Source organism: Cohnella endophytica (assembly GCF_003628305.1).
Taxonomy (GTDB): Bacteria; Bacillota; Bacilli; order Paenibacillales; family Paenibacillaceae; genus Cohnella; species Cohnella endophytica.
Map to the genome: position 1 here is coordinate 230,685 of NZ_RBZM01000009.1, position 57,671 is coordinate 288,355.

General features: G+C 51.6%; 38 protein-coding genes (1 of these 38 only partly in view). 10 read left to right on the plus strand and 28 right to left on the minus strand.

The window, feature by feature from the left end; translation table 11 throughout:
* Positions 1–75 precede the first annotated feature (75 nt).
* Positions 76–543, minus strand: coding sequence for a hypothetical protein (locus tag D7Z26_RS21255; RefSeq protein ID WP_120979030.1), 468 nt, complete (start codon positions 541–543; stop codon positions 76–78).
* 436 nt (positions 544–979) lie between these two features.
* On the opposite strand from D7Z26_RS21255, the gene nrdI reads away from it, so the two are divergent.
* From nrdI to D7Z26_RS21300, 9 genes are all read left to right on the plus strand, one after another.
* Positions 980–1,339: a class Ib ribonucleoside-diphosphate reductase assembly flavoprotein NrdI gene (gene nrdI / locus D7Z26_RS21260; RefSeq protein WP_120979129.1), complete on the plus strand. Its 360-nt coding sequence runs from the start codon at positions 980–982 to the stop codon at positions 1,337–1,339.
* Positions 1,326–3,410: a class 1b ribonucleoside-diphosphate reductase subunit alpha gene (gene nrdE, locus D7Z26_RS21265; protein WP_120979031.1), complete on the plus strand. Its 2,085-nt coding sequence runs from the start codon at positions 1,326–1,328 to the stop codon at positions 3,408–3,410. Before nrdI ends, nrdE begins: the two co-directional genes overlap by 14 nt.
* 19 nt (positions 3,411–3,429) lie before the next feature.
* Positions 3,430–4,389 carry a class 1b ribonucleoside-diphosphate reductase subunit beta gene (gene nrdF / locus D7Z26_RS21270; RefSeq protein WP_120979032.1) on the plus strand — a complete coding sequence of 320 codons (960 nt, stop codon included), beginning with the start codon at positions 3,430–3,432 and terminating at the stop codon, positions 4,387–4,389.
* Between the two features lie 254 nt (positions 4,390–4,643).
* Positions 4,644–6,329, plus strand: a complete 1,686-nt coding sequence (locus tag D7Z26_RS21275; RefSeq protein WP_120979033.1) for an extracellular solute-binding protein — start codon at positions 4,644–4,646, stop codon at positions 6,327–6,329.
* Between the two features lie 76 nt (positions 6,330–6,405).
* Complete coding sequence (locus D7Z26_RS21280) at positions 6,406–7,311, plus strand: ABC transporter permease (protein WP_199731754.1); 906 nt, start codon at positions 6,406–6,408, stop codon at positions 7,309–7,311.
* Between the two features lie 91 nt (positions 7,312–7,402).
* Positions 7,403–8,227, plus strand: coding sequence for a carbohydrate ABC transporter permease (locus tag D7Z26_RS21285; protein WP_120979131.1), 825 nt, complete (start codon positions 7,403–7,405; stop codon positions 8,225–8,227).
* Positions 8,228–8,265: 38 nt separating this feature from the next.
* Positions 8,266–9,999, plus strand: coding sequence for a sensor histidine kinase (locus tag D7Z26_RS21290; RefSeq protein WP_120979034.1), 1,734 nt, complete (start codon positions 8,266–8,268; stop codon positions 9,997–9,999).
* A 12-nt stretch (positions 10,000–10,011) separates the two neighbouring features.
* Positions 10,012–11,691: a response regulator gene (locus tag D7Z26_RS21295; protein ID WP_120979035.1), complete on the plus strand. Its 1,680-nt coding sequence runs from the start codon at positions 10,012–10,014 to the stop codon at positions 11,689–11,691.
* 92 nt (positions 11,692–11,783) lie between these two features.
* Positions 11,784–13,061, plus strand: a complete 1,278-nt coding sequence (locus tag D7Z26_RS21300) for a Gfo/Idh/MocA family protein (protein ID WP_120979036.1) — start codon at positions 11,784–11,786, stop codon at positions 13,059–13,061.
* Positions 13,062–13,182: 121 nt separating this feature from the next.
* On the opposite strand, the gene D7Z26_RS21305 is transcribed toward D7Z26_RS21300, so the two are convergent.
* Positions 13,183–17,871 (minus strand): X2-like carbohydrate binding domain-containing protein, encoded by a 4,689-nt coding sequence (locus D7Z26_RS21305; protein WP_120979037.1) that lies wholly within the window; start codon positions 17,869–17,871, stop codon positions 13,183–13,185.
* Between the two features lie 446 nt (positions 17,872–18,317).
* Between D7Z26_RS21305 and D7Z26_RS21310 the strand changes: the two genes are divergently transcribed.
* Positions 18,318–20,402: a methyl-accepting chemotaxis protein gene (locus tag D7Z26_RS21310; protein ID WP_158602391.1), complete on the plus strand. Its 2,085-nt coding sequence runs from the start codon at positions 18,318–18,320 to the stop codon at positions 20,400–20,402.
* Positions 20,403–20,503: 101 nt separating this feature from the next.
* Here the strand turns inward: D7Z26_RS21310 and D7Z26_RS27850 are convergent, their stop codons facing one another.
* The 26 genes from D7Z26_RS27850 to D7Z26_RS21440 form a co-directional block, all read right to left on the minus strand.
* Positions 20,504–22,486: an endo-1,4-beta-xylanase gene (locus D7Z26_RS27850; protein ID WP_233567100.1), complete on the minus strand. Its 1,983-nt coding sequence runs from the start codon at positions 22,484–22,486 to the stop codon at positions 20,504–20,506.
* 276 nt (positions 22,487–22,762) lie between these two features.
* Complete coding sequence (gene gucD, locus D7Z26_RS21320; RefSeq protein WP_120979039.1) at positions 22,763–24,220, minus strand: alpha-ketoglutaric semialdehyde dehydrogenase GucD; 1,458 nt, start codon at positions 24,218–24,220, stop codon at positions 22,763–22,765.
* A gap of 33 nt (positions 24,221–24,253) precedes the next feature.
* Entirely contained in the window at positions 24,254–25,186 is a 933-nt protein-coding gene (locus tag D7Z26_RS21325; protein WP_120979040.1) for a hypothetical protein, read from the minus strand.
* A gap of 51 nt (positions 25,187–25,237) precedes the next feature.
* On the minus strand, positions 25,238–26,959 hold the full coding sequence (locus D7Z26_RS21330) for a dihydroxy-acid dehydratase (protein ID WP_120979041.1): 1,722 nt from the start codon (positions 26,957–26,959) through the stop codon (positions 25,238–25,240).
* Between the two features lie 2 nt (positions 26,960–26,961).
* Positions 26,962–27,939: an aldose 1-epimerase gene (locus D7Z26_RS21335; protein ID WP_120979042.1), complete on the minus strand. Its 978-nt coding sequence runs from the start codon at positions 27,937–27,939 to the stop codon at positions 26,962–26,964.
* Between the two features lie 14 nt (positions 27,940–27,953).
* A complete protein-coding gene (locus tag D7Z26_RS21340; protein WP_120979043.1) occupies positions 27,954–29,300 on the minus strand; it encodes a family 4 glycosyl hydrolase in 1,347 nt (448 codons plus the stop codon).
* 37 nt (positions 29,301–29,337) lie between these two features.
* Entirely contained in the window at positions 29,338–30,117 is a 780-nt protein-coding gene (locus D7Z26_RS21345; protein ID WP_158602392.1) for an SDR family NAD(P)-dependent oxidoreductase, read from the minus strand.
* A 32-nt stretch (positions 30,118–30,149) separates the two neighbouring features.
* Positions 30,150–30,980 (minus strand): carbohydrate ABC transporter permease, encoded by an 831-nt coding sequence (locus D7Z26_RS21350; protein ID WP_120979045.1) that lies wholly within the window; start codon positions 30,978–30,980, stop codon positions 30,150–30,152.
* A gap of 9 nt (positions 30,981–30,989) precedes the next feature.
* On the minus strand, positions 30,990–31,856 hold the full coding sequence (locus D7Z26_RS21355) for a carbohydrate ABC transporter permease (RefSeq protein ID WP_120979046.1): 867 nt from the start codon (positions 31,854–31,856) through the stop codon (positions 30,990–30,992).
* Between the two features lie 68 nt (positions 31,857–31,924).
* Positions 31,925–33,256 carry an ABC transporter substrate-binding protein gene (locus D7Z26_RS21360; protein ID WP_120979047.1) on the minus strand — a complete coding sequence of 444 codons (1,332 nt, stop codon included), beginning with the start codon at positions 33,254–33,256 and terminating at the stop codon, positions 31,925–31,927.
* A gap of 182 nt (positions 33,257–33,438) precedes the next feature.
* The gene (locus D7Z26_RS21365) at positions 33,439–34,344 is read right to left on the minus strand and encodes a carbohydrate ABC transporter permease (protein ID WP_120979048.1); all 906 of its coding nucleotides are present in this window, start codon (positions 34,342–34,344) and stop codon (positions 33,439–33,441) included.
* A 9-nt stretch (positions 34,345–34,353) separates the two neighbouring features.
* Complete coding sequence (locus tag D7Z26_RS21370; protein WP_325050466.1) at positions 34,354–35,286, minus strand: ABC transporter permease; 933 nt, start codon at positions 35,284–35,286, stop codon at positions 34,354–34,356.
* 9 nt (positions 35,287–35,295) lie between these two features.
* The gene (locus D7Z26_RS21375) at positions 35,296–36,936 is read right to left on the minus strand and encodes a type 2 periplasmic-binding domain-containing protein (protein ID WP_120979049.1); all 1,641 of its coding nucleotides are present in this window, start codon (positions 36,934–36,936) and stop codon (positions 35,296–35,298) included.
* A 134-nt stretch (positions 36,937–37,070) separates the two neighbouring features.
* Complete coding sequence (locus D7Z26_RS21380) at positions 37,071–38,360, minus strand: response regulator transcription factor (protein WP_158602393.1); 1,290 nt, start codon at positions 38,358–38,360, stop codon at positions 37,071–37,073.
* Positions 38,348–40,069 (minus strand): sensor histidine kinase, encoded by a 1,722-nt coding sequence (locus D7Z26_RS21385; RefSeq protein WP_120979051.1) that lies wholly within the window; start codon positions 40,067–40,069, stop codon positions 38,348–38,350. The genes D7Z26_RS21380 and D7Z26_RS21385 overlap by 13 nt, the downstream gene beginning before the upstream one ends.
* 86 nt (positions 40,070–40,155) lie before the next feature.
* Entirely contained in the window at positions 40,156–41,481 is a 1,326-nt protein-coding gene (locus D7Z26_RS21390) for an ABC transporter substrate-binding protein (RefSeq protein WP_120979052.1), read from the minus strand.
* 152 nt (positions 41,482–41,633) lie between these two features.
* Complete coding sequence (locus tag D7Z26_RS21395) at positions 41,634–43,208, minus strand: response regulator transcription factor (protein WP_120979053.1); 1,575 nt, start codon at positions 43,206–43,208, stop codon at positions 41,634–41,636.
* A complete protein-coding gene (locus D7Z26_RS21400; protein ID WP_120979054.1) occupies positions 43,205–45,025 on the minus strand; it encodes a sensor histidine kinase in 1,821 nt (606 codons plus the stop codon). Before D7Z26_RS21400 ends, D7Z26_RS21395 begins: the two co-directional genes overlap by 4 nt.
* A gap of 42 nt (positions 45,026–45,067) precedes the next feature.
* Positions 45,068–46,090, minus strand: coding sequence for a LacI family DNA-binding transcriptional regulator (locus D7Z26_RS21405; protein WP_120979134.1), 1,023 nt, complete (start codon positions 46,088–46,090; stop codon positions 45,068–45,070).
* A 426-nt stretch (positions 46,091–46,516) separates the two neighbouring features.
* Positions 46,517–48,130 (minus strand): DUF3502 domain-containing protein, encoded by a 1,614-nt coding sequence (locus D7Z26_RS21410; RefSeq protein WP_120979055.1) that lies wholly within the window; start codon positions 48,128–48,130, stop codon positions 46,517–46,519.
* A gap of 56 nt (positions 48,131–48,186) precedes the next feature.
* Entirely contained in the window at positions 48,187–49,065 is an 879-nt protein-coding gene (locus D7Z26_RS21415) for a carbohydrate ABC transporter permease (protein ID WP_120979056.1), read from the minus strand.
* Positions 49,066–49,087: 22 nt separating this feature from the next.
* Positions 49,088–50,026, minus strand: coding sequence for an ABC transporter permease (locus D7Z26_RS21420; protein WP_120979057.1), 939 nt, complete (start codon positions 50,024–50,026; stop codon positions 49,088–49,090).
* Positions 50,027–50,225: 199 nt separating this feature from the next.
* Positions 50,226–52,595 (minus strand): helix-turn-helix domain-containing protein, encoded by a 2,370-nt coding sequence (locus tag D7Z26_RS21425; protein WP_120979058.1) that lies wholly within the window; start codon positions 52,593–52,595, stop codon positions 50,226–50,228.
* 177 nt (positions 52,596–52,772) lie between these two features.
* Positions 52,773–54,710 carry a DUF5010 domain-containing protein gene (locus D7Z26_RS21430; protein ID WP_158602394.1) on the minus strand — a complete coding sequence of 646 codons (1,938 nt, stop codon included), beginning with the start codon at positions 54,708–54,710 and terminating at the stop codon, positions 52,773–52,775.
* A 62-nt stretch (positions 54,711–54,772) separates the two neighbouring features.
* Positions 54,773–56,815: a beta-galactosidase gene (locus tag D7Z26_RS21435; protein WP_120979060.1), complete on the minus strand. Its 2,043-nt coding sequence runs from the start codon at positions 56,813–56,815 to the stop codon at positions 54,773–54,775.
* Positions 56,816–56,851: 36 nt separating this feature from the next.
* A protein-coding gene (locus tag D7Z26_RS21440) for a carbohydrate ABC transporter permease (protein ID WP_120979061.1) crosses the window boundary here: on the minus strand, positions 56,852–57,671 show its 3' portion. 5 nt of this gene lie beyond the right edge of the window; only the last 820 of its 825 coding nucleotides appear in the window; its start codon lies beyond the right edge, outside the window; its stop codon occupies positions 56,852–56,854.

The following is a 57,671-nucleotide window of genomic DNA, read 5'->3' on the forward strand; positions in this document are numbered from 1 at the left end:
TAGCTCCTAGAAGCAAAAAAACCTGCAGTATATGCAGGTTGGGCAAATTAGGGACTTTCACCGAAGCTTGTAAAGCTACTGACCGACGAATACGGCCGATCCATTGGCGCCCGTATACGGAGGCTCGCCCGGTTGAGTTACGTAACAAATAATCATTTTATAGGACATTCCCTTAGGGATGTCTTGTTTGAACGTTAGCATGAAGCTTTGCGCGTTATTGGCGACCGGTTGGATCATTACTTTATCCGCGGTAAGCGCGTTGCCGTTGTTCACGCTATCGTTCTTCCCCAGCGTTGCGATCCCCGTAGGCGTAACCTCGGTCGTGCTTTGGATCCAATAGTTGCCCGGAGTCGTCCCTTTCGTCTGATCTACGGGCTGATCGTAAGTGACCTGCAGTTGGTTAGGCGAAATCTGGCTTAACTGCGATAACATCGGAATCTGCGCCTGGCGTTTTTTCGATTGCTGGGCGCTTGCTTGATCCGGAGCGGCGAATGACAGCGCTAGCAGCGAGCACAGCAAAAGCTTAATAAAGATATTTCTCAACTTGACGTTCCTCCCGTGTTTCTCATTTTCATACCTGTCACAGATTCCCCCGATCCTTGCCGGATTATTCCCTCCCCCTATCTATCCGAAGTCTAACGTCCCTCCCACTACATCTTGTGTGCGCTATTTTTTTCCTATCTAGAAAAAGCCGCGAAATTTGTCAAATCGGCTTGACATTTTGGGCTTAGCCACGAAGCCCGACGGGATAAGCTTTCATTCGTTTTCAAAGTTGCCCTCGGGCAAAAAGTAGGACATAATGCCTACTCGCAACAGCATCTGTACCGATTGACTTTCACAATATCTTGATGTAAATTTAGATCTACAGACTACATATAGTGCGATTTGGACGATCTTAAGCAATTATCTTCAACATAGATTTTGACTCCGTTCGCTCGGGATGTTAACCTGAAATGCCTTCGAGAGAGGAATGAATTCCGTGCTTATCGCTTTCGACTCGAGAACGGGAAACGTACGCCGATTTGTCGATAAATTAAAAGTCCCGTCGATTCAGATCGAGGAAACGATGACGATCGACGAGCCCTTCGTGCTCGTCACTTATACGACCGGCTTCGGGCAGGTGCCGGATAAAGTCATGTCGTTCCTTAAACAAAACCACAAACGGATGCGCGGCGTCATCGCCAGCGGCAACCGCAACTGGGGAGAAGGCTTTGCCCGCAGCGCCGATACGATTTCCGAATTATACGGCGTTCCCGTTCTCGGTAAATTCGAGCTCGCGGGAACGAACAGGGATGTAGAGAGATTCACACAGGAGGTGCGCGCAGTTGCGTCATATTGAATTAAACAACTTACTTATGCAAAGAGATCCTCAAGGATTTTTCCAACTGGATAAAGACCGCGAAGCGGTCGAAGCGTTCATGGCGGACGTCGAGCGCAAGACGGTCCGTTTCGGCAGCACGGCCGAAAAAGTACGTTACATGGTGAACGAGAACTACTACGAGAACGTCTACGAGAATTTTACCGAAGCCCAGATCGAAGACATCTACGCACTTACTCACGGCTACGGCTTCCAATTCCAATCCTATATGGCCGCTTCGAAATTCTATACGGATTACGCGGTCAAAACCGATGACAAAACGCTATACCTGGAGCATTACGCGGATCGCGTAGCGATCGTCGCGTTGCACTTGGCGCGCGGCAATTACGACACGGCCCGCTCCCTTGCTTCCGCCATGATGGAGCAACGCGTTCAACCGGCTACGCCGACGTTCCTCAACGCGGGCAAGAGCCGCCGCGGCGAGATGGTTTCCTGTTTCTTGCTTGAAGTAGACGATTCCCTGAACTCGATCAACTACGGAATCGGAACTTGCATGCAGCTTTCCAAGATCGGCGGCGGCGTTGCCGTCAACCTGTCCAAGCTTCGCGGACGCGGCGAACCGATCAAAGGCGTAGAAGGCGCGGCCAAAGGCATCATGCCCGTTCTGAAGCTGATGGAGGATGCGTTCTCCTATGCGGATCAGATGGGGCAGCGCAAAGGTTCCGGAGCAGGCTATTACAATATTTTCGGCTGGGACGTCATGGAATTCCTCGATAGCAAGAAAATCAACGCCGACGAGAAAACAAGGCTCAAAACGTTGTCCATCGGCTTGATCGTACCGAATCAGTTCTACAAGCTTGCGGAAGAAAACCGCCCGCTTCACGTGTTCGCGCCTTATACGGTGCTCAAAGCCTACGGCAAACATCTGGACGACCTGGACTTGGACGAGATGTACGACACGTTGCTTGCCGACGACCGCGTGCAGAAAAAAGTGATCATGAGCGCGCGCGACATGCTGAGCAAGATCGCTACGACCCAGCTCGAATCGGGCTACCCTTATATCATGAACAAATCGAATGCCAACGAAGCGCATGCCTTGAAAGATATCGGTCAGATCAAAATGTCCAACCTGTGCACGGAAATTTTCCAGCTACAGGAGACTTCCAATATCGGCGATTACAACGAGCCAGACACGATTCGCCGCGACATTAGCTGTAACTTGGCATCCCTGAACATCGTGAACGTCATGGAATCCGGCAAAGTCCGCGAATCCGTTCACGAAGGCATTACCGCGCTGACGGCAGTCAGCGATATGACGACCATCATGAACGCTCCCGGCGTGGCTAAGGCGAATGCCGAGCTGCACTCCGTCGGACTGGGCGCAATGAACCTGCATGGCTACCTGTCCAAGAACAAGATCGCTTACGAGAGCGCGGAAGCCCGCGACTTCGCCCGTACTTTCTTCATGATGATGAATTACCACTCCCTGGAGAGAAGCATGCACATCGCGCGCGACACCGGAACGACTTTCCAAGGTTTCGAATTGTCCGAATACGCGAAGGGCACGTATTTCGACCGTTACGAGGAGACAGATTATCGCCCGACTACGGCCCGCGTTCGCGAGCTATTCGCCGGCATCGATATCCCGTCGCCGCAGGACTGGAGCCTGCTTAAGGCCGAGGTCGCGAAACATGGCTTGTACCATGCCTACCGTCTGGCGATCGCGCCGACGCAGAGCATCTCCTATATCCAGAACGCGACTTCGAGTGTCATGCCGATCGTAGAGCCGATCGAGACGCGCACTTACGCGAATTCGACGACTTATTATCCGATGCCTTACCTGAGCCGGGAAAACTTCTTCTTCTACAAGTCCGCCTACCAGATGGACCAGATGAAGGTCATCGATCTGATCGCGGAAATTCAGCCGCATATCGACCAAGGGATCTCGACGATCCTTCACGTCAACAGCGACGTATCGACGAGACAGTTGTCCCGTTATTACGTGTACGCCGCCAAAAAAGGGCTGAAATCGCTCTACTACACCCGGACGAACCGTTTGTCCGTAGAAGAATGCATCACTTGCTCGGTTTAAGGAAAGAGGAGGCACGGAAATGGCCGTTATGAAAGCAGTCAATTGGAACCGCCCGGACGATGATTTCACGATCACGTTCTGGAATCAAAATATTATGCAATTCTGGACCGACGAAGAAATCCCGTTATCCGACGACAAAATGTCGTGGATGCAGTTAAGCGACGAAGAACGTTCGCTATATATCAAAGTACTAGGCGGTCTCACTCTGCTGGATACGGTACAGGGCGGCATCGGAATGCCGAAAATTCTGGAGCACGTAGACGGCTTGCAACGCAAAGCCGTACTCGCGTTCATGGGCATGATGGAGCAAATCCACGCCAAATCGTACAGCAGCATTTTTACCACGCTCGCGACGACCGAGGAAATCGACGACGTATTCCGTTGGGTAGAGAACAACGAGCGCTTGCAGACTAAAGCCGATACGATCACCGGATACTATTCCAACATCGAGAACGACAAGGACCTCTATCTGGCGATGGCCGCATCCGTTCTGCTCGAAAGCTACTTGTTCTATAGCGGATTCTTCTATCCGCTCTACTTGGCCGGCCAAGGCAAAATGACGAGCAGCGGCGAGATCATCGACCTCATCCTTCGGGACGAGAGTATTCACGGCTTGTATGTCGGCGTATTGGCGCAAGAGGTATTCGCCAAGCTCGAACCCGACGTACAACAGGATGCTAACGAGATCCTGCATGGCTTGCTGATGTTCCTTCATCAGAACGAAGAAAAGTATACGGATGAACTGTATACGAACATCGGCCTTGCCGAAGAAGTCAAAACGTTCATTCGTTACAATGCGAACAAAGCGTTCATGAACCTCGGCTTGGAGCCCGTATTCCCCGAGGAAGAAGTGAATCCGATCGTGTTCAACGGAATTAGCACCCGGACCAAACAGCACGATTTCTTCTCCAAAAAAGGAAACGGCTACGTTCGCACGATCCATGTCGAACCGATGACCGATGACGACTTCGTGTTCTAAACAATGCTAAGCTCACGCTAAGCGAAACAAAAGAAGCCTCAAGCCCAATTCACCTTGGGTTTGAGGCTTTTGCTATATAAAAATGAGGCTACCCGAAGCTTTCATCTCGCGCTGCGGTAGTCAAGAGGTGTATACGAAAGGTAAAGACTAGTATATGGAAGCAGTCCTCTCTTCTTCCTATACTTGAACTATGAAGCGAAGCTGACCGACGGCAGCGGGGCTGACTATTATGAGACATTATGCGGAGGGGTAGTATGAGGCTGAACAGGAAGTTCCTCTTGATCGCGGCTTTGAGCGTTTGCGTAACGATGACCGCGTGCGGCAACAACGATAAACAATCGGAGAAATCGTCGCCGAGCGCGTCGGCATCCGAGCAAGGAAGCACGGCAAGCGCATCTAACGACCCGAAAGACTCGAACGAAGTCGTCGAGGTTTCGACGGTATCGCAAAGCGATCCTTACTTGAAGTTCGACGATGGCGAAAGCTTCGACAAGAACTCCGTGTACGACGCGTACGAGAAAGACATCGGCGTTAAGATTACGAACAAATGGATCGCGGATGTTACCCAATATAAGGAAAAAGTTAAAATCACGATCGCATCCGACGATCTTCCGGATTTCATGCAGGTGAACGCGACGCAGTTGAAAGAACTGACCGAAGCGGGCATGATCATGGACATTACGGAAGTGTACGACAAGTACGCCACGGAAGAAACGAAGAAGTTTCTGACGATGGACGGCGGCATGCAGCTGAAGACGGCCACGTTCGACAACAAGCTGATGGGCATTCCGAGCTCTTACAATCCTTACTACTACCAGTTCCTGTACATCCGTACCGACTGGCTCAAGCAATTGAATTTGCCGGAGCCGAAGACGATGGCGGATCTCGAGACGATCGCGGAAGCGTTCAAGACGAAAAATCCGGGCAAATCGAAAACTCCTTACGGCCTCGCGGTCAGCAAAAATCCGTTCAGCATCGATACCGGCGTCACCGGGCTGCGCGGATTCCTCAACGGGTTCCACGCTTACGAGAATATGTGGATCGACGACGGTAACGGCGGTCTCGTTAACAGCGATATCCAACCGCAAGTGAAAGATGCGCTGTCTATGCTGCAGGACATGTTCAAGAAAGGCTTGATCGATCCCGAATTCGCCGTTAAAGATACGGAGAAAGAAGCCGAGCTCATCTACAACGACGGCGTAGGCATGGTTTTCGGCGCTTCGTGGGCGCCTGCCCAGCTCGCCAAAGGCGCGGTGAAAGACGGCAAAGTCGTGCAGGAATGGGGCGTGTTCCCGATTCCGACGGTAGATAACAACCCGACTTTGGAGCAAATCGGACTTGGCGTAGACGACTATTACGTCATCTCGAAAAAAGCGATGCATCCGGAAGGCGTCATCAAATTGCTGAACCATTGGATCGTCGTGGACAACCACCCGACGCCGGAGCAAAAAGTATATGAATTCGGCAAAGACCTTAAGGAAAAGGGTAACAATTACTGGCTGCTCAGCCCGCTTCGCGTCGGCAAACAGCTCGACAACAACGGCGAAATTTTGCCGAAAGCCATCGCGAACAAAGACACGAGCATTCTCGAGACAAAAGACCAAAAAACGCGTTACGAGCGTGCGATGAAATACATCGAAGGCGGCGACACGAGCATGTGGTGGGAAAATTTGATCTCCGGCCCTAATGGCGCGTTCTCGCTCATCCCGACCATCCAGCAAAACAAGCAATACTTGCAAAACAAATTCTACGGCGCTCCAACAGCGGCAATGGCGGACAGACAGGAAATTCTGCTCAAGAAGCGCGACGAAGTGTACTTCAAAATCATCATGAACCAGGTTTCCGTCGACGAATTCGATAAGTTCGTCGGGGAATGGAAAAAACTCGGCGGCGACGAAATCACGAAAGAAGTCAACGAGTGGTACGCGACCCATAAATAATCGCGCGGGAAAGAGGGATAACATCCCTCTTTCCCCTTTTGAATCAACGCTTACGTTAAACATCGAGGTGATAGGCATGAACGTACTAACTCGGATGTGGAAAAGAGAATGGCCTCTTCATCTGATGCTTGTTCCGGGAATTATGCTGGTATTGATTTTCAGCTATGTCCCGATGGCGGGCATCGTCATGGCTTTTCAGAAATACGTTCCGAACAAAGGCTTATTCGGCTCCCCTTTAATTGGCTTGAGAAACTTTCGGCTATTGATCGACTATCCCGATATCGGCCGCGTTTTCTTTAATACCGTTTATATCGCCGTGATGAAAATTTTCGCCGGCCTGCTCGTGCCGATCACGATTGCGATCCTGCTTAACGAGCTGCGCAGGGAATGGATCAAACGGACGTTCCAGACGCTCGTGTACTTGCCGCACTTCATGTCTTGGGTGCTGCTCGGCGGAATTCTGGTCGACGTTCTGTCTCCCACCTCCGGCGTATTCAATCAATTGCTCGGTTTTCTCGGGATCAAGCCGATTTTTTTCTTGGGCGACAACCATTGGTTTCCTTACGTGATGGTCGCGTCGGATATCTGGAAAGAGTTCGGATTCGGCACGATCGTCTATCTGGCCGCGCTGACCGGCATCAATCCTTCTCTTTACGAAGCGGCGGCCATGGATGGAGCAAGCCGGCTCAAGCAAACTTTTCACATCACGCTGCCCGGCATGATGCCGATCATTATCCTGATGTTTACGCTGAATATCGGCAACGTGCTCAACGCCGGATTCGAACAAATCTTTAACCTGTACAGCCCGCCGGTCTATGAAAGCGCGGATATTATCGATACGTTCGTCTACCGCATGGGCGTGCAACAGGCGCAATTCGGTTTTGCTACGGCCGTAGGACTATTGAAGTCCATCGTTTCTTTCATCTTCATTTCGATATCTTATGTCCTGGCCTATCGCGTAGCGAATTACCGCATTTTCTAAGTTTAGTTCGCAATTCGGAAGGAGACTTACCGTGACGACAGACCGATCATTAGGCAGAAAAATATTCGTGGCGGGCAACTTAGCTTTTCTGATGCTCATCTCTTTCATGTGCCTCATGCCTATCCTTCATATTTTGGCTATCTCTTTCAGTTCGGGACAGGCGGCGGCAGCGGGCAAAGTCGTCCTGTGGCCGGTGGAGTTCACGACCGCCGCATACGACAACGTATTCGGCAAGCCCGAATATTTGCGCGCGTTCTCGGTCTCGATCCAGCGGGTCGTCCTCGGAACGTCCGTCAGCATGTTCCTGATGATTTTAACGGCATACCCGTTGTCGAAAGATCCGCGGAATTTCCGGCTCAGAACGTTCTATTCCTGGTTCTTCGTCTTTACGATCTTGTTCAGCGGGGGCCTTATCCCCTCTTATCTGACCGTGAAAAATCTAGGCATGATCGACACGATGTGGGCGCTCGTATTGCCGTCGGCGGTCCCGGTGTTCAACGTCATCCTGCTACTCAACTTCTATCGGAATTTGCCGAAAGAACTGGAGGAATCCTCGCGCATCGACGGGGCGGGACATTTTAAAACGCTATGGAAAATTTATGTTCCCCTCTCCCTGCCGGCGCTCGCCACGACGGGACTGTTCACGATGGTCTGGCATTGGAACAGTTGGTTCGATGGCATGTTGTATATGAACCACACCGAGAACTATCCGCTGCAAACATTTCTGCAGACCGTCATTATCAAGATGGATTTCCGCTTCATCAAATCGGAGAACGTCGAGTTGATGCTCAAGCTATCCGATCGCACGAGCCGGGCGGCGCAAATATTCGTGGCGGCGTTTCCGATTCTGATCGTGTATCCGTTCCTTCAAAGATTTTTCATTAAGGGAATTGTCATGGGAAGCGTAAAAGAATAAGATCGGAGTATTCACGACACAGCGCGGGAGAACGAACGATGAAAAGCTTATTCTTTTTGCACGACTCCTCCATATTCAGGAAAATAATGGCTGCCTTCTTGGCGGCCTTATTGCCGATGTTAGCGATCACTTGGATGATCAATGAGAAAGGCTCGAATAATATTCGCAACGAAATTTCCGATTCGGTTCTGAATACGACACGGTTTTATATGCATTCGTTGGACGAGGAAGCGGATCGGATCAGCCGTTATCTGCCGAATTACGTGATGGACAAAGATATAATGGAAATCGCGACGACGGGCAACGAGATGACCTCCTACGAGCGCGCGCGCAAAATATTGGATATCCAGGGCAGGCTGGAACTGATGAAAAATTCAAGTCCTTACATTAAAGAAACCATAGCTTATATCCCTTTGCTCCAGCGCACGATATTGAGTAACAGTTTTGAAACCTACTTGGACGAACGGGAATATTCCGCGATGCAGACCAACAAGAAAATGATCGAAGAACCGTTTATCTATTGGAAAAATCGCATTTTTATTACGATGCAATATCCCATTAATACGGTTAAAAATCCTTTGTATATCGTAGGGGTCGAATTATCCGCCGCCAAGATCAAGGAAACGTTGGCGCAAATCGGAAACGCGCGAGGAGGACAGAGCGTGTTGCTGAATTTGGCACGCGGCTGGGACATCGATAGCGGCATGGACCCGGCGTTGTTGGAACAAGTCAAAGCTTTCGCGGCGAAAAAGCGGGAAGCGCTTTCCGATGAAGGTTATGAAACGATCGTCAATAACGGCAATAGCTTTCTCGCCGTCTATAAATATTCGAAAATATGGAACTCCTACTCGATTACTTGCATCCCCGAAGAGACAGCGCTGGGTTCGTTGCATATGTATCGAACCTTATTCTGGTGGGCTTGCGTTCTCGCGGTTGGCATCGTGCTGTTCTTTACTTATTTTCTGCTGCGACTGATTTACCGCCCTTTGATGAAGCTTGTCCACTCCTTCCGCCGCGTTCAGCAGAACCGGCTGGAACCGATCGCGATCGACCGCGGCGCGGATGAATTCGGATATTTGTATCAGGCATTCAACGATACCGTGCGCTCCTTGAAAACGCTGATCGAGGAAAATTACGAACAGCAAATCCGGAATCAACGGTCGGAGCTGAAACGATTGCAATCTCAGATTAATCCTCACTTTTTGTATAATTGCTTTTTCGTTCTGTGCCGTCTGATCAAATCCGAGAAACAGAAAGATAAAGCCTATCGATTCTGTTTGTACATCGGACAATACTTTCAGTTCATTACCCGCAACGACGAGGACGACGTTCCGCTTGCCCTTGAGATGGAGCACTCCCGCACCTATGTCGAGATGCAAACGATCTGCTACGGGGAACGAATACAAGTCTGGTTCGACGGCGAAGTTCCCGCGATTCACGTTCCTCGATTGATTTTGCAGCCGATTATCGAGAATGCTTACAAACACGCGCTAGGCAACATGCTTCAACCCGGAGAGCTATGGATTCATAGCGACGAAAAGGAGAATGCATTCTTTCTCTACGTCGAAGATAACGGGCGGAAAATAAAAGACGAAGAAATCGAGCTGCTCCGGAAGAAGCTGCAGTATGCCACGAGCCGAATCGAGGAAACGACGGGCATCCTGAACGTTCATCGCCGGATTCAATTGCGTTTCGGAGAGGAATATGGTCTCGCGGTGTCGCGATCCGAATTAGGCGGTCTGCGGGTCACGATCAAACTAAGCTTTAGCTAAGGGGGAATGCGGATGTATAGACTGCTTATTGTCGATGACCTCCCTATTATCGTCGAAGGACTTCTGGAGTTGTTCGAGCTGACCGAGCATTTGGAGCTCGAAGTCATGACGGCCTATTCGGGCGAGGAAGCGCTGGAGGTCTTGTCCCATCATCGCGTCGATATCGTGCTTTCCGACATTAAGATGCCCGGAATCGAAGGCATCGAGCTGCTCAGGGAAATCGGATCGCGTTGGCCCGCGTGCAAAGTCATTTTTCTGACCGGTTATACGGATTTCGAATACGCCAAGAGCGCCATTACTTACGGCAGTTTCGATTATATTCTGAAAATCGAAAGCGACGAGAAAATCATCCGATCCGTGGAACGGGCCATCGCTAAAATCGAAGAAGAACAAGATCAAGCCCAGATGATCGCGAGAGCGCAAGCCAAAATGAGACTGGCCTTGCCCTCGATGCAAAAAGAGTATATGTGGGGACTGCTCCAAGGCAAGCAGGTCATGGAGAGCCAGTTGGATCATGCCTTCAGGGAACTTGATCTTCCGCTCGACGCTACGATGCCCGTTTATTTGCTCATCGGAAGATTGGACGCTTGGAAAGAGATGTTCACGACGCCGGATAAAGCGCTGTTGGCCTATGCGATGCAAAATATTTGCGACGAGTATTTGTCGGCGCAGGTACGAAGCTACTCCGTCGTATTCGAGCTGTCCAAAATCGTCTGGATCATTCAACCGAAAGCCTCGGGCGAGTCGTCCGTCGACCCCGACGGCTCGGAATGGATTAAAGCACATCTATATACGAGCGGTATTCTGGAAACCGTTCAAGCCACTTGCAAGAAACTGCTGGGACTTTCCGCTTCTTTCATTCTCGGGGGCGAGACGACTGCGTGGCATCGCCTGTCGGATCGGTTTCACTCGATGAAATACGGCTTGATCTCGGGGCATGGCTTATTCCATGAAGTCCTGATGACCGACAAGGATATTCAGGCGAAAGAGAGCAACGATCTCTCGGGCAGTCATCGCGACAGCTTCTATCATACCCGGGTGCAATTGCTCATGAGCTGTCTCGAGAATGATCATCCGGAGCAATTCGACAAGCTGTATACGGAACTCACTGCGATATGGAAGGACCCGGGAACCCCGAACGAGCGGAAAATCGAATTGTACCATTCCCTTTCGGCGGTGTTTTTGTTCTATATTCATAGAAACCGGGAAATTTGCGACTACGCGAATACGCAATTGGACCTCGATAAGTTATTTCGTCACGACGAGTCTACCCCATGGCCGGAGCTGATTCAATATTACAGGCAAATGGCCGACTGCTTCTTCGAATGGAATACACAGCGAGGCACGCAATTGCCGGCGGAAGTCATCAACAAAGTCCACGGTTATATCGAAGAGCATATTTCTACCGACATTTCCTTGACGGCTCTGGCGGATTACGTGGGCTTGAATCCCTCTTATTTGTCCAGGCTCTACAAGCAAATTACGGGCATCGGATTATCGAAATACGTCAACGACTACAGGAACTTGATCGCCAAAGAAAGACTTCTGAACACTTCTATGAAAGTAGGCGAAATCGCGGCCGAACTCGGGTATAACTCCGCGCTTGCCTTTATTCGCTTTTTCAAAAAACAAAACGAGATGACGCCCCAGGATTTCCGCATCTTGCGACACCCCCCGGCGCAAGGTCAATAATTGTATATGAAATGTAAGCAACGATCTCTTTTTCCTCTCGGTCTGTCCCTTTACAATTGGGGTACGTAAGGCGCACAAGAGGAGGAAATGTCTTGAAAAAAGTAACGGCCGTTTTACTAGGCGCCGGTAGCCGGGGAAGATATATTTACGGACCCTATGCGGAGAAATTTCCGAACGAACTGAAAATCGTCGCCGTAGCCGAGCCTGACGAGGAGCGCAGAAACCGGTTTGCGGACATTCATCGCATCGTCCCCGAGCGCAGGTACGATTCCTGGGAAAAAGCGTTCGATCACGGCCGCATGGCGGATGTCATGATTATCTGCACGCTGGATCGGATGCATTATCTTCCCGCAATGAAAGCGATGGAGCTCGGATATCACGTCATGCTCGAGAAGCCGATGTCCCCTTCCTTGGAGGAATGCATCGCGTTGGAACAGGCATCGCATCGGTTCAGACGGCTTCTCGTCGTCACGCATGTTCTCCGTTATTCCCCCTTCTGGTCGGGAATCAAGAAATGCATCGAGGACGGCGAGCTCGGAACCGTGGGTACGATTCAATTGGTCGAGAACGTCGGCTATCCCCATATGACGCATAGCTACGTGCGAGGGAACTGGCGGAATTCGGAAGAAACAAGTCCGATGATTCTAGCTAAATCCTGCCATGATCTGGACATCATCTCCTGGCTGATGGATCAGCCGTGCGCGAGCGTAAGCTCTTACGGCTCTTTGCTTCATTTCAGGGCGGAGAACGCTCCGGAAGGCTCGACGGACCGCTGCATCGACGGCTGCGCGGTCGAGAAGGATTGCGCCTTCTCGGCTATGAAAATGTACATGCAGCCGCCGCATCATCCTTGGGCGCGCTACATGACGAACGACTTGTCGCAGGAAGGAATCCTGACCGCGCTGAGGGAAGGCCCTTTCGGGCGTTGCGTCTATCGCTGCGATAACAACGTCGTCGACCATCAGGTCGTGAACCTGGCGTTCAAGAACGGAGCGAACGCATCGTTCGTCATGTCGGGACTGACGCAAAGCGGTACGCGTCGGGTTCAGATCATGGGCACGCACGGCGAAATCATAGGCGACATGGATAAGGGAGCTTTTACCTTATATCGCTATGCGCGAGGAGAACAGGTCGAGATTCGTTGCAATGTCGAAGGCGATGGTCACGGAGGCGGCGATGAACGCATGGTCGGCTCGTTCCTACGCGATGTCTGCCGGTTCGATAGCAATCCGTCGCATGGCCTGACGTCCGCAACGGCGTCCCTGCAAAGCCATCTAATGGCCTTTGCGTCCGAACATTCGAGATTGCAAGAGGGAATGGCTGTCAAGCTTGCGGACATGTATCGCGAGGCAGTCTCAAAAAAATATTGATACTATTAAAGTAGAAAGCATGAAGAAAACCAAAAATAAAGGCGAATTCTCATTCCGAACGGAATGGAAAATCGCCTTTATTTATTGGCATGCATTTTACGAAATCAAATACTAACGTTTTTTAGTGGCCGTGGTCGATCGAAGCCTCTTCGATGTCTCGGACCGCCCAGTAACCGTTCGGGACATCCTTCCATGGCGATTGTTCGATCCCGTAGAGCGGACCTCTTCCTAACAGTCGGTTAAGGATAACGACGGCTTCCGCGCGGGTCAACGAAGCGCTCGGACGGAAGGTGCCATCGGAATATCCTTTCATGTAGCCTGCGCTTTGCGCGGCTTTAATCGCTTGCTCCGCCCAATTGCCGGCGATGTCTTTGAACCCGTCGCCCGTTCCTGTCGCGTTCGAGCCGCCGGCCGCGAATCGGATCGCGAGCGCCGCCATCTCCGCGCGGGTAATCGGCTGTTCCGGCTTGAAGCTGCCATCCGCGAAGCCGCTCATCAAGCCCATGCTTGTCGCCTTGGCGATGGCGTCCGAAGCCCAGTAACCGTTCTTCACGTCGCTATAAGCGCGAACGTTTCCGGTGCCTTCGCGCGTCGCGACGCGCGACAGAATCGCCGCCATTTCCGCGCGGGTAATGACCTTCTCCGGCTTGAATAAGCCATCGGCGAAGCCTTTCATATAGGCCTGATGCGAGGAGGCCGCAGCCTCGTCGCCCGTCTTCACGATCGTGAACGTGCTGAACTTCGAGATCGTGAATTGAAGGCCTTTGCCGCCGTCGAACGTGGTTATTACGCCCTTGAGGAACTGTTTCGTTCCGTCGCTATGTTCGATATAGACTCCTAGTTGACTCAGCTCGGAATCGCTCAGGTTCAGGCCTTGAAGCGGAAGCACAAGCGTTACCTCGCGGTTCTGAACATTCGTCTCGATCTCCACCGGTCTTCCGACGACCGTCACCTTCTTGCCGGATGTCGCCGCAAGGACGACCGTCGCCCCGTTGGCGCGTTGTTCGATCTCCTTGGTCTTCTCGTTCGACTTGACCGGAACGAGATTGAAATACGCGTCGCCGGCGAATCCCAGGAGAGAGAGGTTCGGAATCCGTATTTTCGCATTGGCCGTATCGATATCCAAGCCGAGTCCGCTTTGCGCGATGAGTCCGATCGATGCTTTGTCTAACTTCACGCTCGTAAGGGAAGTTTCATCCTTCGCGTCGGGGATGGAGACGACCGCCGCCTTCGATCCGGACGCTTTTCCTTTGTCTATCAAGGCTTGAGTATTGTCGCCGGTGAGCTTGACTTCATCCTTGCCCGTACCGTCCGGTTGCGTCGTCCGCACGATGTTTACCGTGCCGGAATCGCCGCTTCCCGAGCCTCCCCCTCCGCTTGACGGCGGAACCGGCGTTGAAGCGACATTGTACCGCAAGGCGTCGACGAGCATCTCGCTTCCCGATTTCTTGACGACCTTGATCGTATGGGTGCCGCTCGGCAGCGAGGTTGCGCTGAACAAGCTGACTTGGGCGTTACGGGTCGCCGACAAGGCACTGACCGTTTGCTTCAATGCACCGTCGAGATATACGTCCATGTTTCCTTGGGTCGGCCCCGTCGGAGAAAGAAGCTCGATGCCGGTTCCTTTGAACGTATATTGATAATAATCTCCGTCCGCCGAAGTCGCGTGCACGTCATCGCCATAGTCGCCTTTAAAGCTGAACGTTAACTTCGTAGTACCGAGAGGGCGCGTTGCAAGATATTCCTTTTTGATCGTCACTCGGCTTCCCGATATCGCATAATCGATGCCGTTCACGAGCACGTTCGACGCGTTCGAAATGCCGTTTAGGCTATCAATGCTGGAAAGTACGTTAACGACGACGTCGCTCTGCGCGGATGTCTTCTTGTCGAAGTCGACCGACGAAACGTCGATCCGGTCGGTCATCTGCACCCGCAGCGCATCGAGCAGCATGAATTGCCCCGAGCGTTTGACGGCCTTCAGCGTGTGTAGCCCCGGCGTGAGACCGGACACGGTGTAAACGTTCTGCTGCGCGACGTTGTGAGCGTTGGCGCCGTAAGTATTGGCTGTGCCGTGAAGCTGACCATCGATATAGATGTCTACGTTGCCTTGGCCTTGGTCGATCTCGGTGATGTAAGAGATGCCCGTACCGTTAAACGTATACGTGAAAAAGTCCCCGTTGGTCTCTACGTAATGCACGTCTTTCATGTAATCGTCGAATGCTCTTCCCGTACTCCGGCCCCATGCCCCCGTATACCGGATGCCGGGATCGTCGTCGTTGATCATCGCGTAACGTCCGGGCGACGAGGAGTTGCTTATCGTCACGGCCAACGTCCGGGATCCGCTAGCGCTGAACTCGAACGTCAGGTTGGCGACGCCGACCGGTTGTTGAGCCAGGTACGACTTGGACAAAGTAACGAAGTTACCGCTAACGATATAATCGTCGCCGGAAGTCAGGACCGACGTTCCGTTCTTGATGCCGGTCAGGCTGTTGCCGTCGCCGAGCGTCAACGTAACCGCCAAGTTAGCTTGCGCGGTAGGCCGCTTGTCGAAGCTCGCGACCGTCGGGCTGATCGACGTTCCCGTAATCGCGACGGACAGGCTCTGCGAGGCCCCGCCCGCGAATCCGAAGGTCAATACCGTCGATTGGCCGGACGGCTGCTGTTGCAGGTATTCCTTCTTGATGGTGACGACGTTGCCGGACATCGTGTAGTCGACGTTCGACCGAAGCGTCGCCAGGCCGTTCTTGATACCGTTCAACGAGCCCGAACCGAGCGTCAACGCCGTCGTGACGTCGACCGGCTGATCCTTATTGAAGGCGTTGGCGGAAGGAGCCCCGATCAACGAATCCGTCGATACCTTCAACGCATCGAGGAGGAAGTAGTATTGGCCGCCTCCGTTACGGACGATTCTCAGCGTATGTTGCCCCGGAGCAAGATCTGCGACGCTGTAAACGGAATATTGACCAGATTGAGGGGAACCGTATCCATCAACCGTTTCTTTGAATTCGCCGTCGATATAAATATCCATCTTGCCGGTGCTTTCGCTTTTCTCGGCCAGCACTTCAATGCCGGTACCCGAGAAAACGTAGGACAATTCCGGTTCGGTACCGTTATCCGGTTCCCCGTAATGAACGTCACCGTTATAATCTCCGAACTGCCTTCCGCTGCTGTATCCCCACTTATTCGAATATTGAATGCCCGGATCGTTATCGTTAATGATCACGACTTGGGATCCGGACGACGTAATCGCTTCCGGGTCCGGATCGGATGAAGGCGCGTTATTAGTACCGTTCTGGTTATCGTTTGCTCCGTTTGTACCCGAAGCCGACGAATCCGAGATGACGACAGACAAATCCTGCGAATCGCGCACCAATTCTTTGCCGCCGTTGCGCGTCCATTCGCCCGCGTATCTCATTCCCGTATCGTCGTCGTTCACGAGCGAGGTTCCGTTCGCAGCCGTAACTTTGAACAAGCGGGAAGCGTGCGGCTCCAAGTACGCCGAGCCGTAGCCGGTCGCATACGAGCCGAGCTCCCTATGACTCCATAGATCGCGCACCGATGCGGATCCGTTCAAGCCGATATCGCTCCAATTCACGTTAACCGTCGCGCCTTTGTTGCCCAGATTGAACAGTGCCACCGTATAGGTTCCGTCTCCGTTATTGGCGTACCAGACTTGCTGGTTCGTCGCCGTCGACACCGGATGCACCGGTCGGCCGGCTTGGTTGACGGCGATCACTTCGTCGTTCGTCAACAGCTCCAACCCGTAGTCGTCCAGGTTGGACAAATCGTCGCCCGTGTACAATTGCGCGGCCGAAGCCGCCCATAGCGTCGCCGCCGTCTGCCTCTCGTCTCTCGTGAGCCCGGAGGTCGCGCCGTTGCCGACGTTCAAGGAGTCGAAGTCGTTCCACCCGCCCGGCCCGGCGTCTCGCCACCACAACGCGGCGTCGGGGAACAATCGGGCGATATTGGCCCATTGCGTCATTCCGACCTCGCGGTCGTAGGACTCGACGTCCCAGTCAACGCGCCAGCCGTTGGCGTATTTCTTCCAATAGTCCACGTAATTATGGTCGAGCGCCCAGCTTAATTCGAACCAGATTCCGTGTCGGCTCAGCGCCTCGGACCATGCCTTGACGTCTCCGCGGGCATCGATGGTCTCGTCGTTGTGGCCGGAACCCGGCGTGACGCTGTCGAACTTGACGAAGTCCACGCCCCATGAAGCGATCACGTCGGCGATGGAGTCGACGTATTTCTGCGCACAGGGATTATCGAAATCGATCTTGTAGCCCAGGTTCCAGTAATCCGCGTATTTGAACGGACGAACGACAATGTCTCCGATCGAGCATCCGGGAGCGCCGTAGATCGGAAGATCGCGGGTTACCGCATCCGGAGACACGCCCGGAATGAGATAAATGCCGACCTTCTGGCCGTTGGCGTGAATGTAGTCGACCAAGTTCTCGAACCCGTTCGGATAATTCGTCGTGCTTGGAATCGGCCGACCGTAATCGTCCATGCTGCCGTTCCAGCCCGCGTCGATATTGATATATTCATAGCCGTGGGCTTGGAGCTTCTCGTGCATGGCGTCGGACATCTGTTTGATCTTGGCTTCGGAGATCCAGTTGCCTCCCGGTCCGTCGTAGACCTGCATGCTATAGCTGCTCCAGCCCATATAAGGCTTCAATGCCAATCCGTTATTGGCCGCTTCCGCTACGCCGGCCTTCGGGCCGACGATTCCGACCTGCGCGATGACCACGATGGCCAAAAGCAATCCAAGCCAGATTTTCCTCCGGCTTCGCGAGTGTACTTGTTTCATTTTCGCATCCCCTTTACCGAAATAGTGATCGTGCTATGTACTTGTGAAAACGCTTACCGCACCCCGATTATAGGCATCCCAACATTGTCGGCGGTAGGTACATCTGCGTCTTCGGCCGTACGAATCTCCCGATTTCGGGGGTACAAATCGTCCGATATCCGTCCATTTGCGTAACGCAAAGCCCGAAAACGCAAAAAAGCCCGATCGCTCCTGATGGAACGACCAAGGGCCGCGCGCACGATATATAGAATTAATTCTTCGCTTCGAACAGCGGGCTTTTCCCGCCCATCTCAACAAACACTTTCATCCCTCTTTTGGAAAAATCATGAATGACAGCGTCGGAATTTGTTGGTTTAACTCGAATTTAACATATTTGTGTCGAAAAAATCGAATTTCTGTGGTTAAATAAGTTATCTTCCAATTCTATCCGGGTAAGGAGAATGACCATGCAAATCCTATTAAAGCCCGCACTACTCGCGCTGAATTCACTTAAGTATGCTTACAAATTTATTCTCATCGGCGTTCTGATTTTAGGATCGTTATCCTTTCCGCTTTATTATCTCGTGACCGATTTAAATAAAGGGCAAGACTTGGCGAAACGAGAGAATACAGGGGTAGAATATAACCGCGGTTTGTTCTCCTTTATGTCTGCCATAGACGAGCATCGCAAGCTCACTCTATCCAAGGGCCAGATGCAAGCTACCGAAGACAGAATCGATCAAACAATCGCTCAGATGGACGAGCTAGACCGCAAACTCGGAACGAGCCTTAAATCTTCCGAAGGCTGGAAGAAGCTGAAGCAGCATTGGACGGAAATCAAAACGACAAGCGCGGACTTCCTGCCTGCGCAGATCGTGAACGAGGAGAATTTCCTCATGGACGAAGCTACGGATCTCGCCGCTCATGTCGGGGACACGTCCAAGCTGATTATCGATCAAAATCTCGATTCCCATTATTTAATCGAAGCGACGATCGACTCTCTCCCCCAGCTTCTCAAAAGTATCGGCAATATGCGGGATCAAGGAATACGCATGGGAGACAAGAAAGATTTGAGCCGCGATGAGTTGACGGATATTACCGGGAAAGCGGCGGCCATTAAATCCTCTACGGCCGACATCTCTTCGGGTTATGCGACGATTTCGGAGCAGAATCCGGATCTGAAACAAGAACTGGACCCCGCCTACCAGCAATTTTTCGAGTCGATGGACCGGTTTCAATTCGAATTGAACGAAAGATACATAACGTACGGGACGGTTACAGGCACTTACGACCAATTGGCCGATTCCGCGCAAAAGGCTATTCAAGCCATTCTTGATCTTCATAAGGTCGACACCGATCAATTGTCTAGCCTTTTACAGCAGAGCCAGTCTCATTATCTTCGCGTCAAGTTGGAAGTCGGCTCGGCCGTATCCATACTTACGCTGCTCGTCTGTTACATGTTCATCGGCTTCTATTCCTCGATCATGAGAGCGATCCGTTCGCTTGTTCATTCTACGACCGAAGTGTCCAAAGGACGACTTCAAACGCAAATGCAAGCGACGACGAAAGACGAGATGAGAGCAGCTGCCGAATCTTTTAACCATATGGTGAACGAGATGCGGACGCTGCTCGGAGCCAGCGCCCGGAACGCCGTGCATGCCACCGACGCTTCCGTTCGGCTTGCCGATATTGCCAAGCAATCCTCCGAATCCAATGCCTCGTTAACGGCGTCGATCCAAGAGACGGCGCAAGGTACCGAGATGCAGCTTCAAGGCACGATAGATTCGGCAACGGCGATCGGCGAGATGGCGGTCGGCATTGGGCGTATCGCCGAAACGACCGGCAACGTGCTTCAGGTCTCGCTGGATTCCGCCGACCAAGCCGAGGAAGGCAAGCTCGCATTGGATCGCGTCGTGAACCAAATGGGAGCGATTCAGGAGTCCGTTGACGGGACGGCCTCGTCCATCGACCAATTGAGCGGGGTTTCCCAACAGGTCGGCCAAATGGCCGGTTTCATTAAGAGCATCGCCTATAAAAGCAATATTCTTGCGCTTAACGCGTCCATAGAAGCGGTTCGGGCAGGCGCGAACGGCAAAGGTTTCGTAGTCGTCGCCGACGAAATGCGCAAGCTGGCGGAAATGTCGGGCTCTTCCGCCGACGGAATCGCCGAGGCGCTGAATCAAATCCAGAAAACAAGCGAGCAATCGTTACTGGCCATGACCCATGCGCGCCAAGAGGTGCAACTCGGTAGTCAAAGCGTTCAGGACGCCGGGAGGACATTCCAGCTCATTCTCTCCTCCACTCGCAGCATTGCCGGCCAGATGCAGGAAATTTCCGCGGCGGCGCAACAGTTGTCCGCATCGTCGGAGCAGGTGTCGGCAACGATTCAGCAAATCGCCGGCATTGCCAAAGGCTCTTCCGAGCAAATGGACCGGATGATCGGCATGTCCTCCGGCAATTTGACCGCGATGCTGGAACTGTCCGAACAAGCGGACCGATTAAAGGAGTTATCTCTCTCGCTGCAGCAGCAAATCGACCGGTTTACGAATTGATTAGCTTTTGCTAGTCGGAACTAATGTCGTTTTTAATAGTAAAAGGGTTCTACCTATTAGCATGACTAATAGGTAGAACCCTTTATTTTATTGATGATTCATTAAGGAGCCGTGCCCCAGACGATCGTACCGCCCTGAAGCAACGTGATTTTATTCCAGTCGGCGAAAGCCGTCTTCGTTCCGTCGAACGAATAGTCGTTCGCTTCGTTAAAGTTCGACCAATCGGACTTGGCGATCCGGATCTGGATTTCCCCGGTCTGTCCGCCCGCCGCTATCGAGCCAGCACCTGCGCTGAACGATAGTTCTAGGTACGTATCGGTATTCGTGCCCGTTGCGCTCGCGAACGCGCCGCTGACGTTAGCCGCTCCTACTTGCGCGTAGTCCACATAAGCGTTCAAGCTCGCGGTTCCGTCCTTCGTGAAGTAATAACGAAGTTTCACTCCGCTTAAGCTAACGGCGCTCGTGCCCGTATTCTTGATGTTGAACGTCGCGCCGATCGTGTTGTCTGTCACGTTCGTATTGCTCGCCTTGTACTGTGCGACGAGAGTTCCCGTGCCGCCGCCCGCGCTTGGCGTCGCGCTGACTTGCGACGAGTCGCCGCTTGTTCCCGCGCTATTCGTTGCGCTGACGACATAATAATACGCCGTGCCGTTCGTTAAGCCCGTATTCGTGTAGCTCGTCGCAGTTACGCCCGTCGCCACGTTCGTGTACGGTCCGCCGCTTGTCGTCGCGCGCTTCACCGTGTAGCTGGTCGCGCCGCTCGATGCCGTCCAACCGAGCGCGACTTGCGCGTTGCCTGCCGTAGCGGTCAATCCTGTCGGCGCTGCCGGAATTTGCGTGCCGGCTGAAGGTGTCGCGCTCGCTTGCGCGGAATTGCCGCTTGTTCCCGCGCTATTCGTTGCGCTGACGACATAATAATACGTCGTGCCGTTCGTTAACCCCGTATTCGCGTAGCTCGTCGCAGTTACGCCCGTCGCCACGTTCGTGTACGGTCCGCCGCTTGTCGTCGCGCGCTTCACCGTGTAGCTGGTCGCGCCGCTCGATGCCGTCCAACCGAGCGCGACTTGCGCGTTGCCCGCAGTCGCCGTAAGACCCGTAGGCGCTGCCGGAATCTGCGTTCCGCCGCTGCCGAGATACTGCTTCAGCCATGTCATCGCAGGGCGTTCAGCGCCCGAGCTAGTAACCAGGTGCGTATTGTCTTTCCACGTTTGGCCTTGGATATACCCCCACAGCGTGATGCCTTTTACGTTCGTGTTCTCCCACAAAACCGGGAATTTTTCTTTGTATCTTGCCAATTGAGTAGCGTCGTCGCCCGTCATATCCAGCTCCGATACATAGATCGGAAGCCCTGTCGCGGAGAGCGTGTTCAATACGCTGTTCATCGTGCTTACGGATACCGTGTCCATGTTGAACTGATGACACTGAATGCCGATGCCGTCGACCAAGCCTCTGCTTTTCAGCAAATTAATGATCGCGACATACTGGGCTGCCGCATTCGGATCGCTGATAATGCCGTATTCGTTAATCAGCAATTTGGAATTCGGGAACGCCAGTCGAGCTTGCTCGAACGACCAGATGACCCAATCCCAGCCCGTAGAGCCGTCGCCGCCGATCGCGTTTCGGAAGGAAGGCTTGGCGTGCAGCGGTTCGTTCACGACATCTACGAAATCCGAGCCGCCGTACCTTTGAGCTGCCGCTTGAATCCACTGGGTGACTTCCGCTTTCTGGTCCGCCGCCGAGAGACCTGCGACCCAGCTTGGCTCTTGGCTTCCCCATACCAAGGTGTGGAATTTGAACGGGAACCCGTTGCTTTTCGCATAGTTGTAAGCGATATCCGCTTGGGACCAGCTCATGGAATTGCGGGTTCCCTCGACGGAGCCCCATTTGGTCGAATTCTCGGGAGTGACTTGGTTCCAGTAGGTTCCGAAGTTGGATGGAACGCTGCTAGCGATAACGTTACCCAAAAACTTGGAACCGGATGCGAGTCCCGCGCTAGCTTTTTGCGATGACCCGAACAGGAATACGGATACGACCATAGTAAACGCGATTAACAAATTCAATGATTTTGACTTTAACGTGAACATAATTTCGCCTCCAACTTATTTTGAGTTTTCACAAAACACGGTGTCTGAATTGTGAGCGCAAATTCCTTTCAACTAGTCGCTCAACCTCCCAACTCTTATTTTTAATTTTTGGATAGCGCTTACATTTTATATCATAAGAGTAAGAACGTATAAAAAATACATATAAAAGTATACTATTTCCTCAAAAAAGTATAGTTTTTGAAAAAGGAACAGGATGGCAAGGTCATGTGCGGCCTCGTCTTCCTGTTCCCCTGTTGTTGCTGAGATTTCCGAATTTTATGCTTTTAAGAAAACCGTTTTAATCGAGGTAAAGAATTCCTTGGCCGCCTGCCCCTGCTCTCTCGAATGCGAGCTCGATTGCTTCATTCCGCCAAACGGAGCTTGGAGCTCAACGCCTGCCGTTTCCGCGTTGATGCGAACCAATCCTGCATCCATATCCGAGATAAAGGCAAGGATGTTGCCGATATTTTGCGTGAAAATTGAGGCGCTAAGGCCGTATTCCACGTCGTTGGCTAGCGATAGAGCATCCTCTAAACGATCGAAAGGCATGAGCGCGAGCACCGGACCAAAAATTTCTTCTTGGGCGATCGCCATGTCCGAAGTCACTTTGTCGAATACGGTAGGCAACACGTAATATCCGTTCTTCAGATCCTCATCGGCGGGGATGGCTCCTCCGTAGAGCAAGCTCGCTCCTTCCGCGACTCCCTTGTTAATATAGGAAAGCACGGTATCGCGCTGTCTTTCGTTGGCGCAAGGTCCCATCCACGTCGAGGAGTCTTTCCCGTTCCCGAGCTTCAACTGCCGTACCCGATCCAACAGCTTCTCGCGGAAAATATCATAGATCGAAGCTTGCACGAGAACCCTGCTCGTTGCCGTGCATTTCTGCCCGGTGGACTTCAATCCGCCAATAACGGCCGCATCCAGCGCCAGCTCGAGGTTGGCATCCTCCGCTACGATCAGCGGGTTTTTCCCGCCCATCTCCAATTGATACTTCGCTCCGCGGGAAAGCGCGGCCTGCCCGATCTGTTTCCCCACCTTATTGGAACCCGTAAAGGTGACAGCCTGTATACCAGGATGCTGCGCGATGCCGCCCCCGATCACGGCCCCATCGCCCGTGACCATATTCACGACGCCCGGCGGCAAACCCGCTTCGTCGAAACAAGCCATCAGCTTGGCGGCGGTAATCGACGTTTCAAGCGCCGGCTTGATCACGACGGTATTGCCATAAATAAGGGCCGGCGCCATTTTCCACATCGGAATCGCGACCGGGAAATTCCACGGAGTGATGACGCCCACGACTCCGAGCGGAACCCGCATCGTGAACATCATCGCTTCGCTGTCCGTCGACGGAATCACGTCCCCTGTCGCACGCATCCCTTCCCCGGCATAATAACGAAGAATCGCGACTCCGCGGGCCGTCTCGCCTTTGCTTTCGGCCAACGTTTTCCCCATCTCGCGCATCATCGTTTCCGCGATCTCTTCCAGCCGAGCCTCCAGAATATTGGCCGCCTTGAATAGATAATCCCCCCGGGCCGCGCCAGAGAGCTTGCGCCATGCGACTTTGGCGCGATTGGCCGCGCTCACCGCGAGTTCGAGATCGGCCGCATCGGAATCCTGCACGTATCCGACGATCTCGTTCGTATCGGCCGGATTGATGCTGGCGGTTACTCTTCCCGTTACGGACGGGCTCCATTTGCCATCGCTATAGTTAAGATACGTTTGTTCTATCGTCATTTCTCTATCCGCTCCATCCCATGTGTCTTTACGTTAGCTCCGAGTAGGGACTCCCAAGCCTGCGGCAAATTTGCCGGATTGAATGAAAGAGGCATTGTTCCGTTCCAATAATCGAAGACCCAGATGGGCTCTGTTCACTTTTTCCACGCACTGGATTCTGGCTACCTCTTTGTTGTGGGCGCCTACGGGATAGACGCTGGCCGCGTTGCGCAGGCCGAATTTCAAGTAAACCGGCGAGGCGACTCTGACGATTTCCGGAATTTCGTAATTGCGGACAAACCCGCCCATATCGTCCGGCGACTCGATATAGAGATCGACGGGCGTATCTACGACCGCGCGAATCGACGACAATTGGGGAAGCGTGATGTCCCCGGTTAAATTCAAGGTATTGCCGCCGAGCTCGGTGATGATTTTGGCGCTGACCGGGTTTGTCGGGCTCATCATCGCGGAGATCTTGACGACCAGGTCGGCCGGCAATTGTCCTTTGCTTTTGGCCTGATCGATCAGCCATACCAAGCCTTCGTCGGCAACGAGAACGCTGCGAATGCCTAGATCCGCCGCGCGGAAAATATCCTCCAACCCGTATAACAGCTGGTCCATTCCCGCGTGTCTTCCGCCTAGCGCCTTGCCGTTGCTGCTTAACGCCATCGCGCTAATGTCGAAGCTCATGCGAGGTCCGACGAAGAGGCACACTTCCAAACCTTCCGCGTTCCCCATCTGAGCCATGTCCAGAATGTCGGAATCGCTTAACAGCATAATGCCGCTGCCTTGGGATACCCGGTTTACCGTTAACCCGAACCGCTTGGATTCGGCGATGACGCTTTCCAAGATCGCCGGTCCTTCCACGGATGGAATTTCCACCCGGTAATGCGCTCCGTCCTCGAATCTCTTGGCGCTCGTCGCGAGCTGATATTGATCGCGCTCCGGCAGTCCGAGACTGGCCGCGAATGCTTGAGCTTTGCTCATCGTTGTTTCCCCCTCGGATCCTCCAAATGAATGCGGAGGATTTGTTGTCGATTAACCTCTTCCTACGGTCGGTTCTATAAAAACGGCTTCTTCCTTCGAGCCCGGACGCAGGAAATCGAGATCGCAGCCTTCGTCGGCCTGAAGGACATGATCCGCATGCAGCCGCATAAATCCGCGCTTATGAACGCGAACGGGAGCCCAGTCTTTCATTCGCTCGTTCATTTCCGTCTCGTCCAACTCGACGCTGAGATGGCCTCGATCCAGATCCACTTCGATCCAATCCCCCGTGCGGATCGCCGCGAGCGGTCCGCCGAGCTGAGCTTCCGGCGACACGTGCAAAATCGTCGTCCCGAAGCTCGTTCCGCTCATGCGGGCATCGCTGATCCTAACCATATCCCGCACTCCCTGCTTCAACAGCTTCTTGGGAATCGGCAACGCCCCCCATTCCGGCATTCCCGCGCCGATAGGGCCGCAGTTTCTGAGCACGAGCACCGACGTCTCGTCGACTTCCAGATTCTCGTCGTCTATTCGTTCATGCATCTCTTCGTAGCTATCGAATACGATCGCTTGGCCTCTATGCTTATGGTTGATGAACGAACTCGCCGCCCGTTTCAGAATCGCGCCGGAAGGCGCTAAATTTCCGGAGAACACGGCAATGCCGGCATTCGCCTTATAAGGTTCGTCGATCGTGTAAATGATATCGTCGCGGAAAGAAGCATAGTCGCGATAAGTTTCCTCGAGCGTAGTTCCCAAAGCGCTAAGACAGCTCGTATCCAGCTTCGGCAGCAATCTGCCGATGACTGCCTCCAGCCCGCCCGCTTCGAAGAAATCGTCCATGCTGTGCTCGCCGCTCGGCTGAAGGTTAACCAGCAGCGGGATGCCCGCGGACAGTTCTTCATAACGCTTCAAGGGGATGCTTATGCCGAGTCGGCCCGCAATCGCGGTCAAGTGAATAACCGCGTTGGTAGAACCCCCGACCGCCGCTAGCAGCTTGATCGCGTTATCGAACGCGCCTTCCGTCATTAAGCGGGATGGCGTCAAACCCTCCCTGACCATGTCGACGATTCTTCTGCCCGTATCTTCCGCCGCCCATTTCCGTTTGGCATGCGTGGCGGGAATACTGGACGTACCCGGAAGCATCATGCCCAATATTTCCGAAAGGCTCTTCATCGTAGACGAGGTTCCCATAACGGGACATCCTCCCTGCGAACAAGAGATGCATTTCTCGAGCTCCGTCAATTCCTCGTCGGTCATCAGTCCGGCATTGTATTCATCCATAAACTTCCAAAGGTCGGTACCGGCATTTACTTTTTTCCCGCGGAAAGATCCGGATGCCCGATGCCCGGCCGCCAACTGAAGCGAGGGAATATTGCTGCTTGCCGCGCCCATAAGCTGAGCGGGAGTCGTCTTGTCGCATTCGCTGAGCAAGACGGCGCCGTCGATCGGCAAAGCCCGAATCGATTCCTCGATGTCCATCGCCATCAGATTGCGGTAGGGGAGATCCGAAGGCTTCACGAAGTCGGAGGGCGCGGTAATCGTATGCATCTCCAGCGGATAGCCGCCGGCCATCAGCACTCCGCGCTTGACGAACTCGACCAATTCCTTATGAGGCGCGTTACAGCTATTCAAGTCGCTCCACGAATTAAAGATGCCGATAATCGGCTTGCCTACGAAAGATTCCGGAACATGTCCGTTCGCCCTCATGGCCGATAGATGTTGAAATCGAGTTTCTTTGGACGGATGATTAAACCACCGTTCGCTACGCAAGGACATGATTAAACCACCTCTTCGATCGCGATTCTCGTTGTCGTCTTAACTTGCTCGCCGGGCTGGAGCACGCGGAAACCCGTAAGCTCCTCCGGAAGCCGCAAATTGGGCGCATTCGTGATCCAAGTATAAGGCTCGGGGCACAGATAGCCCTGATTAGAATCGGCATTGTAAACTACCCAGTGCTTAAATTGCTCGTCGGCGCCGTACGCCACGCGAATTCCGGCCTTCAAATCCGTCAGTACCGCTTCGTTAGCTCCGCTTGCGGCTGTCCGGAACGCATCGTCCAGAGCATGTCCAACGAGGCTTTTTCCCTGTCGCAGCTGTTCCGAGTAAGGAATGTCCGTAAGCTCTCCCGTCGGCAGAAATCTCTCGTCCAGCACCCATTGCTTATCCGCATTCAGCGAGAAACGGCAAGACGAAGTGTCTCCGGAACCGTCGAACGGATAATTGAAAGTCGTATGATACCCAAGACCCCAAGGAAACGCCGCGGTATCCCGACTGCTAATCGTCGCTTCGATCGTCAGCGTTGCCCGCTCCAGAACGTAACGCATAATTACGGTAAAGAAATGAGGAAATTGAGCCATAATCGCTTCGTGTTCTTCCGAATGAATGATCGTCTCTAACACGATCCGATCCCCTTCGGCTTCTGTGCGATGGAGCGTCCACGGCGCATCGAACAATACGCCATGGGTATGATTGTGCTCCGCCGGGTCATTGATGTTAAAGCGATACTTCATGCCGTTAAATTCGAATTCGCCATCGGCGATACGATTGGGAGGAAACAAAATCGGCAGTCCGTACATGAACGGGTCCGCCTCGTACGATTCCCGGCTTGGCGGGAATCGTAGCAGTTCAAGGTTTTTGCTGAGGGATCGCAAAGACAATAAGTTGCTCCCCCACGCGGGGACGAGAACGAGCTCCAGCTCCTCGTTCCGCGCCCTTATCGCGGTTTCGCCGTAGAGGTCGAATCGCTCGATGGACATAGGTCCCGGCTCCTTCACTTAAAATGCCGTTTCATGGCCGCAAGGCTAGGCATTTCGAGAATCTCGTCCAGCAGCGCGCGCGCTTGTTGTTCGGAACGAGTCCAAGGATCCATTAGAATCAATTGGACGAGGTCGTCGAAGCTTCCGCTATCGTAGGCTTGCAGCTCCATCTCGACCGGCGCGACGCGATCGCGCAGCGCGAATTGAATGAGCGGCTTAGGCAGGCCCTTGGTTTTGATCCCTTGAACGCCGATTCCGCTGACGTAACAAGGAATTTCGACCTGGAAATCCTGCGGAATGCCCGGCACGTAATTGCTATCGTTAAGGATGTTAAGGATCATCACCCTAGGAACATCGCATGCGATCGCTTCGATAAACGGGATCATCGGTTCCGTCGAATGAACCGGCGGGAAGCTATCCATTACGGCTTCGTCCGTATTCTCGGACACTTTGCGGATTCTCTCTACGCCCGCGGCTCCTCCCGCGAAGTAAAGGTCCCTCCACCAAGCCTGGGGATCTTCCTTATAGAAACGCTCCGTCTCGTCATCGGCGTGATGCCAGGCCGGCCAAGCGCCGCCTCCCGGATTTCCCGTATCGCCGATCGGAAATACGCCGAACTTCTTGTACAGATCGATCGCTTTCGGCCCCAACCAATCGCAAGTCCCGCATTTCTCGATATAAGCCGCCGATTCCTCTTCTATCCAGCGATCCAGAATGGGAAATGCGTCTTCGCCTTTGTAGCGGAACTCCGTCAGCCAGATGAAATGGTTTACGCCCGGAATTTCGTACGTAATATGTGCCGGGTCGAGTCCGATAACCTCGGCGACGGCTTTCACTCCGTTGGAGCCATGACAGAAGCCTGCCAGCTTGGCCTGAGGATACTTGCGCTGCAAGTAGGTCACGCCGGCCATAACCGGGTTGGACACGAGCATGTACCAAGCGTTCGGACAGATTTCCAATATGTCCTGCATAACCGATTCCATCAACTGCAACTGATCGAAATTAATCCAGAATCCTTCGTCATGCATGACGTGAAGGCTCCCGCCAAAACGATAGCCGTGTTTCTGAGCGATATCCCAGCCGTCTTTCAGACGTTGATGTCCTCCGATCAGCGCGGCGAGCAAGACGAAGTCCGCTCCTTGAAGAGATTCTCTCCGATCCGTCGTTTTCTCCAAAGTCAGTCGAATATTCGCCTCTTTGGCATAACGCTCGCAGAGCGAATAAGCGCTGTTCAGACGCTGCTCGTCGATGTCCATGAAGCTGATTACGCTGCCTTCAAGGGAAGGCGTAAGGCAAATATCTTTAATAAGGCTTAAAGAAAACATAGCCGAGCCGGCTCCGATAATACTGATTTTAGGCATGGGTATATACCTCCGTAGGTTATAATTTTTAGGATCGTTAAATCGCAGCCGAAGCCGCACCGTCGATGCTCAGATTCGAGCCGTTAACGACGACGGATTCATCCGAAGCAAGGAACAACACCGCATACGCAACCTCGCGCGTCGTAGCCATTCTTCCGAGCGGCTGCTGTTGCTTGATGATGGGATACAATTTATCCATGCCTCCCATGCTTTCGGCGAGCCGGACGTTCATATCCGTCTCGACCCAGCCGGGAGCTATGGAATTGCAGCGAATGCCTTTCTCGGCATACGAGACGGCAATTTCCTTCGTTAAGCCGATAATGCCCGCTTTAGACGCGGAGTAGGCCGTATAACCCGGCTCAGTCAGCGAAGCCATTACGGAAGACGTATTGATGATGGATCCGCCGTTTCTCTTGAGCATCTCGGGAATCGCCTTCTTGCACATCAAGAACATGGACTTCAAGTTGACCTGCAACACTTCGTCCCACGTTTCTTCCGGGTAATCCAGAATGTCTCCGACGGGCATGATTCCCGCATTGTTAAATACGATATCGAGTCCGCCATAGACATCGACCGCGCGGGCTACCGCAGCTTCCGCGGTCTTCATCAGACCGACGTTGCCGCACACGATTTCGCAGCTTCCGCCCGTTTGGCGAATTTCCGCGGCGGTTTCGTTCAGTTTTTCCTCGCTAATATCGACCAGCACTAGGCTGGCGCCCTCCTCGGCGAAGAGCAAAGCCGTTCCCTTGCCTATTCCCGACGCCGCTCCCGTGACGATAGCTACCTTGGAGAACAGACGACCTTGTTTCGTACTCATGCGCATGACATCCTTTCTCTTCCTCGTTCGGTTTATTTGACGGCTCCGACAACCAAGCCTTTGCGAATATAACCTTGGAAAATAATATAAATGGCAATCGGCGGCAACGAGGCCAGCAGCAGCCCGGACAGCAGCAACGGATAGTCCGAACTGAACCTGTTCAATACGGTCGCTACGGCAACGGTTACCGTCTTCAAATTATCGGATTGCAAGTAAATGAGCGGGGTCAGCAAGTCGTTCCACCAGTTCGTCGCGTTGAATATCGATACGGTGACCACGCCGGGCAAGCTCATCGGCAGAATAATCTTCGTCATCGCCTGATAATATTTCGCGCCGTCCATCTTGATGGCTTCCAGCACTTCGTCCGGCATTCCCCTCATCAACGAAGTGAGCAAGAACACGGTGCTCGGAACGGCGGAGACGGCCCAGATGACGACGACCGAAACGATGTGGTCGGTCCACCCGATTTTGGACATCAGCAAGTAGTTCGGAATAATAAACGTAACGCCCGGAATCGTCATCGTGGCGATCATAACGACGTAAAACTCGTTTCTGAACCTGTATTTCAGCTTGGCGAAAGAGTAGGCCGCGGGAATGGAAATAAGGAGGCACGCAACCATGCTCAAGCCTACGTACAGAATCGTATTGCCGAATAAGCGAACCAGGGAAAACCGATAGATCAAAGCCTGGAAATTATCGAAGTACCAGGTTTGGGGAGGCGCCATCGGGTGCTTGATATACTCGAGCGTAGGCTTCATGCTGCTGAAAGCCATGTAGATCAGCGGATACAAAGCCAGGATGGCGATGATGGCTAGAGCGATAAATATGATGAACCTGATCGATCTGATAGAGGCGGTTTTCATGATGTCCTCCTATTGCTCCAAGCGCTTGGATATTTTTAACTGAATCCAGGTAATGAACATGACGATGAAGAACAGGAATACCGAAAGCGCGCTCGCATAGCCCATATTGCCGCTTTTGAAGGCTTGAATATAGATCATGTAATCGATCGGGGTCGTCTCGTAACCCGGACCTCCGCCCGTAATCGAATACACGAGTCCGAACAATCCGACGAAAACGTAAATGACGTTAACGATCGTGAAATAAAAGATGGCCGGATAGAGGGACGGGATGACGATATAGAACAAACGCTGTCGCCAACTGGTACCGTCTATTTTCGCGGCATCGAACAATTCGTTAGAAATAGAAGAAAGCCCCGATAGAAAAATGAGCGTGCCTTGACCGAGCGTTTGCCAATAGAAGCAAAGGATCAAGATCATGAATTCGGTCGGGACCGTATTCAGCCAATCCACCGTAAAGTGACCGAGTCCGACTTTTTCCAGAAGGGTATTCACGACACCTCTGTTGGTAAACATGGATTTAGCCAGAAAACCGATGACTACCGAAGAGAGAATGGCCGGCAAATAATAAACGGAACGGAAAAAGCGCCAGCCCTTAACCTCTTCATGCAGCAGCACCGAAACCGTTAACGAGATTAACAGAATGCCCGGAACGGAAATCAGAAAGATAAGATTGTTCCGCAGCATAAGCGGCAAATCGCCATTGCTTAAGATGTTCCTGAAGTTATCCCAACCTACGAATACGGAAGTGACCCCGTCCCACTTCGTGAAGCTGTGAAAGAAAGTATTAAACATGGGATAACCCACGAATATCGCCAATAACACAAAAGCCGGCAGCAAGGAGAGCAACCCTACCCAACGTTCTTGCTTCAGACTCATTCCGATCTTCCCTCCTTGCCTTTTGTAAAAGCGACCTCCCTTAGAGGGAGGTCATTTACCTGAAATCTTTATTTACTTTTGCTTTTCAAAAGCTCGTCGCGTTTCTGATCTATTTTCTTCATGAATTCTTCCGCCGTCATTTTCCCGCGGGAAACAAGGGATTGCAGCGACATCATCTCGCTTGTCAGCTCCGCCGGGTAAACGTTGTCCGGCCAGAAAATCGTGCTCGGCTCGTTCGCCAAATCCTGCATCGTTTTCACTAACGGATCGGATACGTATTCGTTCACGTCGACGTCGTTCACGACGGTAATCCGCGCTTCGCCCGATTTGATTTTGTTGATTTGTTCTTCCTTGCTCATCAGGAACTTGATGAAATCGGCCGTTTCCTTGGCGTGCTCCGAGTAATTCGTCACGACGAACGCCGCGCCGACTCCGCCTGGACCGCCGTCATGGACTTTGACGTCTTCGCTGAAGTCCGGAATTTTCATGAAGCCCATGTTATCGCCCATCGCTTCGCTGAAGTTCGTAATATCCGAATTCGCCCCGACGGTCATGCCCAGCTGACCTTGAATAAACAATTGCCGAACGGAATCGTCCGCGATGACCAAATCTTTCGCGAACAGCTCGTGCCAACCTTTCATTATGTTGACCAGCTTAGGATCGGAGAAGTTCGACGTGCCTTTGACCAGGCTGTCCAGTCCAGGGGTGTCCACCGTCTGGGCGATCCAGTAATCCGGCACATGAAGGAAGCTGTCTTTAAATAAACCGAGCGGGGTAACGTTTTTCGATTTGATTTTTTCCAGCATGGCTACGAACTCTTGGAAGTTTTTCGGACGTTGCGCGATCGGATCTACGCCCGCGTCGGCGAAGATTTTTTTGTTATACGCCAGCAGGAACGTGCCATCCGTTCCGAACGGAACGCCATAGGCTTTGCCGTCCACCGTGAAATCTTCCGTCGTTGCGCTCCAGCCGACGATACGGGATCTTTCTTCGCTCGTGAAGTACGGATCCATCGGCTCCAGAAACTGCTTAAAGCGGAGCATGTACGACCCGGACCAGAGTACGGTCATGTCGGGACCGTTCTTGGCAATGCTGGCCGTTTGGAATTTGGCGAACAGCTCGTCTCCCGAAGGAACGTCCTGTACGTCGATCTTGATGTTCGGATGCGCCGCTTCATAACGAGCAACCGCTTGGGAAATATAGAAGTCTTCTTTTTTCTTGGATTTGTTATTTTCGTCGATCGTTGCGTATCCGGAGTTCCAAAACACGATTTTGATTTTCTTGTCCGCGTCCCCACCTGTAGAAGCGCTTTCATTCGTGCCCTTCGAGCAGGCGCCGAGCATCAGCGACAGCACTATAATTAACGAAATACTGATTACGGACCCTCTTTTAAATCTCATGGAAAGCTTCCCTCTTTCGTTAGTTGATGTCTTGAATCCAAGTATAGAAGCTTTCCGAAAGCAGATGAATGTCCTAAGCCAACCATTTCATTTATCACTTTATAGCCGGCTAGGCATGGATTTATCATTTTTTAAAGCGGCATTGACATCTTTTAAACCGTTTTCATCCGAGGAATAACGGTTCAGCCTTTCACGCTTCCCATGACCAATCCTTTGGTAAAATGCTTCTGTAAAAACGGATACACCAGCAACACGGGTACAGTCGCGACGAAAATCTGGGCGGCACGGGTGGTCTGATCCGAGATCATCCGCATTAACGACATATCCTTGGCGGTAATCGTCTTGGTATCGTACGCGGTAAGCGCTTTTTGCAAAAAGCTTTGCAACGGATAGTTCTTCGGATGGTTCATGTACAAGATTCCGTCGAACCACGAGTTCCAATGTCCCACGATGCAGAACAGCGCGACGGTTGCGATCGCGGGCGTAGCTAACGGCAAGACGACCTTGAACAAGCTCGTGAGGGGGCCGGCGCCGTCGATGCTTGCAGCCTCTTCCATCTCCGCCGGCAAATCCCGCATGAAGTTCATCAACAAAATGACGGAGAAGATGGGTACCAACCCGGGCAACACCAACACCCAAATATTGTTGACGAGGCCATATTTCATATAAGTCATATACTCAGGGATCAGTCCGCCACCGAATAACATCGGGATGAGCATGAAGTAAGTGTAAAACTCCCTGCCCTTAAACTTTTGACTGCTTTTCGCCATCGGATACGCCGTGATAAAAATAATAAACAGCGTGAGCGGCACGGCGAGCACTAGCCGTTTAAGCGTGACGACGAATGCGTGCCAAAACGCCGTGTTTTGGAGCACGTATTGATAGGATGCCAGCGTCGCATCGACCGGCCAGATCCCGACTTTGCCGCTAGACGCGGCAAAGGAGGAACTAAAGGAGAGGGCGAGTATATGCACCAAGGGAAGAATGCATAGGAGCGATACCAAGCTCAGGAAGATCAGGTTGCCGCTCATGAACGCTTTTCTTTGCCAACTGGTTTTTATTCCGTTCTTCGCCTTTGTTGTTCTCATGGCAGCTCCCTAAAAAATTTTATATTCCGTTAAGCGATAGGCAAGCCTATAGGAGATCACGATTAATACGAAGGAGACGATCGACTTGATCAGGCTCACGGCGGTCGATAACGAGAACATCATATCCTTGATCCCCAACCGGTACACGAACGTATCCAGGATATCTCCCGTTTCATAGACGATCGGATTGTACAGGTTATAAATTTGATCGAATCCGGCATCCAGGATGCCGCCGATGGAGAGCACCGTCATGAGCACCACGATAGGGGTAATGCCCGGCAACGTGATGTGAAACATTTGCCGGAAATAGCTTGCTCCATCTACTTTGGCCGCTTCGTACAAGGAAGGGTCAATGCTCGTAAGCGCCGCCAAATACACGATGGTGCCAAACCCGAAGCTCTTCCAGGTATCGGTTATGATCATCACGTTGGGAAACCATTCTTTGTCCCCCAAAAAGAAAATCGAGTCGATGCCGAACAGCTTTAATACATGATTGACCGCCCCGCCCGAAGGAGACAGTATCTCGATAAAGACGCCCGCCAAGATGACCCAGCTTAGAAAATAAGGAAGATAAACGATGGTCTGCACCGACCGGACGAATAATCGGCTACGCACCTCGTTAAGCAATAACGCGAAAACGATCGGTACCGCAAGACCGAGAATGATCTTCATGATCGAAATATAAAGCGTGTTGAACATGATCTGCTGAATATTGTCCAACGTGAACAAATGTACGAAATTGTCGAACCCCACGAAGCCCGAGCCGAAAATGCCGTCGGTAGGAATAAAGTCTTGAAAAGCCATAATGATACCGAACATAGGCACGTAAGAAAAAAGAATGAGTAATAAACAAGCCGGCAGCATCAGGCCATGATAAGTAAGCTGCGTTTTCAACACATGCCGGTTTAACTTGCGTGGGCTATGCGCTTCTCTCTGCTTCACGGTTAGACCTCATTTCAGATTCTGCTGTGCCGATTCGCGCACTTCTTTGACAACCTGCTGGCCGCCACTGGAATCCCAGTCTTTGACGAAATCATCGAATGCATCGATAGGTTCTGCGCCCATAATCAATTTCACATAGGCTTCGAGTTTCTTCGTTTCAAGCGCGCCCCATTTCTTTTTCATCGTCTCCGTGCCGGTGCTATAGTATTCTTCCTGCAAGACCAGATTGTTTTTCATATAATCGTTCAGAATGCCGGAAGCGCTGCCGGGTCCATACATCTTGTAAATAATATAGTCGTCCTCGGTGGGATTTTTCATGTAGCGCACTACGCCCTCGTAATACATCTCGTTGGAGGGAGACATTTCGCCCACGTCTTTGCCCGCCAGCTTATCTAGGATGTTAAGATGGTACCCGATGTCCTCATGGGCAAGCCACGGCTTGACTTTACTGAAATTAGCGGGCATTTCGCCTTTTTCGTTTTTATGATATTTGAGGATGTCTTCTTTGCTGCCGTATGCTTTTTCGAACCATAGATTAAACATTTGAATAAGCGCTTCGGGATGTTCGTACCCTTTGCGAATGACGTAATAAGTGTCCGGACCCGCAACGCCCATCACCTTGGCGTCTCCGCCGTCGGCACCGAAAATTTTGACGGGGACCCATTCGGCGCCCATCTCGCGATGGGAGGCTCCCAGCGGCCAATCGACCGCATACCAAGGCAACCAGGCAACGCCTACTTTGCTGCTGTCGATCGCTTGGGTATACTGGTTCCAATCATTCGCGCCGAACTCGCGATTAATTAAGCCTTCCTTGTAAGCTTTATTTAAGAAGGCAAGCGCCGCCTTCGTTTCCGGCTGCGTGCCGCTGTATACGATTTCCCCGTTCGCGTTTTTCACCCAAGATTTAGGATGCGAACCGAAACTGTCGAACAAGCCGATCAATTCGTCCAACGAGTTGCTTGTCGTAAACGCATAAGTGTCTTTCACGCCGTTGCCGTCGGGGTCGTCATTCGTAAAGGCTTGCATAACCTTATATAATTCATCGAAGGATTGGGGAACTTCGAGTTTCAAGCGATCCAGCCAGTCTTTGCGTAGCCAAGTGACAACCCCGGCGCTTTCAAGGTACCCCTGGGTCGCAGGCAACGCATACAGACTTCCGTTTACTTTGGACATGTCCATGCAAATGCCGGTATCCGCGAGAAGAATCTTTTTCGTTTTTTCGCTGGCATACTTGTCGTACAACTCGGTCAAATCCGTAGCCAAGCCCGATTTAACCAGCATTTCGAACTGCTTGCGGTTGACGGCCATCAGGTCGGGGATTTGGCCCGAAGCGATTTGCAGATTCAGTTTTTCTTCCAGCTGCGAGCTGCTGACGACGAACATATCTTCGAAAGTAACCCCTAACTCGTCTCGGTATGCATCGATCCAAACATTGTCTTCCTGCGTTTGGCCGGCGATCTTCTCACCGTTAGGGTCGGACTCCGCGGTTCCCACCGTTAGCGTGATACCGGGCTCGTATTTGCCCGCCGCCTCATTCCAATTGGATAGATCCTTGCTCTTGTCCCCTCCCGATTTGGCAGGCGAGTCCGAGCAAGCCGTTATAGAGAAAAGGGATGCCGCGGTGATTGCGCTTACAATAAGACGTTTCATACAATATCCTCCTCGTATAACAGATCATCATTCCTGATTAAGCGCTTTGTATTACCTTGATGTTAATGCGTTTTTAGGCTGAAAAATAGTTACGCTTTCTTTGTATCTATGTACTTTTCGTTGGAAGTTATCCGTTAATCGATCGAAAGGTGCTTACGGTATTCCTGAGGCGTAATGCCGGTCATTTTCTTGAAAAAACGGCTGAAATACGAGGCATTGTCATAGCCGACATGGCGCGCGATCTCGTGAATCTTAAGTTTGGGATCTGCCAGCATTTCTTTGCAGATCCGGATCCGTTCGACCTTTACGTAATCGGAGATGTTTATTCCAACCTGCTGTTTGAATAAATGCGACAAGTAAGAGGAATTTAAATACGCCACATCCGCAAGCCTGATGAGCGATAAGTCTTTGTCCATGTTTTGGCTGATGTATTTAAGTACGATTCCAATTTCTCTGTTGATGCCGCTGGTCGCTTGAGAAGAGCGGGATGCTTCGTGCTTAGTCGTTTCGGGTAAAATGATCGAGCAGTCGAAATCGCAGAACTTTTGCATCGTTTCTTTGAACTGAATATACTTTGCGTGTAAACTTGCCGCGCTCGCGGCCTGCGTGGAATAGATGATGTTGACGTGCTGTCCCGCCAGATGATAAAAACTTTCCTGCATCTTTTCGTACAACACATAATGGGAATTTAAGAATTGGACGGCTTCCCCATAGACTCCGCCATCAATCTTGATCTGCGCCAGCAATGTAACCTCCGACATCCCTGTCTCCACCAGTTCATAAGAGAAATGCGGTTTCAGGAATTCCGCCAGCGATGCCTCGAGCGCCATCATCGCAAAGGCTCGCTGCGAGACGTCCCGCACTTCGATCGCAAGCAACGCCATTTCCATCGGACGCGTGTAATCCAATGCGCTGCCTACTCTTACTACGAATTCATCCAAACCGACTTCGCCGAACAACAGGCCCCGCAGATGGCTGTTTCTAATCGCGCCATCCCACTTTTGAGATTGCAGCTTTAGCTTTTCCGACAGTCTAAACATCTCTTGGTCGCTTTCCGCCTCCGCGATCGCCTTTTCCACGGCATCGAATAAAACCTCGTCTCCCTCGCTTTTCAGCACATAGGCCGTCACCTCGAAGTCGATGGCTTTTTTGGCGTACTCAAAATTGTCATGGGCGGATAACACTAGTTTTTTCGTCTGAGGATGATAGACCGAAACTGTTTTCAATAAATCGAGTCCCGATACATATGGCATGCTGATGTCCGTCAACAAAATGTGAAAGCTTCCCCTTGCCATCAATTCAAGGCATTCATCCACGGAATAAGCTTTGTATACCTCGACCCTGCCGCTGAAATGCTCCGAAATGGCTTGTTCAAGCCAATCGGTTATGGCCGCTTCGTCGTCGACGACAATCATTCGATACATGGATCCGAACCTCCCGTTTCCGCGTCCTGCGAGCGATAAGGAATATGAATCTCTACCTGACATCCTCCACTGACGGCATTGGTTACCGACACGCCATAATCGGTCCCGAATTTGATTTTTAACCGCTTGTTGATGTTATAAATGGCAGAGTCGGATGGCGCATCCGGCAGCAAAAGTTCTTTCTTGAATTTCTCTAACAATTCATCCTCTATCCCTTTGCCATTATCCGAGATGCGGATAATCAGTTCTTGGCCCTCCTGCCTAATCGTTAACGCAACCTGTAGACTTTCGCGTTTGTACCCCATACCGTATTTAAAGATGTTTTCTACGAAGGGCTGCAGAATAAGCCGCGGTACCTCCACCTGCAGAAGGGATGGATCTTCGCAATGCACGTCAATGGATACCCTGGAGCCATAACGTTTTTTCATGATGTTCATATACACTTCCGTGTGCAGCATTTCTTCCCGCAACAGCACGTCGCTGCTCGAATTTTTGGTTAGAAATTTGTAGTACTGACTCAAACCGATCGAAAATTCTTCTGCGTTCTCGTTGTCGCCCTCTTTGATCATGTGATGCAAAACATAAAAGCTGTTATATAAGAAGTGCGGGTTGATTTGCGATTGTAATTGCTGGTAAATGGCGCGCTGCGCGTAGATCTCTTTGATATAGTTTTCAGTAATTAAGTCGCTCAGCTTCGCGGACATCGTGTTGAAGTTTCCGTAAAGATAAGAGATTTCATCGTTGCTCTTGCGTTTAAGCCGCGTCGAGAAGTCTCCTTTCTCGACTTGCTTAAATCCATCTATCAACATCCGAATCGGTTTTTTGATCAGCTTGCCGACCACTATAAAGTAAGAGACGATCGCCGCCACCGTACAAAAAAGCACGAAAAACATGCTCGTATAAAAACGTTGCAAAAAGGAATAGACGCTAGAGGTAGGAACTAGACTATACAGGGTGAAATCCCCAAGAGAAGAGTTCGTTTGAATCAATAAGTGATGGGGGATATCCGTATTCTTGATCGCAAAGTCGGCTTGGATCAACTCCCGCGCAACCTCGCTTGCCGTATCGTACAAATACGTTTCTTCGTTGCCGTGAAAAGCGAAAATCATATCCTCTCTCGCAAAACTCTTCCGGGAATTCACGAGCTTCCATAATTTTTGCATGTCGATTTCCGCCGCTATGTTGACGGCTCCATCTTCCGAGTATCCGCTTTTGGACGTGATGAACATTCTCCCGTCCCACGCCGCGACGCGTTTGTAATCGCGGTAGAAGGACCTGATTTTGTTATTCTCTTCCGCATTGAAATCTTCCAATCCGTTCTTTGCCGAGAAACGCCTGTCGGCAGAAGGGATGTTCGCCCACACATCCGAGAAAAGCCTGCTCGTATCCAGCGTATTTTGGAATCTTTCCCGAAAGCGATTGATTGCGGAGATTCCGCTATAGTCGATCCCATCGGGACCGCCAGCGTTTAGCTCATTCCAGTCGCTCATATTGGATATCTTGAACAATTGTTGCTTTACGTAATCGATATCGCTCTCCACCGTCTTCATCAATTCACTCTGATTTTGGCGGATCGATTCCATTGCATTGACCTTTAAGGAAGTCATGCTTTGAAAGAAAAAAATGAGCATACCGATAACCACCGGTATATTTACCAGCAGCAGAATCACGATCAATTTAGAAAAAAAAGAATTTCGGAGCTTATTCACTCATCGCCATCCCCCCGAATTTCAGCTTCCTTCCTTGCCGTTTATAAAAGCGACCTCCCGTATAGGGAGGTCATTTCCTTGAAATCCTATTTGCTTTTCAGCAGCTCATCGCGTTTCTGATCTATTTTCTTCATGAATTCTTCCGCCGTCATTTTTCCGCGGGAAACAAGGGATTGCAGCGACATCATCTCGCTTGTCAGCTCCGCCGGGTAAACGTTGTCCGGCCAGAAAATCGTGCTCGGCTCGTTCGCCAAATCCTGCATCGTTTTCACTAACGGATCGGATACGTATTCGTTCACGTCGACGTCGTTCACGACGGTAATCCGCGCTTCGCCCGACTTGATTTTGTTGATTTGCTCTTCCTTGCTCATCAGGAACTTGATGAAATCGGCCGTTTCCTTGGCGTGCTCCGAGTAATTCGTCACGACGAACGCCGCGCCTACGCCGCCCGGGCCTCCGTCATGAATCTTAACGTCTTCGCTGAAGTCCGGAATTTTCATGAAGCCCATATTGTCGCCCATCGCTTCGCTGAAGTTCGTAATATCCGAATTCGCCCCGACCGTCATGCCCAGCTGTCCTTGAATAAACAATTGCCGAACGGAATCGTCCGCGATGACCAAATCTTTCGAGAACAGCTCGTGCCAGCCTTTCATTACGTTGACCAGCTTAGGATCGGAGAAGTTCGACGTGCCTTTGACCAGGCTGTCCAGTCCGGGGGTGTCCACCGTCTGGGCAATCCAATAGTCAGGCACATGGAGGAAGCTGTCTTTAAATAAACCGAGCGGGGTAACGTTTTTCGATTTGATTTTTTGCAGCATGGCTACGAACTCTTGGAAGTTTTTCGGACGTTGCGCGATCGGATCTACGCCCGCGTCGGCGAAGATTTTTTTGTTATACGCAAGCAGGAACGTGCCATCCGTTCCGAACGGAACGCCATAGGCTTTGCCGTCCGCCGTGAAGTCTTCCGTCGTTGCGCTCCAACCTACGATTCTGGATCTTTCTTCGCTCGTAAAGTACGGATCCATCGGCTCCAGAAACTGCTTAAAGCGGAGCATGTACGACCCGGACCAGAGTACGGTCATGTCGGGACCGTTCTTGGCGATGCTGGCCGTCTGGAATTTGGCGAACAGCTCGTCTCCCGAAGGAACGTCTTGTACGTCGATCTTGATGTTCGGATGCGCCGCTTCATAGCGAGCAACCGCTTGGGAAATATAGAAGTCTTCTTTTTTCTTGGATTTGTTATTTTCGTCGATCGTTGCGTACCCGGAGTTCCAAAACACGATTTTTATTTTCTTGTCCGCGTCCCCGCCCGTAGAAGCGCTTTCATTCGTGCCCTTCGAGCAGGCGCCGAGCATCAGCGACAGCACTATAATTAACGAAATACTGATTACGGACCCTCTTTTTAATCTCATGGAAAGCTTCCCTCTTTCGTTAGTTGATGTCTTGAATCCAAGTATAGAAGCTTTCCGAAAGCAGATGAATGTCCGCAACCAACCATTTCGCTTATCATTTTATATCCGAAGCGGAACGGATTTATCATTTTATGCAGCCGTATTGACCGTTATTAATCCGTTTCCGTATCGGTATCCGCGTAATGCGACGGAGCGACGCCTTTGATTTTCTTGAACATTCGGGTAAACGAGCTCAGATTCAAGTATCCGAGCTTATCGGAAATTTCGGTCAGCGTCATTCCGCTGCGGATCATCGTTTCGGCTTGCTCCACCTTGGCCGCGAGAACGGCGGTGCTGAAAGAGACCCCCTTCTCCTCCTTATAAATCCTGCTGAGATAGACGGGGCTTACTTTAAGGAGCGAAGCGATGCCGTTTAGACTGATTTCCTCGAATCCATGCTCCTGAATGAACAACTCGGTGGCCTCGACGAATTTCTTTCTTTCCTGACCGTGCTTCTCTTTGGCTGTCGGGTCCTGCAAAGCCTGAATGGCATTAGCTAACAAATGAACGGCTTGCGTTAACGAAACGCAGTCGAGTAGCTCGGACCGCTGAAAATGCGCCTCGAGCGGGCGTCTTCCCGACATTTCGCCGATCTGCTTAAGTTGAAACAGGATGTCCTCCAGTACGTTGCGTACCAGTACCGGTTTGGGATACGGCGGTCCGATGGCTTGCTTCAGATCGGCGAGCACTTCTCCCGCCTGCTCGAACTGATAGCCGGACAGCTTGTTCGTAATGGACTTTTTCCACCGAAACACGGCATCGGAAAGCGAGGATTCCGGCAGCTCGCCCTGGAACAAGCGGTCATTCTCGCGATAATATTTGAGGCTGAGTAACTCGCCGGCTTTACGGTCGTACTCGATCCACTCCCGCCAGTCCGTAAACTTCGCGCTTACTCCGATGGATAGGGAATACCCCAGATATTGCGCAACGGAATCGATCAACGATTTCGGTTCGATCTCCAGACCGTTCCCGCCGTGTAACAGGACATGCCAACGGTTCTCTTGGATGTTCTCCACGAATCCGATCAGCTTGCCCCGGTAAAGCTCGACTGCCATATTATCGATCGAGCGTCCGATTTTAACGACTTCCTGCGAGGTTAAAATCGAATCGTTCGGGGAATTGTCTAAAGAAACGACCCAAGCCTGATATTGTCCTGCTTGCACGAAAGATTTGAACTCGCCCAATTTCTCGGCGAAATCTTCCGTCTCCAAGCCATTATACAAGCCATGCAGCCAATCTCTCAGCAAACCCGCTTTGCGAATGAAACGCGAGCCCGCTTCCGCTGTCTCTTGCTCCGGCTGCTCCAGAAGCCTGGATTTCATCCTGTCCGTTAACTGCTTCAAAATTCGTTGAAGCTCTTCGATTTCCATCGTCGATTTGACGATGAAATCGTGAACGCCCAGACGCAGCGATTTGCGAACCGTTTCGAAATCTTGATTGCAGGTCAAAATAATGAATTCGCCGTGGGGATTAAGAGGTTTCACCTTTTCTATAAAATCGAGCCCGTTCATTTTGGGCAGCAAAATATCCACGAGCGCGATGTCGGGCACGAACGTCTCGTACAGCTCTACGGCTTCGGCCCCATCCCTTGCTTCGCAGACGACTTCCAGCCCCATCTCGGACCAGGGGATCAGCGACTTGATTCCCATTCTGACCAGCATATCATCTTCCACGATCATGACTTTCATTCGGATACCCCTCCATGATGAACGAGATAAGGGAACGTTAGCGCGACGACAGTCCCTTTGCCGATCACGCTGCTAATCTCGATGCCGTAACGCGCGCCGTACTCCAATTGCAGACGGCGGTGCACGTTCTTTAACCCGATGCCCGACGTTTTCTCCTCGTCCTCGACTTCGCTCGGATCACTCAAAAGCATGCCGGCGAGCGAAGCTTCTTCGATGCCGACTCCGTTATCCGTCACTTCCACCCGTACCTGATCCTCTTCCAAGACGCATGACAGCTTTAATCGAGGCGTAATTCCTTCGAGATCGGCGAAGCCATGCAAGATCGCGTTCTCTACGATGGGTTGCAGCGTCAACTTAAGGATCCTCGCGCTGCGGAGCTCCCAGGGCACGTCCCATATCGTTTCGATTTGCATGAAAATACGTTTCTCTTGAAAAGCGATATAGCTTTTTACGTAGTCCATTTCTTCGCCGATCGTGCTCCAGATCGTGAGCGATTTGCTTAGCGTATAGTTAAGCATGCTGCTTAGATTGACCAGCGTTTGGGCGATAATCTTCTCCCCCTTCATTTCCGCCATCCATCGGATCGAATTGATCGAATTATGCAGGAAGTGGGGTTTGATCTGCGATAGCAGCAGATTCAATTCCAAGTTCGATTTTTCGCGCTCGTCCGATTTGATCCGCACGATTTGTTCGTTAATTCGCCCGACCATCTGTTGAATGCCCGAGAATAGGATTTCGATTTCTTCCAGGCCTTTGTATTGGAAGTGCCAGTTGACCGTCTGCCCTTGCCCGGAATCGTTAAACCGAATTTTACGGACCGTCTTGGACAAGTTCAGGATAGGCACCATTGCTTTTCTCGTAAAAATATAAAGGATAAGGGAGATAAGAAGGATGGACGCCACGGTTACGGTTAGCGTATGATTCCACAGCTGTTTCGTCGGGCTGGCCAGCAATTTTTCGGGCGTTAAGGCAATTAAATACCATTTCAGAAACGGAATATTCTGAATGGAGCAGAAGTAGCTCTGCCCGTCCCATTTGATACGGAAGCTTTCATACTCCGTTCCGTTGATCTTGGCCTTGGAAACCGCATTCCTCGATAGCTCCTGCAGTTTAGGTTCATCGTCTTCGCTCGATATGAGCAGGTCGCCGTTTTCCTGGCTGATGAAAGCAAGCGTAGAGCTATTCAGCTGGATTTTGCGCAGCAGCCCCTGAAATAAACTATCGTTCACTTCTATGTTCAAGAGTCCAAGCGCCGAGTTCCCTTGCACGATATTTTTAGTGAAATATAACGCGTTATGTCCATCGGAGAGATCGTGAAAGTTGGCACCCACATTGCGATACATGATGTTATTGTCGTAAGGGATCCGGTCCTCCGGCCAATTGAATCCGCGCACGACTTGTTTTAACCTTTCGACTTCGGTATCGTGCAAGACGTTATTGCTGAATACTTCCTCGCGACCGTTAATGATTTGCACGTATAACGGAATTCTCAACCGATAGGCTGCGGTAAAAGATTTCAAGCGCTCTCTGACCGCCGCTTGGCTGTTACCGGAATCGTTCTTAGCCCGATTTAACAAGCTCTGCAGTTCCTGATCCTGCGACAGGGTGCGGATATAATCCTCGATGTGATTGACATAGAAGTCCAAGCTGATGGAAAGCGACTCCATGTTGCTGGAAACCGATTTATCGTACAACGCCTCGACTTGCTTTACCCCTCCTTTTCCTAACATATAGCCTTGGAAAAGCACCGGAATAATAATAATGCACATGAGGAGCAGGATAAGCGTAATCAAGTTCATTCGACGTTTCATGCGCATCCGATATCAACCACCCTCGGGCAAAAATCTGAATTCATAAAGTTAAAAAACCCTCTTCATCCCAGGGTTCTTGCACGAGCCGCGCTTGATCAGCACCGCATCGAATACGATATGTTGATTGACCGATTGTCCGGTAATGAGATCAAACAAGAGGCTCACGCTGGATAGAGCGATTTCGTTAGCGGGTTGGCTGATCGTATCAAGGGAAGGGTGGTAGTATTCGGCCATCTCTATGCCATCGAAGCCGATAATGGAAATATCGTCGGGGATGGACAATCCTGCGGTGAGAACGGCTTTGGCCGCGCCGATCGCGATGGTGTCCGCTGCCGCGAATAGGGCCGTAACGCCCCTGCCTTTGTTAAGCAATCGCCTCGTTGCGCTAAATCCGGAGCTTGCGCTGTATTCGCAGTCCTCCACCAGCTGAGGATCGTAGGGGATGGAGCTTTCCTCCAAAGCCTTAATATATCCCAGAAACCTGCGGTTACCCGTCGTCTCGTTCAGGAACGGCGATTTGGCCATAAAGGCTATGGCGGTATGTCCGAGGGAAATCAAATATTTAGTCGCCTTGTAGGCCTCCTTCAGATCGTCGATAATGACGCTGGAAAAGATCGACGGGTCGACTTCTTGAGCGGTGATCGTGGTAAGCACGCACGGAATGTTCAGCCGTCTGAATTTTTCCTCGGAATGATCGTAGGTGCCTCCCATAAAAATAATGCCGCAGAGGTTTTTTTCTTGTACCAATTGGATCGCGGCATTGATTTCATTCGTTCCGTCTTCCACGTGGTAGATCATAAAAGGATAACCTCTCAGGTCTACCTGCCGTTCGATTTCCTTAATCATATTGGAGAAAAAAGGATTCGTAATTCCCTTTACCATGAGTGCGATATTTCTGGATTGAGTAGCTTTGAGGTTGCGGGCGTTATTGTTGGGTACGTAATTATACTGTTCGACAACGCTTAGAACTTTATCCCTCGTTGCCTTGCTTACTATTCCCGTGTTGTTGATCACCCTGGACACCGTAGAAATGCCCACTCCTGCAATCCTAGCGACATCTTTAATATTCACGCTCATAGTATTCACCTCTATTGATGATAAGTTGCTATCGAAATATAGTTTGCTTATGACCGACTCATGTTAAGGAAACGTTTCCACAAAAAGCGATTCCGTTGAAATTGTCACTAGTATATCCCCCCTCTTTTCATTCCGTCAAATCCTATTTCAGACTGCCACGAGTAGATTCAGGGGTGAATGGGCACTGAATTGGGTATATTTCTTATTAAAAAGAGCCGACTCCCAATAATAGAAACAACAATAATATTTGCCCTCTCGTTTTTGTTCAACCTTCAATGGAAACGTTACCTATACGATACCGACAATCGTTTCATCCCTCACGGGATATTCTGCATACAAAAAAACACCCATAACCTTAACACCTTTTTGCAAAGTGTTCCGACTATGGGTGCCACAGGACTAACCCTTTAATCCGACATTCTACTTTTTCAAGAATTCGTCAATTTGCCGCTGCTTCTCCGCGATGATCTTGTCTACTCCCGCTTTCTTCAGCTTGGCGAGGAACTCCGCATATCTGGACTCGAGTTGCGCGCTCGTACCCGCTCCGCTCTCCAGCACCTTGCGATATTCGGTAACGACGGCTCCCACCTTGGAGATCTCGGACTTCACAGCGTCCGGGTTGAACTCGAAACCGGCGATGACGGACTTCACGAAGTTGTTCGGATCCGTAATGTAGGCAATCGACGCTTTGTCGGTATCGGTAGCAGTCGCCGGAATTCTGGCGTTTTTCCAAGGCGTTACCATCCACCATTCGTTCTGGAATACCTTCGTCCGATCCAATCCATCCGGATATTTGAACTGGTTGTCGCCGACCGCGACGAAATCCTGGCCTTCGATCCCGTACAAATAGGTATCGCGAATATCTTTATCGGCATAGATCAGGTTCAGGAACATAAGTACTCGCTCCGGATTGTTGGAAGATGGAGAGAGGACGGTAAAATTGCCTGCCTTGAACGAGCTTACCATCTTCGTCCCTTGCTCCAAGAATACCTGCTCGAATCGCGCGCCCGGTTCGATCTTGGAGATTGCCGCCGTGCGGTCGCCCAAGTTGCCTTCCGAAGGATTCCCGATCCCGCCGATCGTCTTGGCATCCGTATTGGCATCGGTCGCCACCGTCGACTTGCTGAACAAGGAGTCCTTGTCGATCAACCCGCCGTTGTACCCTTTGTTCGCGTAAGTAAGCACGCTTTTGTAATAATCGGTTTCGAATTGGTTAATGACTTTGGGTTCATTGTTCAGAAGCATCCCCGGCGAATTAAAATCGTTGCTGGGAACGTATTCCCTTTGCATCCCAAGGAACGCCAGAGCTTGATAGTTACCCGTGAATTCCCCGTTCAACTTGCCAACGCGGGACTTATCCTCCCCCACGACCTTAAACGCAAAGTTCTGCACGTCTTCCTTAGTCTTGAACATATCCGGCGTATAGCCGTATTTCTCGGCGATGTCGGCACGGTAGATGTACGCCATCGGATATTCAAGCGGGCCCGGTACCGGGATCCCGTATATTTTGCCATTGTAGCGGTTCGTATCGACGTAAGCGGCGGTCAAGCCATTGTATAGATCCGGTGCGTTCTTCTCGAATAGATCGGAAATATCAAGAGCTCCGCCCTTCGTAAGCACTTGCGCGTAGTTCTGCCACCAACCGTCATAGTAAAAATCGAACTCTTCTCCCGCGGCTAGCTTCACGAGAATCTGATCCTTGTAGCTGTCCCATGGGATGTACTGGATGTCCAGCGTCGCCTGAATTTTCTCGGTCAGTTTTTCGTTCAATACTTTCATAACCTCGTCGTAATGCTGCGGCTTATCTCCCGGTAAGAGTAATTTCAAGCTGACCTGGTTTAGTTTCTGCGGCGAAGGCTCTTTGGAATTGTCCCCGGATACGGAAGTATCGGCGCTGTTAGCCGCGCTCGGCTCCGGACTGACAGCAGGCGGGGATGAGCTTCCCGCATTGTTGCCTTTACCGTTCGAACAACCTACCGTTACGAGAATGACCGCAAGCAGGAATAGTGCCGACTTGAAGAAAACTTTCTTCATCTTTTCATGACCTCCCAATTTAATATGCTATACCGAAATACGGTGAATAGCTAGATTCAGCCTTTAACGCTTCCGATCGTCAGCCCTTTTACGAAATACTTCTGGATGTACGGATATACAAGGAAAATCGGGCCGATCGAGATTATCGTCGTCGCCATCTGGACCCCATTAGCAGGCACCTGGATGAATTTCGAAGTATCGACCTGACTGGAAATATAGGTCAGGTTGGAGATCATTTTTTTGAGCAGCAGCTGTACGGGCATAAGCTTGTCGGATTCGATGAAGTTTAAGGAAAGCCACCAATCGTTCCAATACGCCAAAGCGTAAAATAAGCCGATCGTAGCGAGTCCCGGGGTCGAGAGCGGAATGACGATGTTCAGAAAAGAGCGGAAATGGCCTGCGCCGTCTATCCTGGCCGATTCGACGATCTCCCGCGGAATCGTCTCGAAGAAGCTTTTGAGCACGAACATATTAAACGGGTTTACGAGATAGGGGACGATGAGCACCCATAACGTATCCTTGAGGTGCAAATACTTGGTGATGAGGATGTACCAAGGAACGAGCCCGCCGCTGAACAACATCGTAATGAGAACGTAGCCCAGAATGAGACTACGGAACTTCATTTCGCGCTGCGACAGCGGATAGGCAAGCAGGCTCGTCACGAGAAGAGCCGATAACGTGCCGATCACCGTAACGGTAACGCTGACCAGGAACGATTGCATGACTGAGTTCAATTGGAACACCGTCTCGTAAGAATAAAGCGTAAACTGTTTAGGGATGAGCGCGAAGCCGGCCTCCTTCAAGTTCTGTTCCGCTTCGAACGAGCTGCCCAGCACGATGAGGAAAGGCACTAAGCATGCGATGCCGATGACGGAGAAGAAAAGATAGTTAATAGAATTGAACAACCGGTAGCTGACGGATTTGTGCTCGACCATATAGCCGCTCCTTCCATGCGAATCAATACAGAACGCCTTTTTTCTCATCGCTGAGCTTTTTGGATATCCAGTTGGCCAGCACGACCATGAGAAATCCCATGAGCGATTGGTAGAGTCCTACCGCGGATGTCATTCCGATATCGCCATAGGTTCTGAGCGAACGGAATACGTAAGTATCGATGACGTCCGTCGTCGGGTACAGCTGGCCGTTATCTCCGACTAGCGCATAGATCATCCCGAAATCCCCGTAGAAAATCCGACCGACCGCAAGAATTAGCAAAATCAAAACGGTAGGCCTAAGCTGAGGAAGAAGAATTCGAATGATCTGCTGAAATCGGCTAGCACCATCTATACGCGCCGCTTCATAATACTCGGGATTGATGCCCGTTATTGCGGCTAGGTAAATAACGAGACCGTATCCGGTCGACTTCCATAAGTAGACGACGACAAGAATCGCGGGCCATAACCCCGGGCTGTTCATGAACTCTACCCTATCGAGGCCGATCGCGCTTAGCAGCTGGTTGATGATTCCTCTCTCCGAGGAGAGGAACGTTCCCAAGAACAGCGAAACGACGATCCAAGAAATGAAGTACGGGAAAAAGATGAACGTCTGGAAAATCCGCGCGCTAACCTTGCTGCGAATCTCGTTCAATAAGACGGCGGTAACGACTGCGGCTAGCGTTCCGAATACAATGAACAGGAAATTCAGGAACAACGTATTAAAAGTGATGCGGTACAAGTCGGGCGAAGTGAAGAAAAATTCAAAGTTGTCGAAACCCGCCCACGGGCTACCGAATATCCCCCCGGCGAAGTTGTAATTCTTGAACGCGAGAATGACTCCGAACATAGGCAAATAACTGAAGATGAAGAAGAATAGGATTCCGGGTAACGCCATCAGATACAGCGTGCCCTGTCCGGGCAACAAAGATTTAGCCGTCCGGGCTCGTGTCTTAGCATTCATACGATAGTGGTGGTCTCCCCTCGTCGATATTGCTTGATCGCTCCTTCATTCTGGCTCACGGCAAGCCGTCAAAACTACTTCGAAATCCGATTATCACTCAGAAATACAACTATAAAGAAGATATTACAGTCCGCCCCGCGATTCTGAGTCCTATTAAACGGCAAAAAAAAGAACGCGGCGTCTACCCGAGTTCTAGTTTTTATTCTTCCGATATTCCCTGCCGTGCCGAGGTTTCCGATTGACCATGAAGCTTACGGTAAGCATTCGGAGTCATGCCGAATGCTTTCTTGAATACGAAGTAAAAATAATTGCTGGAGCTGAATCCGGAGAGCCCGGCAATATCGTTAATGAGCAGCTCGGATCGTTCGATGAGCTCAATGGCTTTCTGGAGCCGCATGCGGTTAATGTATTCATGAACGGAATAAGACAGGTTGTCGTTAAAAAGCTTGTTCAGATAGCTGACCGAATAGCGCAGCCGGTCTGCCACGTCCGTCACCGAGAAGTCTACTCGGGAATAATTTTCTTCGATATACTTAACTCCCTTATCGATCGTTCCCATACTCTTCGCGTTCCTGCCCTTTTCTTCTTTGTCCGCCGTTGCCTGAACGAGAAGCTGCGAGATCCATTCTCCCATCTCCTGCTTCGTCTCTAACTTGAACAGCTCATTGAAGATTTCGTCGTAGCCCATCGTTGAAAGCGGGGTGGACTTAGACGGCATCGCATGAATCAACTTCATGATATTGAGAATGACTTGGGTCAATATCGCGAACAGATCTTGGCTAGGGTTCCGGTCCATCGTAACGAGAAGGGCCTCTACCGCTTCCTTCATTTTCTGTTGTCTGCCTAGTTTAAGTTCGTCGAAGATCGCCTTTTCCCGATCATAAGGATATTCGTTCTTCGTATGGCGAAACAGCTCCTCATGCATGAACAACGAACCCGACCCGCGGAAAATCCGGTAATGCGTCGCCGACAGCGCTCCTTCGTAAGAAAACGCAGCTTCGGCTAGCGATTCTATAGGGGCGCCTAATCCTAGCGTAACGCTCAGCTTCAAGTAATCCTTTATATTGCGTTGCACTTCTTGAGCGATAAGCATTAAAGCTTCTTCATTTAGCGCCGAGCTATCGAGGATAACCGCGATATGATCCGAACCGATATCGACGGAGATCGACCTGCAGTGCTCCGCTAGAGTTTCCTCCGCAATATTGCGCATGGCATAACGAATGAGATAGCAGCCTTCATTGTCGTATCGATCCACGAACATCCTGTATTGATCGATACGGATAATAAGGACACAAAGGCGCTCGGCATCGATCAATTCAATATTATGGTCCTTCACCCAGCTGCGGAAACCGATTCTGCTCTCTTCGTAACCGAGCAACAGGCTTCGGAGGAACTGGTCCCTCAGCAACAATTTAGTCCTTGCCGATACTTGCTCGAGCGACTCATTGTCTTGGATAACCTTAGCGAATACTCTCTTAATCGTTTCGATATCTCCGTCGTTGAAAGGATCGGCCGTCCCTTTGCCCTGCTTTCTGGCGAATTGGGTCAGCGAGCGTATAGGGAAGTATATTTTCCTGGATATCAACACGGAGACGATCAAGCTTACGAAGATTAGAAAAATGCTGCTTAGCATCGTAATATCGCGAATCTGAATCAAACTGCGAAATAGCGTCGAGTACGGGTACACGCTGACGTAGATAAAGCCCGTGCTCTCGAGGTTCGTTTTCTGGAAAGCGATGACGTACTTCTCGTTGTCGATCGACTTGATGAAGGTGCCGCTTGGCTTATGAGCGTTCTGGATATCGGAATAATATCGGAACCTCGACATCATATCCTTTAAACCGTCCGATTTAGGATCGGTTACGAATTGTCCGTCTTCTTGGACAATGAACATCCGATTGATCGGGTCGCTGGCCATCTCCGTCATCAGATTCTGGAGCTGACCATCGTCGATATTGATGATCATGGCGCCTTGCATACGATTCGTGCTTGAAGAGGGCTCCGTCACGATCAACGATAACGTCGGAGTCCCTCTTGGTTTGGTCGGTATCGAGTGGCGCAGCAAGTAAGGAATCTTAGGAGAGCGGTATTTGAAATTTTGCAAGACGCCGGTCATCTCGGTGTCCGGAAAGTCTTCGATCTTCTTATTGGGATAGGCCGTCGAAACCACGACGTCAAGCTGCATGTTGTAGAGATAGATGGAATGAACGATGGGATTGGTCTGGAGAAAACGGTTCAGGCGGGTGACCAGCTTATGTTGATCGTACACGTCGAGCACATCGTCAGAGAATAAAGCGGAGTAGATGCTATCGTCGTAATAGAGGTCGAACACGCCTTTAATCGTGGAAGTATAGACGTAATTGGACACATTCTGGGTCTGGGAGAGCAGCTTATGGGAGAGCCGATCTATCTCCTGCTTCATCATCTGGTCGGATTTTAAATAATAGAACCCGAATACGATAAAGATGTTAAGAATATTGAGAATGATGAAGGACAACAGAAGCTTTACGTAAGTATTCTTCCGGTAAGAAAAGGAAGCCGAACGCAACCAAGCTAAAGGTACCTTCATCCGCGTTCTGCCTCCCCATATCGATGCAATCCATTCTATAGCTATTATAATCCGGAATTACCAGCTTTCAATGCCTAGTAATCTGCGCCTGAGTTGGCAGGATGCATTAGAAGGAAATGCAATCAACGAGGCTGTCTCAAGTAAACATTAGTAGACAGCCTCGCCTCCCTCGTAGGGTTAGTTATTGATCCAATAGTTCAGGTTATAGCCACCCGTATCTGTGTACAGGCGAATCGTGTGATTCCCCGCGGACAGCGTATAAACTCCTCCGTCTACGGTCTGCCAGGACTGCCAGCCGCCCGTGTTCGGAAGATTGATCCACGCTTGGGCGACTCCGTCGATCTCGAACCGGATTCTTTCGCCCGCGTTCGGAGTTGCGATCCTCAGTCTTAGGTGAGTGCTGCCTTGGATCGGAACCTCCTTCCACTCCAGCCATTCGCTCGGTTCGATCCAACCGACGTTCCAGCCTCCGCCTGAATCGGTAGTTACTTGAATATCCAGGTTCCCGTCCCGATAGACGCCGCCGGTGTTGCCAGTCGTCGTATCGTTGTAAGCGTCGGCAGCTTCGGCTTCCATCCGAACGTTGAATAAGGTCGGATGCGATGTGTATCTTCTCAGAATGTTAAGCCGCTGGCTAAGATAATCGTAATGTGTAACGGTATAGCCGCCTTCCTTCACCCGCCACATCGAACAATTCTCTTCCCAGTCCGAGTAGCCCTCCGCTAGCGTGACAAATGCGCCGCTTCCGACGGTATTGTTTAACGAGGTAATGAAGTTCTGGCCATGATTCGGATCGGTGTACTGGTTCTCGTTCGGTTTCTCGAAGCTTGGAGCGACGACGCCGAAGTTGCGTCCTCCGAAGTTAGTAAGCGACCAAGTCGGGCTGTTTCCGTTGAACCAGCTATGCACGCCGTCGATTGCCGACGTCACCGTCGGGTCTTTGGACAACCAGGATTGATCTACGATAATGAACGGATTTACCCCGAACTCGGCTTGTGCACGGGAGCGGACATACTCCAGCAGTTTCCTTGCGTTGCCGTTACCTTGATTCGTAAACCAAGCATCGGCGAGCGACCACAAGTAGATGACGGGACGATCGTCGAGCTTAAATCTCATGCTGTCGGGAACGGTCTGGAAGTATACCCGATAGTTGCGATCCCATACATACGCATAGCCGCCCTCGCCAGTACCGTTCGCATCCCCGATATCGAACTTGGGCCGATTGTTGTTGTCGCCATATTTGTTCACGTTTTTCTTCTGCCACCAGGTCGCCGGATTGTCGTCCAGAATGCTAATCTTCAGATTGGAGCCCCGGCGCGTAATGGCCGCGACAAGATCCGCGAGCTTGCGCGTATCCCCGGCCGCGTTGGCCGCCGTTCGCTCGGCATTAAGCGGATCGGGCAAGTAGCCCCGTACGGTCGGGGCTATGAAGTCGACTCCGGCAGTCGTTAGTTCTTCGACATAATTGTCCCAGAATAGTGCTTCATTGGAGGTTGCTTTGAATAACGGCTGGTTATACACGATGTTGGTCGGATTCTCGGAATACGGACCGCCCGTAAGCGTCGCCTTGGAAAACCCGAACGTGACCCCCACGTAACCTCCGCGTGTCCCATTGACGGGATTGACGAGCATATCGAACTTCTCCCATACTCCGATGGTGCTGGCTCTTGCCTTCAACGCTGCGGCTCCGGCATTGTCCGCCGATACGTACAGGTTGTTGACGCTTGCCTTCAATACTGCACGACCGTCAGTCGCCGTCTCGATCGTGAACTTCTCCCAGGGGCCGATCGCCGTAGCCCGGGCGATGAGCGGGTCGACGCCCGCGGATTCCGCGGTAACGTACTTATTATTAATGACCGCCTTTAATGCGATCGTTCCGCCCCCCGCATCCACGACCACGAACTTCTCTTGGTCCGTTATGGAGTTCTTGTTCGCGATTAGCGAGTTCGCGCCTCCGTTGTCAGCCGAAACAAACTTCCCGTTGACGTACGATTTGAGCGCAATCGTATCGCCGGGCGCCACCGCATGCGCGACGTTCGACTGCCCTCCGTAAAATACGTTCATGCCGAATACCAAGCTTGCTACCAACAATCCTTGTAACCATTTGCTCTTCATCTCCGCCGTCTCCTCCTCCATTCGAATTGGATAACTCGTATTGCGAATGACGCCGTTAACCATCACCCCCTTAAGTCATGAATAATTCCGTCCTTGGGCGGCACGATTAAAGTCTCCCAGTCGCCATCTTCGGATTGAAAACGAATCGTTCCCGGTTGCTCGCCGTGATTAACTGCCGCTAAGTAACGTCCATGCTCCGCCGCAAACAGCCGATAGACAAGACGATCGCTTATCCGTTCGACGCGAAAGCCCGGATAGGCGCGGTCGGAGAAGTTCGCCGCTATGAAGGTTCTCGCGCCCGGGTCCTCGAATCTCGATACGGCGACGGACGGCAACGTGCCTACCCATACGACCTCGCCTTCGCCATGCCTCGTCCGGCAGACTGCGGGAGATCCGTCGGCATAATGTCCCGTCACTTCGATCCGTTCTGCAGTCCCCATCATCTCTTGTCGATAACGGGCTCCCGTCGCTGCACGGATCGTCTCATGGGCATCCGTCCACTCCCAATCGACCCGATCCTCAATAGAAACTTCCAGCGCTTCCAATCCGAACAGTTCATGCACGAGAGAGCGCCCGCGAATGGTGCCTTGCTCGTCGTACATGCCCGCGCATGCCTCCAACACTAACGTTCCTCCGCTTGCCGCAAACCGGGCGAGCTCCTCCGTCTCCTCCAAGCTTAACGAGAAAGAAGCCGAAACATACAAGGTGTTAAGACCCTCGCTAGCCGCCGTTGCCAAATGATCGCCATGAATGAATCGTACGGGAATGCCTGCTGCGTATGCCGACCTGTATACGCCATAGAGACCTTGCGCATACAGCTTCTCGCCCCTTCCCGCAGCGAAAGCGAATAAGTCCGCGTTCCGCGAAACGTATATTCCGTTAGCCGGAACTAACCGCGCCGCCCCATGGAAACCTTTCTCGGCCAGAAGCTTCTTCGCGATTTCCCCGGCGGCCAGCGTTCTCTCCGACGGTCCGCCGTCCAGCGCGGTCAGCCCGAAACCCGGCGACTCGAGACCGGACGGCTCGGGACGCCACTGCCAATAGAGGACGCCCTTGGCGCCGCCCGCGATCGCGTTCCAATTCCACAGCCTAATCTCTTCGGGCAAGGCGACCGGATTGCCCTCGATTCCCCACAGGCCGCCTCCGGACTGAAGTTCGGTCTGCCAGAACGGCTTGCCCTCCGAGGCTGCCGCGACAAGCTCCACGTTCATCAGATGCTGAACGTAATCGTTGCCCATAAGCCATTTCGGGAAACTCGTTAACCCGAAGTGTTCAACGCGGTCCGCCAAGAGGAATTCGTCCGACAGCGTCTGTCCGAGGCCGCCTTCGCCGCATTGGCCCAAGTACCCGCTAAAGGGAACGTGCGTCATCGCGATTTTACCCGGCGCGGCCTCCTTCACGGCTCTTACCCGCGAAGAGAGCCAATCGGCATGATTCTCTACCCAGAACCGGCGCCAGTCGATCATGTCCGGATAAGTCCCGAAACGAATCGGGGCCTTCATGTCTTCCCACTCCGCATAAGCTCGGTGCCAGGAGACGTTCACCGTCTCGATCGTGCCATACTTGCGCTTCATCCACTCCGCGAACTTCCCGCGGGAATAGTCGCAATAACAGAACAATTGATCGGGATAATCGAAAGCCGGATCGATATGCGGTTCGTTCCAAACATCGAAGCCGATCACGGCTTCCTCGTCCGCGTATCTTCCCGCTACCGTCGCTAGAAATCCGTTAGCAAGAGTTTCGACATCCGGTTTATCTCTACATAGTCCCGGCCAACCGCCCGAAGGAATATTGGCCGCCCCGCTGAAACCAAGACGCTGTCCATCATGGCTACAGTAACGAGCATCCGGGTGAAGGCGTTCCAGCCAATAAGGCGCTCCTTCCGGAATGAGATTCAACACGACCTTCAAGCCGATCGAACGGCATTTGTAAACGAGTTGATCGAGATCCCCGAAATAAAACTCTCCCGGCTTGCGCTCGATCCATGACCACACCGCCCAAAGCTTAACGATGTTAAATCCGGTATCGGCGATAAGCCTAAGGTCCTTATCCCAATCGGAAGAACCGGGAAACGGAGGACGATAATATTGCGTGCCGAAAAACATGGGATAACCTCCTAGTTGTCAGTGCAGAAAACCGGATTAGCCTTTAACCGCGCCCCCGGTCGTCCCTTCCGCCAAATACTTCTGGATGAAAAAGCCGACCACGATGATCGGGACCATCGTAATCGTGGCAGCCGCGCTGCTCTTGCCCCAATCGACGGAGACGGATCCCACGAACCTTGAGATGCCGACCGGCAGCGTATACGTGTCCATGTTCGTTAACTGCATCGCGAAGACGAGCTCGTTCCATGAATATTGCATCGAGAGAATAACCGCCGCGGTAACTCCGGGCAGGATGATCGGCAAGATGATCTTGCGAAAAGCTTGCATCTTCGTGCATCCGTCGATGAGCGCGGACTGCTCGAGATCTTTGGGAACGTCCTTCAGGAAGCTGATCGCCAGCCAAACGATAAAAGGAAGATTAACCGCCGTATGGGCGAGAATCGGACCGACATACGTTCCTAACATTCCAACGGAATGCAGCAATACGAACATCGGCAGCAGCATCGTAACGGCCGGAACGAGCTTGCCTAGCATGAAGAAGTTCGTAAATGCTCTCGACCTTCTCATCTCGAAGGAGGTAAGTCCGTAAGCGCACAGCGTTCCTAAAGCGACGGCGAGGAAGGAAGACGTAACGGCCACCAAGCCGCTGTTCATGAAATATCTGCCGAAATCCCCGTTCGAGAACGCCTTCGAGTAATTGTTGAAGGTCGGGTGAAACATCCACTTGACCGGCACGGTGAAGATGTCCTTCTGTCCTTTGAACGAAGTCATGACGACCATCCAGATGGGAATGACCGTCCATAAGCCGAACAAAGCGAGAACGACGGCTTTGAGTAAATTCCGGGAGCTCTTGCCC

Coding starts and splice junctions, on each gene's coding strand:
- nrdF (WP_120979032.1), top strand. CDS start 3,430: ATGGCCGTTATGAAAGCAGTCAATTGGAACCGCCCGGACGATGATTTC.
- D7Z26_RS21275 (WP_120979033.1), top strand. CDS start 4,644: ATGAGGCTGAACAGGAAGTTCCTCTTGATCGCGGCTTTGAGCGTTTGC.
- D7Z26_RS21280 (WP_199731754.1), top strand. CDS start 6,406: ATGAACGTACTAACTCGGATGTGGAAAAGAGAATGGCCTCTTCATCTG.
- D7Z26_RS21285 (WP_120979131.1), top strand. CDS start 7,403: ATGCTCATCTCTTTCATGTGCCTCATGCCTATCCTTCATATTTTGGCT.
- D7Z26_RS21290 (WP_120979034.1), top strand. CDS start 8,266: ATGAAAAGCTTATTCTTTTTGCACGACTCCTCCATATTCAGGAAAATA.
- D7Z26_RS21295 (WP_120979035.1), top strand. CDS start 10,012: ATGTATAGACTGCTTATTGTCGATGACCTCCCTATTATCGTCGAAGGA.
- D7Z26_RS21305 (WP_120979037.1), bottom strand. CDS start 17,871: ATGAAACAAGTACACTCGCGAAGCCGGAGGAAAATCTGGCTTGGATTG.
- D7Z26_RS21310 (WP_158602391.1), top strand. CDS start 18,318: ATGCAAATCCTATTAAAGCCCGCACTACTCGCGCTGAATTCACTTAAG.
- D7Z26_RS27850 (WP_233567100.1), bottom strand. CDS start 22,486: ATGTTCACGTTAAAGTCAAAATCATTGAATTTGTTAATCGCGTTTACT.
- gucD (WP_120979039.1), bottom strand. CDS start 24,220: ATGACGATAGAACAAACGTATCTTAACTATAGCGATGGCAAATGGAGC.
- D7Z26_RS21325 (WP_120979040.1), bottom strand. CDS start 25,186: ATGAGCAAAGCTCAAGCATTCGCGGCCAGTCTCGGACTGCCGGAGCGC.
- D7Z26_RS21330 (WP_120979041.1), bottom strand. CDS start 26,959: ATGTCCTTGCGTAGCGAACGGTGGTTTAATCATCCGTCCAAAGAAACT.
- D7Z26_RS21335 (WP_120979042.1), bottom strand. CDS start 27,939: ATGTCCATCGAGCGATTCGACCTCTACGGCGAAACCGCGATAAGGGCG.
- D7Z26_RS21340 (WP_120979043.1), bottom strand. CDS start 29,300: ATGCCTAAAATCAGTATTATCGGAGCCGGCTCGGCTATGTTTTCTTTA.
- D7Z26_RS21345 (WP_158602392.1), bottom strand. CDS start 30,117: ATGAGTACGAAACAAGGTCGTCTGTTCTCCAAGGTAGCTATCGTCACG.
- D7Z26_RS21350 (WP_120979045.1), bottom strand. CDS start 30,980: ATGAAAACCGCCTCTATCAGATCGATCAGGTTCATCATATTTATCGCT.
- D7Z26_RS21355 (WP_120979046.1), bottom strand. CDS start 31,856: ATGAGTCTGAAGCAAGAACGTTGGGTAGGGTTGCTCTCCTTGCTGCCG.
- D7Z26_RS21360 (WP_120979047.1), bottom strand. CDS start 33,256: ATGAGATTTAAAAGAGGGTCCGTAATCAGTATTTCGTTAATTATAGTG.
- D7Z26_RS21365 (WP_120979048.1), bottom strand. CDS start 34,344: ATGAGAACAACAAAGGCGAAGAACGGAATAAAAACCAGTTGGCAAAGA.
- D7Z26_RS21375 (WP_120979049.1), bottom strand. CDS start 36,936: ATGAAACGTCTTATTGTAAGCGCAATCACCGCGGCATCCCTTTTCTCT.
- D7Z26_RS21380 (WP_158602393.1), bottom strand. CDS start 38,360: ATGTATCGAATGATTGTCGTCGACGACGAAGCGGCCATAACCGATTGG.
- D7Z26_RS21390 (WP_120979052.1), bottom strand. CDS start 41,481: ATGAGATTAAAAAGAGGGTCCGTAATCAGTATTTCGTTAATTATAGTG.
- D7Z26_RS21395 (WP_120979053.1), bottom strand. CDS start 43,208: ATGAAAGTCATGATCGTGGAAGATGATATGCTGGTCAGAATGGGAATC.
- D7Z26_RS21400 (WP_120979054.1), bottom strand. CDS start 45,025: ATGCGCATGAAACGTCGAATGAACTTGATTACGCTTATCCTGCTCCTC.
- D7Z26_RS21410 (WP_120979055.1), bottom strand. CDS start 48,130: ATGAAGAAAGTTTTCTTCAAGTCGGCACTATTCCTGCTTGCGGTCATT.
- D7Z26_RS21415 (WP_120979056.1), bottom strand. CDS start 49,065: ATGGTCGAGCACAAATCCGTCAGCTACCGGTTGTTCAATTCTATTAAC.
- D7Z26_RS21420 (WP_120979057.1), bottom strand. CDS start 50,026: ATGAATGCTAAGACACGAGCCCGGACGGCTAAATCTTTGTTGCCCGGA.
- D7Z26_RS21425 (WP_120979058.1), bottom strand. CDS start 52,595: ATGAAGGTACCTTTAGCTTGGTTGCGTTCGGCTTCCTTTTCTTACCGG.
- D7Z26_RS21430 (WP_158602394.1), bottom strand. CDS start 54,710: ATGAAGAGCAAATGGTTACAAGGATTGTTGGTAGCAAGCTTGGTATTC.
- D7Z26_RS21435 (WP_120979060.1), bottom strand. CDS start 56,815: ATGTTTTTCGGCACGCAATATTATCGTCCTCCGTTTCCCGGTTCTTCC.